Raw genomic sequence first — 42477 nt, forward strand, 5'->3', positions numbered from 1 at the left:
ATTCATCTTTTTATTGTCACAATCAAGTATTGCATATAATTGTATCCTAGTCTTGATAATGATTTAGGATTGCTATACGTGGGTTTTCAACTTGACAAAGGTTATTTTAACGGAAAGAATATCATTAATTATGATCAGGATATTCACGCGGATCTAGCAATACTAATTGTTTGGGGAATTAGATTTTTTTATTAACCGCAGAGGGCGCAGAGAACGCAGAGGAAGAGAGAAGAGGGAAGTTTTTTTAGTTTTAAGTTAAATAGCTCAAACTTTACCCCAGCGCGGTATTACGAGGAACAAAGCAATTTCAAAACTATGCGTCCATTTCCCCTTACCACTTTCCTGACATCGCGCCCTTGAGTCTCAATTCTTCTCGACTTACTAGAGCTTCGTAGTAATCGGGTTTGATTTCGAGGGCGACTCCGTAAGAGCTAATAGCATCTTGAGTTCGCTGCAATTTTTGCAAAACGTCACCCCGCTGCGCCCAAGCTTCCCAGTTGTCTGGCTTGAGTTGAATCACTTGGTCAAAAGCGATGAGTGCTTGGGAATAATTCTGCATTTCCCCTAGGATCAAACCTCGCTGTACCCAGCCTTGATAGTTGTCCGGCCAGACAGTAATTGCTCGATCGTATGATGCTAGAGCTTGTTCGTACTGCTGCAATTTAAACAAAGCGTTGCCGCGTTTCAACCAAGCTTCAAAATTGTCTGGCACGATTTTTAGTACGCGGTTGTAAGCTGCGACGGCTTCTTCGTAACGCTGCAATTTTTCCAGCGCTGCGCCTTGCTGCAACCCTACTTTTGATGTAATTTCTGCTTCTGAAGTCAGAGAGATTACTTTATCAAAACAGGCGATCGCTTCTTCGTATTGCTGTAATTTTTCCAGAGCTTCGCCTCGCAAGTTCCAAGCTTCTAGAAAATTACCTTCAATTTGTAGGGCATTGCTGTAAGCGATAATTGCCTCTTTGTAGCGTTCCAATCCTGCCAGGGCGATGCCTCTACCGAGCCAAGCTTCGGGAAAATTCGGATTAATTTGAACGGCTTGGTCAAAAGCTGCGATCGCCCCTTCAAAATCTCTCGATTCTGACAGTGTTTGACCGCGCCCGATCCATGCTTCGGGATAAAAAGAATTAATTTGAATTGCCCGATCGAAACAAGCAATTGCCGCGTCTGCCCACTGGTGTTTGAGGGCCATTCCTTTATAAAACCAAGCTTCGCAGTCGTTGGGCTGCATTTGCAGTACGCGATCGTATGCTGTCACTGCTTCTGCATATTTGTGCAGTTTTGCGGAAGCAATGCCCCGATTGAACCAAGCCAGACTATTTTGTGGTTGCAGTTGAATGGCGCGATCGTAAGAAGTTACAGCTTCAGCGTAGCGTTCGGCTTTCATCAAAGCCAAACCTCGGTTCAGCCAAGCTTCCCAATTAGTGGGGACGAGTTTCAGCGCGCGCTCGAAAGCGGCCACGGCTTCAGGATAGCGCTCCGCTTGAACCAACACGTTACCTTGCCGGTACCACATGGCGGGCAAATTCGGATGAAGTTGGGTTGCTTTTTTGTAACAGGTTGCGGCTGCATCCCACTGCTGCAATTCCTCTAAAACTCGGCCTCGCTGATACCAAGCTTCGTGCTTTTCTGAATTGATTTGAATTGCGGTGTCGAAAGCCGCGAGCGCTTCTGAGTGATTTTGCAAACTTAACAGCCCTGTGCCGCGCAGCATCCAAGCCCAGTATTCTTCGGGATTAATTGCTGTAGCTCGATCGGCGCAGGCTACGGTTTCTGCGTAGGAGTGCAGTTGCTTGTAAGCTTTGCCCAGATTCAGCCACGCCCGGGCCCAGTCCGGCTTAATTTGAACGGCTTTTCCGTAGCAAAGAACTGCCGCTTCGTACCTTCCTGCGGCGTACAATCTATTGCCCCGATCGTAATCTGGAAATGCTGCAAAAATTCTTAAAATCGGCGGCAGCAGCGCTGGCTGGGGGTTTGAGGAGTTTTCTGTAGCCGAAGTCGAGAGGTCTGGCATACGCCTTTCACATAAAAATTTAGTGGGATAACAAGCTTGCGGTCTTATATATTAACTTATGCTTTTCTTAATATCGCTGCTGTTTTGAAACAAATTTAGCATATCAGGCTTGGTGCGACAAATCATTTTTACTTAATTCAAGTAGGTATAAAATTATGCACCCTTCCCACTTTCGGTACACCGCTGTAAGATACGGTCAGTCGATTTTCGATTTTCGATTGACCGAAAGCATCGAGGAGACAAGCACATATGCCCTAATTCAGGTTTAAAACCAAATTTAAGATGCTAGAGTTGCACACGCTTTTAGATTTCACTGACTGCGATCGGGAGTCGATCGACTCGCGCCCTAATTATTGGTACGAAGGCCGTTGTCCTCAAAGTGGCGAGCTGCTGAGACTGCCGCGTACTCGAATGTCCGAGGAGCTCGCCCGGGGTTTGATGCAGTACCTTGCTGCTGACGATGCCTACGATCGCGAGGGCAAGATGTACGGCGTATTACTGGTGGAGATGCCTTCGGGGGAACAGGGGATACTCAAAGCATTTTCCGGGCTGCTGAACGGTTGCAGCATTGTTGAGGGCTGGGTGCCACCGATTCCGGGACGAGATCGAGTTGCTTTTGAGGAAGCCCGCACGTTAACTCAATTGGAGGCGATGAAACAGGAACTTATTGCACTGAATCAACTCCCGCAGCGACAAGAGTATGAAGCCTTATTTCGGGAGTTTGAAGTGCAATTGCAAGTTTTGAGCGCTCGGCACCGCAATTCCAAGCAGCAGCGAGATGAAAAACGCCAGTTACTGTGTCAAACTCTCGCAGCAGAAACACTAGAAATTGCCCTGGAACAACTGAATCAAGAAAGCCGTTTGGAGAAAATGGAACGCAGGCAATTAAAACGGCAGCGGGATGAAACATTGCAGCCGCTAAAACAATTAATTGAAGCTGCAGATGAGCGGATGCGGGCGCTGAAACAGCGGCGAAAAGAACTTTCCCGCGAACTTCAGACACAAATGCACGCGGCTTACACTCTGGTGAATTTTTTGGGAAAATCGATCTCGCTCTCCTCATTGATGCCAACCAATTCTATTCCCACTGGCACCGGCGACTGTTGCGCGCCAAAATTGCTCCACTACGCGGCAGTACACAATCTGAAACCGCTGGCAATGGCTGAGTTTTGGTGGGGGCCGCCATCGGGGGATAAGATACAGGGAGAATTTTATGGTGCTTGTGGCGATCGGTGCCAGCCCTTGATGGGTTTTTTGCTGTCAGGATTGGCTCAAAATCAGATTGTTTCTAATATAAATGAGGGTTTTACGGGCGGGCTAGAAGCCCACCGCACAAGGAATAATTTTTCTTGTGGAACGGGCATCTTGCCCGTTACGCAAATGCTACCGATTATTTATGAAGACAAATGGTTAATCGCTGTCAATAAACCCTCTGGCTTGCTGTCAGTTCCCGGTCGTTATTTGGAAAATCAAGATAGTGTTTTTAGTCGTTTGCGTAACTTGTTACCGGATAGTTTTAATTTGACAGTTGTGCATCGTTTAGATGGGGAAACATCTGGGATTTTGCTATTGGCGCGGGACAAAGAAACTAGCAGTCAGCTCAGGCAGCAATTTGAAACAAAGCAGGTTCACAAAGTTTATGAAGCGGTGCTTTCGGGTACTGTAAAAATTGATGCGGGGACGATCGATCTCCCTCTTTGGGGCGATCCAGAAAATCGCCCTTACCAGCAAGTCAATTGGGAGTGCGGAAAACCCAGTGTTACTCGCTTTCAGGTAATGGCGAGGGAGGGAAATTGCGATCGCGTCGAGTTTTTGCCGCTGACGGGACGCACGCATCAATTAAGGGTTCATGCAGCGGATGTTCGAGGGTTGGGGATACCTATTTTGGGCGATCGGCTTTACGGATATCGGGCTGCTGCGAAGCGGCTACACCTGCACGCGCGGGAACTTTCTTTTGAGCATCCGCAGTTGGGAGAAAAGTTATACCTACAGGCAGAAACACCATTTTGAGCTAAGGGCCGCAACGAGAGATAGTCTAGCAATAGGAATTACAGGTAGAGGCAGCAAATATTTATTTTTGAGTAATCGGAGTAACCTGAATTATGAGCAAATTTACCGCTTAGCAGCCACATTAAAACAATCAGCATACTTGAGAATTGCGTATTAGATAAAGAAAGAGTTTCGATAAATATATGAAATTTATATAGCACTCCTAAAAAGTTTACGACTCCTGCAAAGATTGCTATACTTCTTACTTAATTTTATATCGCATTACTCGGAAATCTCTGCTTCAAAACAGGCATTACCGGACAAGGTTTTTGCTCTTGCAAATTCTCCGGTTTGTTCCAAGTAAAAGGCCCTTTCTTCTCCGCCGCCATCCACAGCAAGCTTTTTGCTCGCGTCATCGCCACATACAGCAGTCGAAACTCTTCTGCTGTCTTCAAATAACCTGCTTGTTCCCAGGCTTCGCCTAGATTTGGTAAAGGATATTTTTCGTGCAAACTTGCTCTAATTTGTGCTCTCGCTACCTCTGCTAAAGTGAAATCTCCTAAAAATCGGGTTTGTGGCAAAACTCGCAAATTTCCGGGGATGGTTTGTTCGTGCAGAAACGGCAAAAATACGCAATCCCAATCCAATCCTTTAGCTTTGTGCATGGTAATAATTGTTAGTTGACCTTTGCTGGTATAGCGTTCTTCTATTTTGTCGTCTGCATCCACAGGTTCAAATCTTTCGGAACTGACAATTTCGCTTAGTACATCCAAAATATTACGCATTGAATTGTTGCCGGCTGTTTGGATTGCTACTCGTTCTGCTAATTTGTCGGCGGTGGCTAATTCTGTTTGGTCGTATTGCAGCGCTAAGGCTAAGAATGAAATAATTTGGTAGGGTGGCAGTTCTAAGCTAGCTTGCAGCAAACCGCAGCAAAAATAGCGGCATTTGCGAACCGGGTCTGACTGCTGCGGGTCTAGGGGGCCTGGGTAAAGAAATTGCTCGGGGCTAGTCGCAAAAGCATTGTAGTCTTGTTTGGGGATCAGTTGCCGATCGCTCAAAATCTTTAAGGCTGCTTTCAGGTAATCTGGAGAGTGCGGGCGATCGAGGAATTGCAGCAGTGTTAAGATTTCCCAAGGTACTTGAGAATGTCTGTCCCGCTCTCCCACATCCTCAATTTTAATCCCGTATTTCCGCAAATCAAAGCTTAATCCGTGTTTTTGAGGATTTTCCAGCACTTCTTTGATAAACTTACCTTGTTTGTTTTCCCGCACCAAAATAGCCATCGATTTCAGATTTTCTAACGGCAATTTGGCACTATTTTCCCCATCGCTCGCTTCTCCCCCTGAATCGATATCTTTGCCATCCCTGCTAAATTCAAAATCGGTCGGTAAAAATTCCTCTACCAACTCAATTACCCGCTTGCCAATTAACTCAATTGTATGGTAAATATCGCGGGGAGTATGCAATTCTAAGCCGCGACCAATGGGGGCAGGATTTGCATTCTGCTGCGGGTCATGGCTGGGTACTGGCTTAATAGTTTGGTCGCGAAAAGGCTGTTCGGTTCCCGCTAATTTCGAGCTATTTACCCATTGCAACATAAAGTTAGCCGCATCGATAATCACCTGGGTGCTGCGACCTGCGCCGTCCATTGTCGCTAAGTTATTCTCTACTTCGCACCGATCGCAAAATTGGTTAAAATAAATCGGATCGGCGGGAGTGAAAGTAGAATTAATCGCTTGATTTGGGTCGCCAACTCTGATAAAATTGGGAGGTAAAGTAGGATGATCGGGATCGATCGCCAATGTTTCCAAAAGCCGAGTCTGCAAAGGTGTAGAATCCTGCGCTTCGTCCTCGAAAACAGCAAATACTTGCTTTTGCTCGATCGCCCTCGCCCTCGGATTTTCCAACACCCGCAAAGCGGCTAAAATCATCTCGTCGTAATCGATGAATTCCCGACTCCTCAACAAAGCCTGATATTTTTGATATAAACCCCCAGCTACGGCTAAAATCTCATAACCGTCCCCAGTATCAAGAGCGCTCATTTCTAACAACTGTTCGGGAAATAAACCGGAAGATTTCGCCTCGTGAATCACAGTTTTAGCTACCTGCGGCAAAATTTCTGTCCGCAAAACCGATTGTCGCCGCAGCCTCTCCGTTTCCTCTCCGTCGAATTGCTGTCCTTCCAACAAAACTTGATATCGGCGGGGATTTTCGGCAATCCAAAGTTCTACACAGGTGCGAATTAATCGGTGACTTTGAGTGGGAGTAACTAAGGTTGAATTTTCTAAATTTAAACCAGACAAATCGGGATGGCGCATCGCAATATTCAAAGCTAAACCGTGCAAAGTGTGCACCGCAAAACCGCCTTGAGATAAAGACAATTCTGCCAATCTTTCCCGAATTTTAGCTTTAATATTAGCAGCAGCCGATCGCGTAAATGTCACGACAATTAACTGGCGGCGGCTGTGAAGCTGGTTGCGGGCGATCGCAATTGCCGACGCAGCAGCCATTCCCGTAGACTTCCCGGCCCCCGGAACCGCCGAAACAGCAAGGGGGCCGCCTTGCCAATCCGCCATGTCCTGCTGCCCCGCACGCAAGCTTTCGCGAATTTTAAGGCAAGCTTGTTCTCGCAAAACTGCGGCAAACCCTGATTCTGAAAGCGCTGAGGCTACATCCGGGCGATCGATCTGGGTTGTCGATCGCATAAAATCAGTATCAAATTCATCTGTCATTCGATTTTAGATTTTAGATTTTAGATTTTAGATTTTAGATTAGAAAAATATTTGTGGGGTTCAGCCTTTTCAAACGGTATCAGAAACCGAGTTGCTTTAGTTGCGATCGCGTATGGCCAGAACCCAAACCGTCAATCGATTTTAGATCTTAGATTTTAGATTAAAGAATTGAAGAAAGCGACCCCGCTGAGAAATCCGGGCGCTGGCGATCAGGAGCGAGGAGCTTTTTTATCGCTCCACGGATGAATCCGGGGACTTGTGACCCAATTGTTTTCGGTCATCACACCGATATTTATTGGCTTTCATCTGCGTTCATCTGCGTTTATCTGCGGTTAAAAATCCCAAAGTATTCAACCTCTACCGTTTCCATTTCGGTATCGGCTAAACTAACACTATCTATTGAAGCTTAAATTGAAACCAGCATAAAATTCAATACCCAAGCCTTTTTTAGAGGAGTCACCCAAATGAAAACTCACCTCAAAATCAATTCCCCGCCGCCCAAGCCAAACCCAAACCCAGCCAACAAAAGCACAACTCGTTTTGCTGTGGCGATATTCTTAACTTTATCTTCAACAATTGCTTTGCCTAGCTGCGGAGGAGCTCAAACGTCCAGCAGCGCTCCAGGCGGCGCAGGTTCATCCAGCAGCCATGAAAACCAAGTTACGGCATCGGCTCCACAATCGGCACCAGCACCCGAGCCAGCAGCCCAAAGGTCAAAAACTCCTGGTGGATCAAAAAAAGCAGCAGAAACTCCAGCAACCCGTCCCCAACTGATTAAAAAAGCCCAACTCAGTGTAGTTGTCAAATCTATTGACGCCAGCACTAAATCTGTTACTAATATTGTCGAAAAACAGCAAGGCGATATCTTGGGTTTCCAAAATCAAAAGCCACCGGATTCGAGTGTCCGCCAAACGGCGTCTGTGGAGATTCGCGTGCCTCAAGAACGGTTAGAAACTACTTTAGAGGCTTTGGCAAAACTCGGAACTGTAGAGAACCGTGCTCTGACGGCTGAGGATGTTACCGATCAATTAGTTGACAATGAGGCTAGGCTGCGGAACCTCCGCAAATCCGAGGAAATGGTGTTAAAAATTATGGAGCGATCGGGATCTGTCGGCGACGTGCTCAAAGCTGCTCAGGAGTTGAGCAATATTCGGGAGTCGATCGAACGTATTGACGCTCAGTTAAAAAGTTTGCGAAATCAAGTAGCCTATTCGACTATTAGCTTAACTCTAGAAGCCGCAGTATCGGCTCAACAAACTCCCGAACCTTCTCTAGGTTTGCGCGTGCAGGAAACTTGGGGGAAAGCGACTCATTCGGTGGGTGAATTGACGCTCGGTTTGTTTGCTTTGGGTATTTGGCTGTTGGCTTACAGTCCTTATTTTCTGTTAATTGCGGCTGCGGTTTACGGCCTTAATCGATTTAAGAAACAGCATTCTGATCCGACAACTCCAGAACCGAAACCGCCTCAGTAGTCATTAGTCAGTTGACAGTTGACAGTTGACTGTTGGCTGTTGACTGTTGGCTGTTGGCTGATAACAACTAACAACTGATACCTAACAACTGACAACTGACAACAACTAACAACTAACCACTAACAACTGACAACTGACTAATCATCAATTTGCCATCCATCTTTGGTATAGTCTTCATCCACAATCTTTTTGGGACGCATCACCAGAACAACTCGCCCCAAAATAGGAATATCCGGGGATTGTTCAAACCAGTACAATTCTAAATTGCCCCCGTTATCTGCGAGGAAATAACTCTCAGCATCCCACTGTCTTTGAGCTCGATCGGCAATAATCAAAACTTCTTCAACTTTGCCTTGCAGCGGTACCGGCAATCTATCGCTCATTTCCAAAACAGCCACCGGATCTTCAGCGTTCAAAATTACTTGCCATCCGGGAATCGCCACCCAAGCTCCGGCTCCGGAAAATTTTACCATTCGGAACGGCTCGATTTCCTCCGGCAAAGGCACTGCCAGCAAATCTGTCGTAGAAAGCGGCAATTTGCCCACAACCGGGACAATGCGGGGCAATTGTTCCTCGGTATCGAGCCTGTAGACGGGCAGGCGGGGCGCTTCCCGTCTCGGAACTACGGTAAAATCGACGAGCAACTGCTCGATTTGCGCCCTAGCGGTTTGGCTGCTAGCTAATTTTAAACCGCGAGCAATTAAGCGCGATCGCTCTTGCAAATCGCTTTTCTGTCTCGCCAATTGCCAGCATTGGTAAGCCATAGCATCGCCGGGAGTGTCTGTGAACCCTTGGGGGAGACTCCCGAAGTGCGAAAACTCCTTGATGGCTTTAGCAACTTGGCGAGCATCGTCAACATCCAAATTGTGGGTTAGCATCAAAGCAGCCGCCCCGGCCCGCTCTACTTGAGAGAGAATCCGAAACTCGTATAAGATATCGCTACCTTTGCCCAAAAAGTGCGATCGAACTTCCTCGGAAGCCCCAGCATTTACCATGCTGGTGTAAACTTGGGCTGCGACGCTCACTTGATTTTGCTGAATTGGCTCAAAACCTGTTTCTTCAAAAATCCTTTGAGAGTTGTAGCCAGCTTTTAGCAGTGCTGTGCAGGCCTGTCCCCACTCTACCCAAGTGCCTTCTTTTCGGCGGAGCGATCGAATTAACTTTTCGGCATCCACAGCATTTGTGGAGGATGCAGATGCAGGAGAGGATGAATCTTGCGGTCTATCAGTCATAATTGAATCAAAAACTAGCGCTAAGTTATGTGTGATTGGATACCGGCAAGGCTCGTGTCGCGGCAGAGCGATAGATTAATAGTAAGTGAGTTATGAGACTATTGTTACAGAATAGTTGCTCGCCTAAATTTACAAAGGGGAGTTTATCGTATTGTTATGGATAATGCCATTTCAGAGCTAGATCAAATTAAACGCCAGCTCATGACCCTACACAGACCGAAAAAGCCCAAAATGCTGGTAGTAGACGACGAACCAGACAATCTGGATTTACTCTACCGCACTTTCCGACGAGATTTTAACGTGCTCAAAGCTGAGAGCGGAATTCGCGCCTTGGAAGTCCTCGGCATCGAAGGCGAGGTCGCCGTCATCATTTCCGACCAGCGGATGCCCGAAATGAAGGGGACGGAGTTTTTGAGCAAAACCGTGCCGCAGTTTCCGAATACGGTCAGAATTATCTTGACTGGTTTTACGGACATTGAAGACTTGGTGGATGCGATTAACTCAGGACAGGTTTACAAGTATATCACCAAGCCTTGGGACCCGAACGAACTGAAAATGGTGGTGCAAAAGGCGGCCGAGACTTATGAAATTCTCAAGCAGCGGACTGAGGAATTGGATCGCGCCCAAAATCAAATACAACTGTTAGCAACAATCATGCAAACGGCTGTGGATTATCCGAGTTTGGAAGCAAGTTTAGACCCAATTGCTACTGCTATAAGTGATAATTTTTTGGCGGACTATTGCATTTTACAACTGGTGGACGGAAATGTTTTAATGCCACTCCAAGGCTGTCACACCACTGGTTCACCTGTGGAAAATTGGCTGGCAGATGATCCTCTGGTTCGAGAAGCAATTACCTCTCAAACTATTCAGGGTGCTGTGAATATTGGACTCGACACAAACCTAGCGAGTCTGCCTCACTATCAGAAATCCGGCATTCAAGCTCACCTGACCATCCCGGTGATTCACAAAGGTCGATCGATCGCCCTGATTTCCATGCAGTGGAAGCAGCCTTGTTCCCTGCGCCCAGACGAACTCACAACAGTTCACCTCGCCGCTCAAGAAGTTGCTTTGGTATTGACGAGTTTTCAGGGTCATTAGTCATCAGTCATGAGTCATCAGTCATTAGTCCTTAGTCGCCTCTAAGTCTTGAGTTTAAAATGATAGCAAACCAATGAGTTTTGACAAAAGCTCAGCCCTCGCTAACAAATAAAAAAGCATTAATGACTGGCGACAGCATGACATGAATGCACGGATTAATTGTTTTTTCCGGCTGACTAATTACAAATTATCAATCACCAATGACAAATGACCGATGACTAATAACGCCGAACAAATTAAAACTATATTTAATCGAATTGCACCAGTTTACAACCAATTGAACGACTGGTTGAGCTTTGGGCAACACCGGATTTGGAAGCAAATGGCCGTGAAATGGAGCAGTGCGGGTCCCGGAAATACTTGTTTAGATTTGTGCTGCGGTAGCGGGGATCTAGCTTTGTTGCTGGCTAAACAAGCAGGGCCGACCGGTTGCGTATTTGGAGTAGATTTTTCCGCCGAACAATTGGCTGTGGCTGCCAGGCGCGATCGACCTTTTCTCACCCCTGTAAGTCCCATTTCCTGGGTAGAAGCTGACGCCCTAGACTTGCCTTTTGCTGACAATTACTTCGACTGCGCCACAATGGGTTACGGCCTGCGTAACGTGACTGACATCCCCCGCAGTCTTCAGGAATTGCACCGCGTTCTCAAACCCGGTGCCAAAGCAGCTATTCTCGACCTCCACCGCCCCAGCAATTCCCTAATGCGGAGCTTTCAGCAGTTTTATTTAGACAGTCTCGTAGTGCCCATTGCTCAGCAATTTGGCATGACTCAAGAATATGCTTACATTAATCCTAGTTTAGAAAAATTCCCGATCGGCCAGGAGCAAGTCGCGATCGCCAACAAAGCCGGATTTGCTGCCGCCACCCACTACCCCATTGCCGGCGCTATGATGGGAGTATTGGTACTGGCCAAAGCAATTTAAAATTAAAAATGCTTGCAGTCTAGATCGGCTATCTAACTATAGGGTGCACCGATCCCTGTGCACCTTACCCTATTTTTAATCATTTATGAATCCGTCTGAAATTTGGCTGTTGTTGGCCCCACCTGTAGTGGGAGGAATTATTGGCTATTTCACTAACGATATAGCTATCAAAATGCTTTTCCGCCCCTATCGAGCTATTTACATCAAAGGGCGGAAGTTGCCTTTCACTCCAGGCTTGATCCCCCGCAACCAAGAGCGCTTGGCAAAGCGAATTTCCGACACAATTATGGGTTCGCTGCTGACGCCACAGGAGCTGCAAAACTTAGCGCGCCGCCTCCTGCAAACTGAGCGGATGCAGTCGATAATTCTCTGGCTGTTGCAGTTGGCGCTGGATCAGGTAAAAGCTGACGCCGAGCAAAAAACCGCTAAAATTCTCGCAAACATTCTGCGAGATTTGCTGGGGGAATCTATGCCGCGAATTCTCAAAGTTTTGGCGCGCCGGGAAGATTTTTTAGAAGCTCAGCTTAATCAAATTTTCGATCAAGTTTTGCTGGAGATTCAGCTAACGGAAGCTCAGGCGGCTCAGCTTGCTGAGTGGTTGTTGCAGGTAGTAATACCGCCGGAAGTGCTGCGGCAGGCTTTAATTGACTTTTTGACGGATCGCAATATTTCGATCATAGATGAAGGGTTTCGAGAAAAAACCAGCGGCACTTATTGGGTAGTAGCAAATTTGTTTGGTTTGCGGAACACTTTAACTCGGCTGCGGACTTTTTGTCTTGATGACAGAGAAGCGACAAATCAGCGCTTAGCAGAGTTAACTATTTCTTTGGGGATTCGCGGCCGAATTCAGGAATGGCTGCAAAATTTGTCGATGCAAAATTTACCGGTTTCGACTGTGAGACAGTTGCGAAAAACTATGCGCGACAGCGTTCGCAGCTACGTTCAACAGCGCGGTACAGACGTACTTGAGGGGTTGAGCAAATCTATTGATTGGGAAAATATTTCGCGGTTGCTTCTCAATCGATTGCAAACTTCAGCGGTGATGAGCGCTTCCCTCGGGATTGTCAGCCAAGAACTGGCTTTGGTTTTAGAGCGCTATTTAGAGCGGGATTTAGAAAATATTGTAGCTCAGGCTATCCCGATTTTGAATATCGACCAAGTGATTGTCGATCGAGTAAAAGGTACTTCTCCTGAAGAGTTGGAGTTAGCTATTCAGGGAATTGTCCAAAGCGAGTTGCAGGGAATTGTAAATTTAGGAGGGATTTTGGGTGTTTTTGTCGGCTGTTTGCAGACAGTTGTGGTTTGGATTCAGCGGTGATTTATTTCGGCAGTTGTGAGATATTTGTTGTAGTCTAATATTCACTCGAATTACGCCCACAGTACCAAAAACGCGGTTTTTCGGCAGTAGTTGCCACCTCAGCCAGAGGGTTTTTGGTAGAAACCGGGTTTTTGTGGCCCAATCCTAATTTACTTATTTCCTAAATCTATGCCAGCCCCAAATTCGGACGATCGCACAAACATCCCAAAAAACCCGCGCAACCTCAGCCGCCAACAATACGAGCGTTTAACCGCAGAAATGGCCACTCCCTACCGGCCTTTGCGACAGTTTGTTTACGTAGCTTGTGGCGCTTCAGGCTTTATCGGCGGCTTGGTTTTCCTCGCTAAAATTGCCTCGGGCCGGGAAATTGGTTCTGCTTTGCCTAATTTTGCCCTCCAAGTCGGAGTGGTGGCCCTGATGGTGTTCCTGTTTCGCTGGGAGCAGCGCGCCGAGGGCCGATCCCCGAAGTCGAAGTAATAAAAATTTACAAATCGAGACAAAAATCTATCTGATGCAAGGAAAAGTTAGAAATATAAAGAAATTATTATGAAATCCTGGTTTGCCAGCGATCCCTGTAATGATAATGATGTGGCTTCAATTGGGGTCAGCAAATTTAAAGGCCCTAATCATAAACCGCTTGTAATTCGTTCAATTGGGGTCAGCTTTCATAAAGACCCTAAATATATTAAATAAATTTAAGCCCAGCGCCAGCCTTCACTGATAGAATAGCTGGCGTTCGGCATTTTGCTAGGATCAGGAGCTTGGGAGAGAGAATCATATCAATTTCGGTTGCAGCGTCGGTGATTCTTGACTGTTGACTGTTGAGTATTGACGGTTGACTGTTGAATCGTGGTCGCAAAACTGAATGGTTGAGTGTTATCAGTAGGGTGTGTACCGCCTACAGAGAGGCCGGTACAAGTGCTCTGAACCGAGTTTTTTGCCTAGCATCCGATATAGGTAATACCAGTTCCCAAAAATCATCCAACTGTAGACTTGTGATCGAAACCACGATCGTCATCACTCATTCGCAATTCTAAAATCTAAAATCTAAAATGGTATAAGTGCGGGGGCGATCAAATAATTTGGTATTTCCCGAAGACCTTAGCCTGTGCAGTAAGTAATGAAATGTGTCAAAGTCGAAGTAGAAAAAGATGTTGGGAGATTTTACTATGGGTCGATCCTTTTTCAAAGGGCGGTGGACATTTTTTTTGGCAGCAGGCGCGGGAATTGTATTTTACAGCAATGCTGCGGCGGCTGCCGAAAAGGTAGTGCTAAAATACAGTGCGATCCGAATGACTTTACCCGTCAGCGAATTAGAAATTTTTGCCGAAACTGGGAAAATGTCGCCCGGGTTAGAAATGCTGCTGGGAAAAGCAAAAAAAGACCCGGAAGCGGTTCGCAACAGTCTGATGAGACCTGTAAAAGTCAGTCAAAGCTTTTTGGATCGCACGCTTAACAGTAAGGTTGGGGAAATAATTCTCGATGAAGTGGGTCAGGTAATTCGCACTCCTTCTGGGGATGCAAATCGAGAAGCTTTGCGCGAGGCTTTGGTGCTATCGGCCACTAATGATAACGAGATTACACTGCTGGAAGCGATGAAGAATTATCCTACTCCAGAAGTTTACGTTGAGGGCGATCGTTTAGTTGAAGCTTACGGCAAACTTGTAGCTTTGTCAGAACAATTGGGCGGCGTTTCAGAACGGCTGCAAGACATTTTGAACAAGATTCGTCTGCCTAGATTGTAGTAGTGGATTTGGTCAAGGACGGTTGATTGCTTCGAGCGATCGCAGAATATTGCTGAAGCTGCATCAATTACAGGGGAGTTACCTTTTTTTTGTGCAAAATTTGCCTAATTTTGACACGAGTTAAAAACAAAATCTAACTCCAGGCAAGCTTCAAACCAGACGGAAATCTGTCATTCCTAATGCTAAAATCTAAAATCTAAAATTTAAAATCTAAAATTAGATAACTTCGCTGTAAAATCTATATCGGGATAGATGTTCGACAGTTGACAAAAAGTTTATCCAGAAGTAGTCGTGTTTTTTTTGAATAAAGTATTTAAAACACAAAATGCACGCAAGAGCTTGTGTATCGCCCATAAAATGAAATCCGATCGGGTGGACATGGGAGATTATCTATATTAATATAGAGAAACGCTGTCAGAATCAGGCGCTTGCGGAAAAACGGCTGGTCATTAGTAAGCTCGTGCTATAACAAATGCCATTGCGCAAGGCATCCCCAAAACTCTTGACTAAAAAAAGGTGAGAGACTGGATTAATTAACAGCACCTCCAATCCCAATAAAATCTTACTTTTTAGGGGTCTACACTTTCACTCGCTCGGCTCTATTTACTGGGTAACACTAGAAAAATGAACAACAATCCTATTCGTTCAAAAGACCGTTTTTTGGTTTTCGGCGCTCCGGCGATCGAAGATGCTGAAATTCAAGAAGTGGTGTCAACCATGAAAACAGGTTGGTTAGGTACAGGCCCTAAAGTCATGAGTTTTGAAAATGACTTCAAAGCTTACAAGGGTTCCCAGTACGCGATTTCAGTCAATTCCTGTACGGCGGCACTGCACTTGAGCATCCTCGCTGCTTCGTTAGAACCGGGGGATGAAGTCATTACTACTCCGATGACTTTTTGCGCTACAGTTAATGCGATCATCCACGCCGGGGCAACACCGGTACTGGCGGATGTAGATCCGGTGACAATGAATATTGACCCGGCTCAAGTAGAAGCTAAAATAACTCCAAAAACAAAAGCAATTTTGCCGGTTCATTTTGCAGGCCGTCCCTGTGACATGGATGCGCTTTGCGAGATTGCTCGCCGTCACAACTTGAAGTTAATTGAAGACTGCGCTCACGCGATCGAAACAGAGTACAAGGGGCGGAAAGCAGGCACATTTGGCGACTTCGGATGCTTCAGCTTTTATGTTACCAAAAACATTACGACGGGCGAAGGAGGAATGATTCTGGCCGGCCGTCAAGAAGACGCTGACAGGCTCAAAATTTTAGCGCTGCACGGTATGAGCAAAGATGCTTGGAAGCGCTTCGGAGACTCGGGTTACAAGCACTACCAAGTGGTGGAGGTCGGTTTTAAATACAATATGATGGATCTGCAAGCTGCGATCGGCATTCATCAAATGAAACGAGTTGCTCCTTATTGGCAGCGGCGGGAGCAGATTTGGCAGCGCTACAACGAGGCATTTGCGGATCTGCCGATTACTTTGCCCGCCAGCCCCGAACCGGATACAATTCATGCTTATCACCTGTACACCATTCTGGTAGATGAAGCCAAAGCAGGAATCAGCCGCGACGAGTTTCTCAACGCTATAAATGCTGAAAATATCGGTGTCGGCGTACATTACATGAGTATGCCGGAACATCCTATCTATCAACAAATGTTTGGATGGCAGCCGGAAGACTATCCGAATGCTAGCTACATCGGACTGCATACAATTAGCTTGCCGATTTCGGCCAAACTAACAGATGCAGATGTGGAAGATGTAATTGCTGCTGTTAAAAAATGTTTGGCGATCGGCAAAGATCGGACTCAATTAGAATTGACAGCCGGCCAAGCCACCTAGACTATTAGCTAGACAACAATGTGAAACCTCTCCGGCTAGTCACCATCTATTGAAGAACTGCTCACATTCAGTAACCTAAAATTCTACACCCTTGCAATGTAGTGGGGTTGGAGTTTTTTGTCTCTACATCTAGACTTTTGGGTATCCCCAAAACTATATTTGTAGCTATTAAAAATTCTGAGACATGAACTCTCTGGGGTGCCGAATGTGAGTCCAAATCCTGTGAACCTAGATTTTGTAAAGCTAGTTATTGAAATCACCGACTACCTCTCCCCAAAAAATGGCAGGGCGTGGGTTCCGCCAGCTAAAAATCATCTTTGCTCAGGAACAAACAACCGATGGTTTAGCATATTTCAATTTGTCAAGTTGCTAAGGAAAATAATCAATAATGAATAAACAGATTGGCTACTTTATCCCTGAATTTCCCGGACAAACTCATACTTGGATATGGCGAGAATATCAAGCAATGCTCGATCTTGGTATGGAACCTCACATGATATCAACCCGCCGTCCGCCCACTAAAGTTGTACATAGTTGGGCTGAGAAAGCGCAAAGTATGACTGATTATTTGATACCATTTGAGATCAAAGATTTTGTCAAGGTTCCCATAGAGCTCATCAAAGCTGGCCCGATTGCCTGGTGGCGCTGTCTCAGTGTAATTGCTAATACTAAAAATATATCCTTTTCTCAAAGACTTTACTATTTGGTATTGGTTGTTATGGGGGCTAAGCTAGTTTGGCTTGCCCGAACCCAGGGCTGGTCTCACGTCCACGTTCATTCCTGTAGCAATGCTGCTAATATTGCCCTATTTGCCTCCATACTTTCGGACATAACTTATAGTCTGGCTCTTCTCGGTCAGTTAGAAGATTTTGGGCCCAATCAAGAACAAAAATGGAAATATTCTGCTTTTGCTTCTGTAATGTCTGAACAACTCCTCAACTCGGTTAAAAATGACCTGGCAGGCTTCTTGCCAAAGGATGTGAGGGTATCACCAGTCGGTGTAAATCTCGATGAAATTAAGCGTGAAACTCCCTATACTCCTTGGCAGGAAGGCAGTCAATGCCTAATTTACACTTGTGGCCGTCTCAATATAGCCAAAGGACAAAAGTACCTGATTGAGTCAATTAAGTTGCTTCGACAACAAGGGTTTGATGTCCGCTTGCAGATTGCTGGGGAAGATGCAAAATCGGGTAATGGCTACCGTAAAGAACTCGAAAAATTCATTCAAGAGCAATCAATGTCTGATTATGTTGAGCTGCTTGGTTCTGTCTCAGAAGAACGAAATCGCCAAGGTTATCAAGAGGCTGATATTTTTGTTTTACCCAGCTTGAAAGAGGGAATTTCTGTAGCTGTTATGGAAGCAATGGCTATGCAAACTCCTGTAGTAGTGACGCAGGTGGGTGGAATGGCGGAACTGATAGATAACGGTGTTGACGGTATGCTAGTCCCGCCGGAAAATCCCGAAAAAATGGCAGAGGCCATAGCAAAATTGCTAAAGGACAAAGAATTAACATTGAGCCTGATTCAAAAATCACGACAGAAGATTGCTGCTAAATTCCACCATCGGCGTAGTGCTCAGATATTACTTCAATCCTTGGAGGAACTCACTTCACGGGGTGAAAAGCAGGTTGAAAGCATTGCTGCGTCACGGTTTTGAGTAAATGGTCAAGCGAAAATATCTTTGCGGGCATGAGTCAATAAAAGAGAGTGGCGATCGTAGAGAATTAGGTTCAAGCCTATCTCGGACGATCTTATGAGTCAATAAGCCTGTCTAGAATCCGCTATATTTTTTGAGGTTCAGGGGATTCAATGCTTTTACTATCCAGGTAAGATAAACCTTGTCGCCCCCTCAAGGAACTCAGCTCATTTTTTTAAGATTGAACACGGTGATTTTTGTGAGTAGGTATCCATAACGTCCTAGCTCCTGAATAGAAGGAGCTAGGATATCTATGATTCATTCTAAAACGCCCTTTGTTCTGAAAAATCGTGAAATTAACGCCGTGTTTCAAGTTGGTTTTAAACATGGGGCGATGGGAATGTACTATCGGTTACAGCATTTGGCTTGGCTGCTCTCAATAAGCCAAAGTTTCTAAAGTTTCCCGCAGATAGGAACGAACCTGCTGATCGATGGTGGCATTTTGCTGCTGACGATCAAAATTGAGTTCTAGCTGCCAGCGTTGAAATCCTGAACTTGCGCCGATCGCGGATTTGAGACTGCCCCAGATTTCAGAATCTTCGCACAGCTCCATCGCCTCTGCGCCTTGAGGTTCTTCTGCGATCGGTAGATAATTCGCCATATTGTTATACCTCTGTTTTAATCCCCTGTAAGGATTGAAAGCTGACCTTGACACTCTCTATTATAGATTCTTCTCTCCAGATAGCCAATATAAAATATCCACAATCTGCGATTAAAAATTAAATATTAAGACTATTAATAATCTCTATCCGAAGAGGGGCCTGACCTATTTTTTTCACAGCATACATCTGTACAAATTAAAGTAGCTTAAACTACAATGCTCCCCCTCTTAATTTTTTATTTCACTTTTTTTCGATCGACTCTTCGGGTAGAGATGTAACGCCGTGGGTGTCAGCAGGTTGGGGGTTGACAATACTGCCGGCTAACGAATTTCCTATGCCGGATGCTTGCCCAATTGACTCTACGGGTGCAGCCACAGCGGCAGTTGTCTCGGCTGCCAAAGCCGGCAAAAGTCGATCGACTTGCCAAGGCGCGATCGTAAAATCCTGCCGAATTTTTTCTAAAACATGAGGCTTTGTCGCGGCAAATTCTGATTCCGGCGTCAGCAAAACCGCCATGACACTAGCAGACACCTGGAAAAACAAATTGCTAGATAAAAAAGCAGAAGCTGCCAACAACAATCCAGCCCACCGCCAGGAAGGAGGAAAGGGAGCCACCGAAGCCGCCAGGGGGGCCCATCGGTAAAGCTGCCACAAAATTACTGCCAGCAAAACAGCGACAAAAAGAGCGAGTCCTTTATTTAACTTAGTTTTAAACCGAGTCAGAATCCGCTGCTGCACAGAAGTTAAATTCTGCGGTTTTACCGCCACCACTAAAATACTAAAAATGTAAAAAGGGCGGAACCACTGCATCCACAGCACAGGAACAATACCTGCTACAGCCACTAAAAATATTTCTAACCAGACAGGGAGCAGGGGAGAACCCACTGCGAGTCCCAGCAAGCACAGTCCCAGGAAAATCGGCAGTGTAGCTGCCCCAGAAAGGTGAATCCACAAAAAAGGATCTGACCAAAAAGAACGCACTTTCAATAATTATGAGTTATGAGTTTTTAATTTTGAGTTTTGATAGTGTAGGACGCACTCTTAACCAATAAACCCGGTGCGAAGACTACATATCTAGCGCTAACACCAAGCATTTTGGGAGGAAACTCGATTGCTGTGCGTAAGTTTTATTGGAGTTTTAAATTTTGAATTTTTATCAACAGCCAAGACGATGAGGACGTTGTTAATTGCGGACATCTTTGCTTTTATTACTTCTTCCTTCTCTCCTCGATAACTAAAACCTTCTTCCTTCTGCTATAAGTTAAAAACAAAAGTTGCGAGTGATGAGTTTGGGAGTATTGAGTGAAGAGAAGAGTTGCGAGCGATCGGCAATTTGGTTGCGATCGCTCAATAATTCTCTTCCCCCTCAACACTCATAACTCAAAACTATTGAGAGAGAGTCCGGCGTTTAGTAACCATCCGGTAGGCTTCAATAATATCGCCATCCGCCCAGTCGCTAAACCCGCTCAAAGAAATGCCGCATTCAAAGCCAGCATTGACTTCCTTGGCATCTTCCTTCATCCGTTTTAGGGAGTCGAGGACACCTTCGTAAACGACATTGTTACCCCGGCGCACCCGCACCTTACAGTTACGGATGACTTTGCCAGAGAGTACCATACATCCAGCCACAGCCCCGCGACCGATCGCGAAGACAGCGCGCACTTCGACTTGACCCAAAGGTTCTTCCACCAATTCGGGTTCCAGCAGGCCTTCCATGGCCCCTTGAATGTCATCCAAGAGGTTGTAGATGATGCTGTATTCCCGCACGTCTACCCCCGCTTGGTCAGCCGCGAGGCGAGCATCGGTGGCGAGAGTAGTATTGAACCCGATAATTACAGCATTACTGGCTGCAGCGAGGTCAATATCCGTTTCTGTAATTTCCCCAGGAGCAGATAGCAGCAGTCGGAGTTGAACTTCTTTTTGAGGAAGTTGAGTCAGAGCGCCGACAATTGCTTCGAGGGAGCCTTGGACATCTGCCTTCAAGATCAAGTTGAGTTCCTTGAGAACGCCTTCCTTAGCTTGTTGAGAGAAGCCGCTGAGGCTGATCCGGCCGCCTTGCAGCAGGCGTGAATCTCGTCGGGAGGTAGCTCTTCCAGAGGCGATCGCCGCAGCTTCTTTTTCGTTGGCGAAGACATCAAACTCGTCTCCGGCGCGAGGAACTTCCCGCAGCCCCAGCACTTCCACCGCGAAGGATGGAGTTGCTTGCTCTACGCGTTCGCCCCGGTCATCGATCATTGCGCGCACCTTGCCCAAAGCCGAGCCTGCGACCACAATATCGCCCACTCGCAGAGTGCCGTTCTGCACCAGCAGAGTTGCCACAGGCCCCCTTGCCTTGTCGAGGTGAGCTTCAATCACAGTACCCTTAGCTGGTCGGTGCGGGTTGGCGTTGAGGTCTTCCATTTCCGCCACTGTCAGAATCATTTCCAACAGCGTATCCAGGTTTTCTCCTCGGATCGCGCTAACTGGAACCATCGTGATATCGCCGCCCCAGTCATCTGCCACCAAGCCGTACTCAGTAAGCTCTTGCTTCACCCGTTCCGGCTGAGCACCCTCCTTGTCAACTTTATTGATAGCCACGACAATTGGCACTTTCGCCGCTTTCGCGTGGCTGATCGCTTCAATTGTCTGGGGTCGCACGCCGTCGTCAGCCGCCACCACCAAGATGGCGATGTCCGTAACCCGTGTTCCCCGAGCCCGCATCGCTGTAAAGGCTTCGTGACCGGGCGTATCCAAAAATACCACCTGCTGGCTCTTGCCTTCGTGTACCACATCCACGTGGTAAGCACCGATGTGCTGGGTAATGCCCCCAGCTTCTCCCTGAGCCACCTTGGTTTTGCGGATCGAGTCGAGCAAGGTAGTTTTGCCGTGATCCACGTGTCCCATAATCGTTACCACTGGGGGACGGCGTTCGAGGTATTCCAAATCCGCTGCGTCCAGCATCTCGATCACTTTGATAGCTGGGGCTACTTTTTCTGGGGTTTCCACCTCTACGCCCATTTCTTCGGCTACCATTCTCACCGCTGAAATGTCCAAGGTTTCGGTAATGTTGACCGCAATACCTTTAGAGAACAGCCGCTTAATAATTTCGGTTTCCGGAACTGCCAAAGTAATTGCTAGTTCCTGAACGGTCATCGGCCTGCTCAGCAGCAGCTTTTCTGGACGTTCTACCTTAGCTTCGGCTGTTTTGCCCCGGTTGCCGCGTCCCCCACTAGAACCAGAAGAAGAACTTTTATCGTGAGAAGGGCCCGGTCTTTTATTTTTTCCACTGCTTCCGGGTGCGCCCGGAGTTGGTGTTGACTTTGGTGCTGCTTGTGACTTCGCTTTAGCTGGGCGGGCTAGGGACAGGCTGACCGTGACTGGTGCTGGCATATCCAAGCCGTTTTCTAAGTCATCGTCATCCTCGTCTATGGGTTTGAGGCGAGAACGTTTTGCCTTAACAGCCTTAGCAGCTTTTGCAGCATCTGAGTTTTCGTCATCATCTTCTTCCCAAATGACCGATGTCTTTTTGGCAGGACGAGGGAGGGAGGGCCTTTCGAGGAGAGTAATCCCCAGCAACGGCGTATTATCTTCTTCATTATCGTCAGTGTCATCCCCTGCGGCTCCCGTGTCACCGCCCCGGCTACGCAGCCCGGTAGCTGACGTTGCGGGGGCAAGGCTCCGGCGCGGGCCACCGGGCTGGGGTCGATCTGCCAGTGGAGTTTTTACTGGGCCACCAGCGCCTTCCCGGCGCGGTCTTTGCGCGTCGCGGGATTCGGTACCTCCGGGTGTAGGTCTGCTGGGGCGGCTCGGTTTAGCCGGCGCTTCCAGAGTTTCTGACTGTTCTGATTGCTCTTGCTCGGTTTTTGCAAGTTTGAGTACCGGCTTGTTCCCCAGATTTTGTGGGGTACGGCTAGCGGACTCGGACGCCCCTCTCACTGGCGGCGACGTGAGTTTTGCCGACGGCGCAGGGGGGGCGATCGGCGGTTGCTTGGTGCGTTCGGGAGCCTTTTCCGACGGCGGTTGAGGTGCCGCAGGTGCCTGAGCCTGGGCGGTTGTTTCCGGGGCGATCGCACCTACATTTTCCGAGACTGTTTCCGAGACTGTTTCCGACACTATTTCTGACGGAGCCGCCGAGACAGCGACATTTGGCTTCGACAGTACAGGTCGATTGATATTCGGTTTAGCTGGAGGCTGGAGTTGTTGAGCAGCAGGCGACTTGGGAGGAGTTGCCACGGTTGCCGCAGGCGGGTTTTTGTTCTCCTCGTTGCCTGCAGGCTGGGAGTTTGCACCAGCCGGGCGTACTTTTGGACTGCGTATTTCTAAAATTTGCTGCTTTTTTTGTTGGTCGTTAGGGTGAGGGCCAGATTCTCTAGATGGCGCTGCTGCTCTTTCGGGTGGAGCTGGCTTGCCGGGGGAAGAGTGGCTACTGGCTACGTATTTTTCCGCCGTTTTGCGAATGCGCTCTGCTTCGGATTCTGTAATTGTGCTGCTGTGGCTCTTGACTGAAATATTGAGCCGCTCGCATACTGCCAAGATGTCTTTATTATCCAAATTTAGTTCCCGTGATAATTCGTAAATTCTTACTTTGCCGTTGTTCATCCACTCTGCCCTCTTTTGTGCCAACCAGTTTTTACATTGTGATTTTTTGTTCTAATGACGACATCATTCGCTGTGATTGATTCAGTGTCAGGAATCGGGGTTTTGGTACTCGCTCAGCAATTTTATCTAAAAGATGCAACTCGCTGAAGTCTGCGGTTGAAGAATTCTCAAGTCTGTTTGGGAACTTGGAACTCCGAAGTCTGAGTTTTGGCAAAACCCACTCTCTCAAGCTTCAAAGTTTGCCTTTCCACCTTGAGGATACCTCTGCTAGTACCCTACCCTTATCTAATCTGACACAAATCTTTCCAGACTGGTGGGCAGATCGGATTGGGGTTTTATAGCTGGCGCTACCGGTAATTACTGGTAGGGCTGCCAAGAGGGTTTATACAGTCGATGCCGAACTATTGTCGGTTTTTCGTCCGGGTGAGCCAGAGTAAGATGTACAGTCAGATGTGGCTAAACGCTGCCAAAGTGTTTGGTAGAGTTCGTCAGACACAGGCGCTTTGAGAGATCGCCCAAGTCGATTTTTTTTCTGAGCTGCTTTGAGGCATTCTGCTTCCCGACAAAGGTAAGCAGAACGGCCCATGCCACGATCTAATTGTACCTGATGAGAAGGATAGAGCCTGACTACTCGCCAAAAAGCTTCCTTAGGAGCTATTTTTCGACAACTTGCACAGCACCGGTAGTTCGGTTTCATTTCTTGTGAGAGGGGGAGAGGGGGGAGTAGGGGACAAGTCCTCCTTGTCTCCCGAAGACAGAAAATCTTATGACAAGGAGTCAGAAGACAGAATTCAGAATTCAAAATACGCCATGCCCCAAGTCAGGGGTAACGGTAACGGAAAAAAATTTTTCGGCTCCACAATTTTAATCGGGGGCTTTCAACCTCGATTCTCCATCCTGTCACACAGAACCCATTCTGGATTCTGGCTCCTGAATTCTGAATTCTTCTTCGGTAAATGTCACAGTTTTTAGACTGCGGCTTCGGTTTCCTCCGTGGCGGCTGCCTCCTCTTCCTCAAATTCTGCGGTTTCCTCGTCGCTGTCGTAGTCGCCCGCTTCGTCTGCGTCGTAGTCGCCTGCTAGTTCTTCGAGCCTAGTTGCTTCTGCTGCCAATTTGCTGTCTTCGGCGGCGCGATCGTACTTAGCAATATCTTTGATATCGATTTTCCAACCTGTCAGGCGGGCTGCAAGGCGGACGTTCTGACCTTCTTTGCCAATGGCAAGACTGAGTTGGTCTTCAGCGACCAAAATGTGAGCTCTCCTGCCTTCTGGAGCAACTAAACGCACTTCATCTACTCTAGCGGGACTTAGAGCGTTAGCAATATAAGTTGCTGGGTCTGGAGACCAGCGGATCACGTCTATTTTTTCGCCGCGCAATTCGTTGACTACTACCTGAATCCGCGATCCCCGCGCTCCGATGCAGGCTCCTACAGGGTCTACGTCGCGATCGAGAGTATCCACTGCTATTTTAGTCCGGGGGCCGACGTGCCGGGAGGGCGGATTTGCCTCCCTGGCTACGGCGACAATCCTCACCACCCCGTCTTCTATTTCTGGTACTTCGTTAGCAAACAGGTAAACCACCAAACCTGCGTCGGCTCTAGAAACAAGTAACTGCGGCCCTCTAGTTGAGCCTTCGCCTACTTTTTTGAGATAAACCTTGAATGTAGCGTTGGCCCGATAATTGTCGTTGGGCAACTGTTCGCGCTTAGGGAGTTCGGCATCTACTTCTGGCTGACCGAAGCTGCTGGTAACTGCTAAAATTACCGACTGCCTCTCAAACCTGAGAACTCTTGCTTGAAGAACTGTTTCTTCTAAATCTTTAAACTCTTCTTGAATCATTTTGCGCTGTTGGTCGCGCAGTTTTTGAGCGAGAACTTGTTTGGTCTGGATGGCGGCCATGCGACCAAATTCTTTTTGATTTGGTGTTACGTCTACGAGTACGATGCTCCCAGGCTGAGCTTCCGTGGCTACTTCTTGCACTTCCGTAAGTGAGATTTCGTGATCGGGATTGATGACTTCTTCGACAATAGTTTTGTTGGCTAAAACGCGGAAACCTTCTTGTTCTGCGTCGAGTTCTACATCAAAGTTGTCGAAGTATTCTTCGCTGAAGTGGTCGAGTTTTTGGGTACGGCGGTAGCGTTCGTATCCTTTGAGCAGGGCTTCTCGCAAGGCTGCTTGGACGGCGTGTTTTGGTAAATTGCGTTCTTTGCTAATACCTTCGACCATTTCTTTTAGTCCGGGCAGGGGAACCATTGACATATAAAACTCTCCTTTTTTGCTGTGGTAATAAGTAACTGGTAATCGGTAATTGGTACTTGGAAATTTTCAAGAAAAAGTGATGACATAGGAGTGATGAGTTACTGGATAGGATTAGGGAAGCTAGGTGCTGTAACAATTTATTTGTTGTTCCTCTTCAACCCGCTGCTACAGATGTGATTGTTAAAAATTAACTCGCAGCCAAGCGTTTTCAGCTTGCTGCGAGGCAATCGCAAAACTCAAAACTCAAAACTCAAAACTCAAAATTTCCCTTTACATCTCCTTTCCTTCGTCTAGTTCAACTTTGACAATCTGAGGGCGGGGAATTTTAACCTGTCGCCCTTTTTGATTGAGATAAACCGCTGTTTCATCCCGGCCCAGGAGTAGTCCTTTCCACTCTTTGATTCGCGAGTCGGGTTCGGTGGTTTTGGCTGTCACGGGGAAACCTTTAAAGGTAATAAATTCTCGATCGCTGCTGAGCAATCGGGATATTCCGGGACTGGAAATCTCTAGCACGTAGGCATCGGGTATGATGTCGGCTGCCTCTAACTCAGCATCGAGGGCTGTGCTCATGCGCTCGCAGTCGGCTAAACCCGTGTCTTGTTGGAGGTTGCGGATGTCTACCCGCAAGACGGGAGGATTTTGGTTGGTGTGAAACACGGCTCCCACTACTTCCAATCCCAGTGTTTCCGCAACGGGGGTAGCTAAGTCAATGATTTGTGGGATTAGGGGATGAGTCATATCGAATACTTAAGTTAAAACTCCTAAACTCGAACACGGGCAAGGAAAAATTTGGTGTTGAGATTGCTTGGCTTTGAGGTGGTTTGATTAGGTGGCTGCGACTTTCGTCTTCAACTTTGGGACTTACCCAACATCCCAGCAGGGGATCTCAAGCGGAGGGGTACCCCTACTAAATCAGTCCTCAACTTGCAAGTCAGACGCCCTGAGCTCTTTTCCTGCGACTAATGCAACAAAAAAAGTGGGCTTGACCCACTCCTAGGTAAAACAATTTCTTCCAAGAAGTTTGAGGACTTCTTCTGATCGAAGGGAGGCCTCAGTTCTCAGTTTAGCTCGATCGCCCGTCCGGTGACAAACCGAATCGGCATCGGCGGACTGTCCGAGGGCAGAAGAGGAGAGCTGACAGGGGAAATAAGGACGACTCGATCACCGTTTTGGAGTGGGGTGGGGCGAGGGCAAATTCCTGGTTGATACCGAAGTCGGTGCGATCGCTCCTAGAACTGTTGGCGATGGTCACTCAGGCGTTCTATGACTTGCGATACGGGACTTTCTTGGGGAAATTCTCATTTTAGTTCGGACAAGCCCTCTGCTTCTTGAGAGGTGGCGAAGAGTTTGACAGTGAGGGTGATGGGTAGATTCGACATGGGCGATCCCCTGATTAACGGTATATTGACATAACAGCAAAACTAAGATTTACCCTAAAAAAGTCCCTTTACTAATGCTGGATTGGAAGCTCAATTACAAACTCTACCCCCCATTGGGGCGAGGAAATGCAAGTCAGCTTACCACCATGTTTTCGTTCTACGATCTCACGGCTAATAGACAAACCTAAACCTGTCCCTTTACCTACAGATTTAGTAGTAAACATCGGCGTGAATAAATGCTGCATTACTTCCTGAGTTATGCCAACCCCATTATCAGCAATCCGAATCACCACTCTGTCATCCTGAAGCATTTCAGTGCAGATCCGAAGCTGTGGAGTCTCATTGCTCTGTTTGTTTTCCCCGCACAGCGGACAACTAATCGTAGACTCTTCTAAAGCATCAATTCCATTCGCCAATATATTCATAAACACCTGATTGAGTTGCCCCGGATAACACTCTACTAGCGGCAATTCCCCATACTCTTTAATCACTGCAATTCCTGGGAAACTTCCTTTAGGTTTCAGTCGATGCCCTAAAATTAATAAGGTACTATCTAGCCCATCGTGAATATTCACTGGCGTTAGTGCCGATGTATCCAAGCGAGAAAAATTACGCAGTGACATAGAAAGATTGTAAAGTCGCTCTGTTCCGACCGCCATTGAATCAAGAATTTTTGGCAAATCTTCAACAATAAAATCTAACTCACTCTCCTGGGACTTATCCTCAAATCCTGATGTCGAAGTAACATTGTGCTGGCACAGCCGAGTCATGCCGATCAAATCGGCAATATATTCCTTGGCAATAGGGATATTATTGGAGATAAAACTAACTGGATTGTTAATTTCATGAGCTACCCCAGCTACAAGTTGACCAAGGCAAGCCATCTTTTCACTTTGAACGATTTGCACTTGAGCTTTTTTAAGATTATCCAAAGCTTGAGAAAGTTCAGCGGTTCGTTCTTCCACCCGTTTTTCTAACTCCTGCGCGAGCTGATGCAACGCTGCTTCTGCTGCGAGCCTGTCTTCAATTTCCCGTTTGAGAAGCAGATTTTGGGCGGCGAGAGCTTTAGTCAAAGAACGCAGTGTTAAATGGAGATTGACGCGAGCTAAAACCTCCTTTTGTTCAAAGGGCTTAGTAATGTAATCTACAGCCCCTAGATTAAAGCCTTTGACCTTATCTCCTATGTCAGACAGAGCCGTCATAAAAATTACCGAAATTTCGTTCGTCAACGGACTTGCCTTCAGGCGATGGCAGGTTTCAAACCCGTCAATTCCTGGCATCATCACATCTAAAAGAATCAAATCAGGCTGAGTATATTCAGCCTGTTCGATGGCACTTTCACCATCAGTTGCTACCAATATCTCCCATCCTGAACCCGCTAAAGCTTCAGAAAGCACGTCCAGATTGCTAGGATTATCATCGACGATTAAGATGCTACTTGTTTCCATATTTGCTGCCTTCATTCTTTTTCTATTCTGTGGGATGTAATAAACTCTTTTATTTTTTTGACTTGATAGCCTTGGGCTAAATGGCGCAGCTCAACAGCAAAGGACACAAATTTCTGATCCAATTTCTCTAGGTGTTCACTGCGCTTGACAATTCCTTTCACGTTGCCTCTCATCGCCAGTTCAAGTAGGAGGTCAATTTCTCCGGGCGGGGGTGCTACTACAGAGGTCGATTCAGAAAGTGATTGAGTATCTGATGAAAAAGGAATAGTGCTGATTTTTTCATTGTTTCGTTCCTCATATATCCATTCAAGTTTTAAATACTTTTGCAACATCTCAAATAGCTCTTCTGCCTGCACAGGCTTACCAAGAAAATCGTTGGCTCCCCCCTCCAAGCTTTTATGTTGGTCGGTAGCAAATACACTGGCAGATGAAGCAAGGATTGCCACGTCTTTATAGTGTGACAAATTTCGGATACGGCGCATCATCTCAAAGCCATCTAAGACTGGCATCACTAAGTCAGTGATAATCAAATCGAACTTAAACTCTTCTACTTTTTCTAAACCTTCTTGACCGTTTTTAGCTTCGGTTACTTCAAAGCCGAGGGGTTCCAGGAGATTGACAATGACTGAGAGATTTTCCCATTTGTCATCCACAACCAAAACTTTTTGCTTTCTACCTTGGTAGCCAACCAGCTTTCTTTGCTTGGCAATCGTCGCTGTATTTGCCCAGTCTGCCGCTTCCGGTAAATTCAAATCTACCCAAAAAACACTGCCGACTCCTGACTGACTTTTTACTTGAATGGTACTACCCATCATTTCGACAATTTTCTGGCTAATTGTTAAACCGAGTCCGGTTCCTTCGGCCTGACGCTTGCTGTCTCCTACTTGTTCAAAAGGCAAAAATATTTTTTTTAATTGTTCTGGTGTCATACCAACGCCAGTATCTTCAATTTGAAACCGAATTTTGTGAATTGGTGAGGTTGGCTTTTGCTCATAGCTTTGTACCTTTTCACCTGTGTCCTTTTCCAGATGTTCTATCTTAAAAGTCACTCGTCCCGAGTCGGTAAACTTAATTGCATTGCTCAGTAAGTTAATTAGTACCTGTCGCAAGCGTTTCTCGTCAGCGTAGATGCCAGCAGGAATTTCCGAACTGGGTTGATAAACAAAAGCAATTCCTTTTTGTTCGGCTCGGATGCGGCAGATTTCCGCGACTCCCTGCAAAAAGGAAGGAAAATGGAAATCTTTCGCGTACAGTTCCAATTTCTGAGCTTCAATTTTAGCGAGGTCTAAGATGTCATTGATCAGGGTTAACAGGTGGGAACCACACTGGTGAATAATACTGATGCCTTGGATATCTTTCGGAGCCATCGTTGTTGAGCGTTCTAGGATTTGAGCGTATCCTAAAATTCCATTTAGTGGCGTTCTCAATTCGTGACTCATATTCGCTAAAAATTCACTTTTAGCTTGGTTGGCAGTATCAGCGATTTGTTTGGCTTCCGTGAGTTCGGCGGTGCGTTCTTCTACTCGGATTTCTAGCTCGGAATTGGTCTTGGCTAGCGCCTCAAAGGATTCGCGTAACTGTTGTGCCATAAGGTTGAAAGACTGACCCAGAACTTCTAGTTCTTCTACGCCTTTTACCTGCACATTTTTCTCTAAGTCGCCACTGGCGATTGCTCTAGAAGCTGCGCTCAAACGGAGAATCGGGCTGGTAATCCAGCGTGCGGTTAAGATTCCCAAAACGGTAGCTAGCGCCAAGGCTCCGAAACACAACAAAATGGTAGTCTGGGTATTGGCGTTAATTTGATCCATAAAATCGCTTTCAGGAACTACGACGACGATCAGCCAGTCCAATCCTCGGCTATCCTGAAAGGGCATAACTTGGAGGAATTGTCGCTGCCCGGCGATCGTAAAATCCAATTGCTGAGAGCTATTAATTTTAGTGAGGTCGCCAAAGCGTTCTTTTAAATGCGCTGTTGTCAGCCGAATTAAATCATCTGTGCTATCTAAAGCATTCAGGCGATCTAGTTTGCCATTGTTGATGATAAATGCTTCTTTGAGAGTGGAACTCCCTACTAGGAGTCCAGAACGTTCCATAATGAATGTCTGTCCAGATCGACCGATTTTTATGCTTTGCAGAAAGTCGCTGAGGAAAGAGATCAAAAAATTAGCAACGAATACTCCGCGCAGTTCGCCACTTTCGTCATAAACTGGATGTCCGGCAGGGAGGGAGAGCGTTTTCTGACCTGTAAGCGGAAAAATTTCGCTCCATGTGGGCTGGCCTAAGCGTACACTGTCTTTATACCATGAACGGCGGAGTATATTGTAGTTGCGGGAGACTTGTAAGAGCTTTCTTTGATTGTTTTTGCTATCAGATTCATAAATATGAAGTTCATTCCGATGCTCTTTGTCTGCTATTTTAAAAAATATTTTGCCATTCTCTTGGCGTTCAATGGCAATGAACTCTCCCGTTTTAGTAGCAAAACCCATCTGGGGCAGAGAAGGAAAAGCTTGAAGTTGCTCCCACAAATAGCGCTCCATACTCTCCAATTTGTCTGAATTTAAGTATCCTAGGCGAAGGGCATTGGCATTCAATTGATTGACGCGAGGGGCTGTATCTAGGTATGTGTTGAGCTGCTGCTGGATGCGGGCGGTAATTTCACTCCGCAACTGGCTAGCAACTTCGTTGACTGCTTTTTGCCCGTTGCGTAAGGATAGCCAGCCTGTCAGCCCGACGGCGGCAAATATTTGTAGAACGAATGGGAATACTAAAATTAGGCGCAGGGACACCTTTTTTTTAGAACGGTTTGATAGGAAAGTGGTTGCAGAGGTCTGTGACATTGATTGGTGTTACTTCTGGGGTAACGAATTGGCGGAAAAATCTCAGTGAGTGGAGTGAAATGAGGCTGAGGAAATATATTGAAAAGCAATCTATAATAGTTAGTGAAAAGTTTGAAACAGTAACTTGCTTAAACAAGCATGGCTACTTACGTGTTTTCTCTGAGAGAGGTATAAAAAGAGCTGACTAAATATACTGACGCGCCTTATTTTTTCATAGCATTTGTCAAATTTTTTAGCTTTTAGGAAATTAGTTAGCAATCATATCTAATAGATTACTTGGTTTAGAGCTATTTGTAGTGGTTTTTAACTTTACTTTACAGATTGACTCTAAAAAGTAGAAGCTCCTCAAACTTACATATAAAGTGATATAATCTACGTCTAAAAAAATTGACTTTTCTCGCTAAAAACATGACACGCCAGACCGCGGAGAAACCTAACGGCGGTCTAACTCACTACCGCGCTGAAGATGTGATGCACAACCCAGCAGATGACTCTCGTAGAGAATGTCGCTCGCAAATGAAACTTTACAATTCCAGCAAGTTTCATTTGCAGGAGTTACAGCAGGGTAATTGCTAATTGCTGATTGGGGAAGAAAAAAATAACTAGAGCGCGGGAGCAGAGGGGATTATGACACAGAAGAGGGTTAGAGCTATTCTTTTAATTCTGGGAAACAATCTAAGCTTAATAGTGAATTTGGTATTAGAGGTTAACACATGGCTGGCAAGGATTTTAAGGTTCTTCAAATCCAAGAGGCTAGGGTTGGTCATCAGTTGATGTAAAGGAAGGTAAAGGAGACATACACCCGACTAGAAGAATTCTATGGGCAGGACAAGTCGCCGTTATGCCCTACGGGATTAACAGTGGGAAAGGATCAAAGATTTGTTGCCCAGACGTGAAGGTGATGTGGGTGGGACAGTCTGCTTACAATGGGTTGTTCGTGGAAGCGGTGTTGTACCGCTACCCGGGCATCCAGTGGGGAGACTTGCCTGAACGGTTTGGGGACTTCCGAGTGATGACACGCCCTAACGCGGGGCTATCCGTTGCAGTTCTTTGGCTTGTTCTAAAATTTTCTCGAAGTCTTCTTCGCTCAACCGCTGAATGTAGTTGATTTTGAACTCTTCTAGGAAGTCGCACAGCAGCAGTTGTATTTCTTGCCAGGTTTGCTGCTGTTGCAGTTCGGTTCCTAAAGCTTGCCCGAAATGTTGGACTAGCTGGCTTGAGAGTTTAATGCTTATGGGGTCTTCGCTGGCGATTTTGAAGGCTTCGTAGGCATCTTGGGGGCCGAGGGTGACTAATTTGGAGAGTTCTGCAACTAATTGCTGTGCTAGCTGTTCGGGCAGATTTCCCAGGCCGGGTACTTGCTTCCATCCTTGATAGACGGGGGATTGTTTGAGCAAGCTTTCAATATTGTACCGGAGGAGAGCTTCTAGGTCTGGCTGGAGTTGGGGGAGGACTTTGTAGACGGTTATTTGTACGAGATGGGTGGCGATCGCTTCTATTTCATTGATATTGTTGATGTCTAGATAGCGCTGTTTTTGAGATTGAAATAGTTGACGAGCGAGTTCGCCTGTGGTGATTGATTGTTGCATCTGGTTGATGAGTTGAATTACTACTACTTCGGTCAATTCTTGAGCGAAGTTGGCGACGAAACCTCGGCTGATTTGGGTGCGTATCGGTTGGAGATCTGGCATTTTGGCTTGGTGGATGCGAATTGTGACGGGTAATACTCGCAACAGGCGCCAGAATGGGAGGAACAGAAAGATGTCGTACCATCGCCAAAGCATAGCTGATCGCCAAGTGACGCTGCGGTGGCGGCGGCTGATCAAGTAGGTACGGGCTAGAAATTCGATCGCGAATATGGCAATAAATGGCAGGTCGATTAGCCAGAAATTATCGGTGAATTCGCCGTTTTCTCCAATCTCGCGGAAATAGTTGGTGGCGATTAATGGCTTGATTTTCGAGTCAAACCACTTGATTTCTTTTTGCCAGCCTTGTTTGTTTAAATAGTCTTGGCTCCAGAATCTTTGGAATGATTGTTTAGCGGAGTCTTGCGGATTCGGGACGCGATCGCGCATCCGGTCTTTTATTTTTTCTAAAGTGCCACTTTTTGATGCTACTCGAAAGGGATCTTCCTCGATCATTTTCGCGCTCAGATTGTTTATTTCCTGCAATTTGGCTGCTACTTGGGGAGAAGGCAAACCTGTTTGCACTACTTGAATTTTTAATTCTTCTAAGGTTTCCAGATATTGCTGGGTGTCTCGGTGGGGTTTAATACCTTTAAATGGGTCGTATACTTGAGTGAGAACTGGCAGTTGCCGGAAGTAGAAATCTCGTCCGGGCACGTAAGTTATGTCAAATATTACTAGGCTTAAATTTCCTAGGGCGACCAGTGCCATGAACCGCTCGAACCATGGTACTTTTGGTAATTTTTTGCGGGAGTTGGGAGTTTGAGAGGGCTGTAGTTTTAGTGTCACTGACGGTTCCTAATTAAGTAGACCGATCGAAATAGATGTAACTGGTAATAGCTGAAAAAAAGAAACAGGAAAAACTGGCTAATTGTCTGGTCGCGCTCGGATTGCGATCGCGGAAGCTAGTCTTTATTTTAACGTGCGGTTGTTGGGGAGTTTTGGATTGTTGATTCCGCCTGGTTAGGTAATAAATTATGCTGCTAAAATATTAAAGCCGATCGAACTTGACGGAAGCTGTGGCTCCCGTTAGTGTGCTTCTCTCTGGCAATAAAATTATATCTCAGGCGGAATCCTCAGTTTTTTTGGCGTTGCAGATCTCACGCGGCTGGTAATAAATTACTATTTCTGTTTGATCTACGGGCTATTTGACCGCTAAATCAAATGTATTGCACGGATCGGAGTCTAAGGTTAGATATGGACTTCGAGTTTGAGGTCAAACCCTCAAGAGAGTTATACTTGCTCAGGGGCAGTCTGGTGAGAGCGCCCCCTCTGATGGCGAGGGTGGCTGCCGCCTCCGTAAGGTTCGAGGTCTCGCCTCTACAAAAACCAGCTCGCGATCGGACTCTTGAATAATATAAAACCCTGAGTATAATTTTGTTCGCATTTTTTTAATATATGACATACTGCCTTAATCTCGATTGCCCAAGAGACAAGCGTCAGAACCCACCAGGCACAAAGTATTGTCTTAATTGTGGTTCAAAGCTGCTGCTAAAAGACCTTTATGCAGCAACTGAACCGCTGCGCGATGGGGGATTTGGCAGGACTTTCCGAGCTGTTAATCATGGAAAGTTTGAGGAATTGTGCGTGATTAAACAGTTGTCACCCCCTCAAGAGTTTCAGCGGAAGCCCGGTCATTTTAAAAAATATGTTCGACTGTTTGAACAAGAGGCAAGGCGGTTATACGAACTGAAGCACCCGCAAATTCCTCAGTTAATTTCTTATTTTGAGGAAGATGGGCGATTGTATTTAGTCCAAGAGTTTATTGATGGCAATAATTTAAAGGATGAGTTAGATAAGTACGGTGCTTATAGCGAAATTAAAACTTGCGAACTGCTGTTAGATTTGCTGCCTTTATTGAAGTTTGTTCACGACCGAAATGTAATTCACCGCGATATTAAGCCTGAGAATGTGATCCGCCGATCTCGCGATCGTAAGTTAGTGCTAATAGATTTTGGGGTTTCTAAACAGGTAGTAGCTGCTGCTCCTACCAAAACAGGAACTAAGTTGGGAACTCCCGGCTACGCGGCTCTAGAACAGCGTCACGGTAGGGCTGTTCCTGCTAGCGACCTTTATAGTTTGGGGGTGACTTGCATTCGCTTGCTGACTTCTGTTATGCCTTACCTGGATATCTACGGGGATATTCACGATGACCTTTACGATCCGCTTGAAGGCCGGTGGCTTTGGAGGGAGGCTTTGCCAAAAGGAACACAAATTAGCGATGATTTAGGTCAGGTTTTGGATAAGTTGATTCAGGAATATGTTAAAGATCGCTACAAATCGGCTGTGGAAGTTTTGGATGCTTTAAAACCTCCTGTTGTTGTTGTCTCCGTGCTGGAAAAGTCGCAGCAGGCAACTGTTGTTAGTCCTTCAGTTCCGACTCAACCTGTGACTGATCCTCCGCTAATTTCTGTGAATTTAGATTCGGAAAAAGGTATTGATTATTCTCACTTGGCAAGGCTGCTGGCTGCTAAAAATTGGCGGGGTGCTGATGAGGAAACTTCTGCGAAAATGCTGGAGGTGATGCAGCAAAATTCACGGGGTTATTTGAGCGAGGAAGATATTAGGAAGTTTCCAGCTAAGGATTTGCAGACTATCGATCAACTTTGGGTGCGGCATAGTCACCGCAGATTTGGTTTTTCTGTGCAAAAGGGTTTGTGGCTCAAGTTGGGGGGAAAGCCTGGTGTTTATGATGCTACAGTTTGGGAGAAGTTTGGCGATCGAGTGGGCTGGCGGGTTAACAGCCAGTGGGTATACTATTCGGAGCTGAATTTTAGTTCTAAAGCAAAGCCTGGACATTTGCCGGGGGGGACTGTTTTTGGGTGGGAAGGCGGGGTTTTGTGCGGTGTTTTGGGTTTGGGTGGGATCTGGTTTCTGCTGTCGCGGCGGGATTTGTAGAAGGAAGGTAGAAGGTAGAAGGCAAAATTTATTAGTCAGGCTGCACCCCAAGCGAAGTCGAAGTGTTAGTCATGAAATAGTTTTGAGTGGCGAATTAAAGAGTTAACAAGTTTTGAGTTTAATCATTTTTCCTGTAGGAATTAGGTAGAAAAAAACGAAGAATAAGATATAATCACAAACTATTTTTTTGTGCTATGTTCTTAGAGAAGGGCAAGTTTACAAATTTAAAAGCCAGTTCTGGGCCCGGGCAAAGCATGGGGACTGGCTTTGGCTCCAATTTACCAAGGAAATATATCTATTATGTTGCAAGAAAAACGTCTCAAGCCGTGGACTATAGTTCGCTCGCTTCCAAATGTGGAAAAGGTGGTTGTGGGTGAGTTTCGCAGTTGGTCTGATGCAGACGGTCACTTGAAAATTCTCAAACGGATGGTTCCGACGGATCGATTGACTGTTGTGTTCGATCCGGTCGTTCAATCGTAATGTCGCTGCTAAATTGATCGGCGTGCGATCGCTCTTTGAGCTAAGCGATCGCCTCTTTTTGTAGATACTGTTTTTTTACATAAAAAATGCGACCGCTAAAAAGGATCTCGCAACTTGAATCATTGTCCTTAACTGCGGCGAATTTCAGTAATTTGGTCGGCAACATCCAAAATTCTTTGCGGCATGGATGGCCCGGTAAAAATCATATCCAAATGATGCGGCTTGTTGTCAATCAATGCCACCACTTCGGCTTCGGGAATCAAGCCCAAATTAACCGCTAAACTCAATTCATCGAGAATAACTAAGGAATAACGACCTTCGCGCACCGCATTTTGAACATACTGCCACAATTGTTCGATCGATCGCGTCTCCAGCTCATCTAAATCAGCATTCTCAATGCAGCGTGACAAATCGCAGCGCACCCAATCTAAATTTTGCCCCAGCCGCACCGGCTGCTGATGCCCTTGATTAATTCCCCCTTTGAGGAACTGCACAGCTAGCACGGGAGCTCCATGTCCTGCAATTCTGAGGGCTTGAGCCATGACACTGGTAAAAAAGCAGCGGTGCGGGCCTGTAAAGACTTGCACCAGCCCTTGAACTGTGTAGGGCAAGCTGTGGTTTAAATTTAGTTTAGGGGTTTGTAACTGAGCAACCATAGGGCAATATTTAATCAGCAACTAAGTCTTGAGTGCAGCTCCGACCTTGGCGCGGCTGAAGCCTGCTTGACAATATATAGTGTACGAGGCCGAGTGCACATCGGATCGAACACTAGATATATAAGTTGTCAAAAGCTAGCTGCAGTGGCATTCGCAGTCGTTTGTGCGATTTTTGAACTCAATTAGCACTTACACAGAAACGGGGTTTTTTAGGAAAATACGGCGTGGAGCTTGACATTTATACAGTTATAGGGTGAAAAACCAAGGTGATGAAAGTCTCGCTGCGTCCAGGGCTTTTCAGAAAAGGTACACACATCGCGTAAAATTTTGAATGTCGCGGCACTAGGAGCAGGGACTGTGAAAGTGGTGATTCTGGGAGGGCCAGGAGCGGGAAAGGGAACTCAGGCTGAACTACTGTGCAGCAATTTGAGCCTTCCTTTGCTTGCTGTGGGGGACATTCTACGGGAGGCGATCGCAGAAGACACAGATTTAGGCAAGCTGGCGGCGTCTTATGTCGAAAGAGGGGAATTAGTTCCCGACGCAACTATGATTGAATTCTTTCGCCGCCGACTGCTGCTGTGGGATGTCTTTAATGGCTGGGTGTTGGAGGGCTATCCGCGAACGGCTTTTCAAGCTGAGGAGTTGGATTTTTTGCTGGACGATTTGGCTCAGCAGCTAGATTGGGCGATTTTGTTGAAAGTGCCGATCGAGGTTTTGCTGAGCAGGTCGATCGAGCGCGATCGATCGGATGACCACCCTGAAATTTTACAGCGTCGCCTCGATTTGTTCCACGAAGGCACTATTCCTCTTTTAGAGTATTACGAATACCGCAACAAACTGTTAACTGTGGATGGCGATCGCTCCCCACAACAAGTCCAGCAGGATATTCTCAAATTAATCGAGGCTAAGGGGAAATAGTCATACCATTTTATATTTTATATTGAATGACTGTATATTTAACGAATCAAAAAAAGCCGATAATTCCTGATAAATTCCAATTTTTAAATCCCAATAACCATTACCAATCACCTAAATATTATGTCTTTCCAACGTCCCGATGGCAGACAACCAAATCAAATTCGTCCGATTAGTTTCGATCGACAGTTTACCAAATTTGCTAGCGGTTCCGTGCTAGCAAAAAGTGGCGATACTCAGGTACTTTGCAGCGTTACAATCAAGCCGGGAGTGCCGAGATTTCTGGAGAATACCGGACAAGGTTGGCTAACAGCGGAATACCGAATGTTGCCTGGTTCTACGCCGCAGCGACAAGAGCGGGAATTTATGAAATTATCGGGACGGACTCAAGAGATTCAGCGGTTGATTGGGCGCAGTTTGCGATCGTGCTTGGATATGCAACTATTGGGGGAACGCACGATACTTGTGGATGCGGATGTTTTGCAAGCGGATGCGGGGACTCGCACAACTTCAATTACTGGCGGGTTTGTGGCTGTGGCTGATGCTTTAAACAAGTTGGTGCAAAAAGGTGATTTGGTGCGATCGCCCATGATTCGCCAAGTAGCGGCTGTGTCTGTGGGACTTTTGGAAGGAGAGCCGTTTTTAGATTTGAATTATCTGGAAGATGTGGCGGCTGAAATTGATTGTAATGTGGTAATGAATGGAGATTTAAACATCATCGAAGTTCAGGGAACTGCGGAAGAGGGAAGTTTTAGTCGCAGTCAGTTAAATCAAATTTTGGATGTGGCAGAAATCGGGATTCAGGAATTGTTGGAGGCTCAGCGGCAAGCTTTGGTTGATTAGGTAAATCTGGCGTTGCTTACTCAGGGTATTAAAAAAATTACTTTAAAATCAAAAAGCTTTGTGGATACTGGTTTATATGAGGGTCATATTTAGCTTTTGATACCGTAAATCAGCAACTCCAAATTTTCTACATTTAATTCTTCGGTTACTGTTTCTACAAAGCGTCCTAAGATTTTTTGGTTCCCCTCATGGGGTGCTCATGGAGTCATAATTTCTAATGTTGCGCGATCGTAAGTCAAACGAATTCCCCGTTGTTGGGCTAACTCGTTTACCAGAGATTCGTAAGTCTGTCAACTAATATTTTTCAGCACAACTCTCGGTTGTGGGGTTTTGAATCAGGGTGGCTGTCATGGCTACCTGCTTGCTTTTTAGCTTATTTATTAAATCTTAGCAAAACTCAGCTTTACGAAACGCACTGAGGGGGTGAGAACACCTCTGAAATTTTGATTCTAAGAGCATTGAGGCTGCTGAACAACGAAAAAGATAACGGATTATTGACAAGTTTATTGACTCGTAGGATCGGCAGCGATCGCCCCACCCCAATAGTCCTGAACCCACATTGAGGCTAGAAAGCGGGTTTCTTCGTATCTCTCTAGCTGAGAATCTGCGATTTTTCATAGAAACCCGGTTTCTTCGCGTCACTCCTACCAAATCAAAATCTGGCAATACGCTAAATATAATTAAAATTTGTTAAGATTAACTCGACCTCAGCGCCGGCATCCCATCCGCCGCTAAACCTGCCCTTCCCCAGTCCCCACAACAATGCTGCGACTCGAACACATCAGTAAAATTTACCCCACAGGCGTCGTACTCAAAGATGTCACCTGGGAAGTCAAACCGGGCGATCGCATCGGCTTAGTCGGCGTTAACGGTGCCGGTAAATCCACGCAACTCAAAATCATCGCCGGCGAAATCGAACCCACCGCCGGCGAAGTTATTCGCCCCGCCAGCTTGCACATCGCCTACCTCTCTCAAGAATTTGAAGTAGATCCGACTCGCACCGTCAAAGAAGAATTTTGGCGTGCCTTCAGCGAAGCCAACGAAGTCCATGAATCCCTAATGCAAGTCCATCGAGACTTGGAAAACTCCTCCCCAGAAAATCTCGACGAACTGATCCACAAAATGGATCGGCTGCAACGGCAATTTGAAGGCTTAAACGGCTACGGTTTAGAAGCCCAAATCGAGAAAATTCTGCCCGAAATCGGATTTGAACCCGAAGATGGCGATCGATTAGTCAGCGCCTTCAGCGGTGGCTGGCAAATGCGGATGAGTTTGGGCAAAATTCTCCTCCAAAAACCCGACATCCTGCTGCTAGACGAACCTACCAACCACCTCGACTTAGAAACGATCGAATGGCTGGAAGTCTACCTCAAAGGGCTGACAACCCCAATGGTAATCGTATCCCATGACCGAGAATTTCTCGATCGGCTCTGCACTCAAATCGTCGAAACCGAACGCGGTGTTTCCAGCACCTACCTTGGCAACTACTCATCCTACCTGCTGCAAAAAGCAGAAGCCAGGGAAGCCCAACTCAGCGCTTACGAAAGTCAGCAAAAAGAACTCGAAAAACAGCAAGCATTCGTAGAAAAATTCCGCGCCAGCGCCACTCGCAGCACCCAAGCCAAAAGCCGCGAGAAACAGTTAGACAAAATCGAACGCATCGAAGCGCCCACCGGCGGATTAAAAACTTTGCATTTTCGCTTTCCTCCCGCACCCCGCAGCGGTCGCGAAGTAGCAATAATTCAAGATTTGGTGCACACCTACGGCGAAAAAATCCTATTCTTGGGAGCCGACTTATTAATTGAAAGGGGTGATCGTATAGCCTTTCTCGGCCCCAACGGCGCGGGCAAATCAACCCTGCTGCGCCTGATCATGGGTTTAGAAAAGCCGACCGAAGGTACGGTCAAATTGGGAGGCCACAACGTCATCCCCGGTTACTTTGAACAGAATCAGGCAGAAGCCTTAGATTTGAATAAAAGCGTGATGGAAACCATTCACGACGAAGTACCGGACTGGAAAAATGAAGAAGTTCGGACTTTATTGGGGCGGTTCTTGTTTACCGGTGAAACAGTATTCAAACAGGTTGGCGCTTTAAGCGGCGGCGAAAAAGCCCGCCTCGCTTTGGCAAAAATGCTGTTGACTCCCGTGAATTTGCTAATTTTGGACGAACCGACAAATCACCTCGACATTCCGGCGAAAGAGATGATGGAAGAAGCGATTCAGAATTATGACGGTACGGTAATTATCGTTTCACACGATCGCTATTTCATCTCCCAAGTTGCTAACAAAATAGTCGAGATTCGGGACGGAGAGTTTCGCCCTTATTTGGGAGATTACCACTACTATCTGGATAAAATTGCTGAGGAAAAAGAGCTAGCTAAGTTAGCCAAACTTGAAGCAGAAAAAGCAGCTAAAAAAGCAGAAAAAGAGGCCAAGAAAAAAGCTGCTGCTAAGCAAAAATAAACTTGTAACCCTCGCAGATAAACCTTAAATCCGCGTTTATCTGCGTGCATCTGCGGTTAAAAAAGAATCTGATTCTTAACTAACCCAAAATTCGATTAATCATTTGATTCGCCTGGGACTCGTAACTCCCACCAAACAAATTAAAATGATTTAAAATGTGATACAGATTATAAAGAGTTTTGCGTTCTTCATACCCTGAATCCAAAGGCCAAACCTGATTATATCCCCGGTAAAACTGCCCCGGAAATCCACCAAATAGCTCAGTCATCGCAATATCAACTTCTCTATCTCCAAAATATGCCGCTGGGTCAAAAATCACCGGTTCCCCCGCAGATGTCACCCCCGCATTTCCCCCCCACAAATCCCCGTGAACTAGCGAGGGTTGAGGTTCATAACCAGCTAACAATTCAGGAATCATCTCTAATAAACGTTCCCCTTGTGGAAAATGACCGCCCCGACGCCTAGCCAGTTTTAACTGATAACCAATCCGATGTTCTGCCCAAAATTCGGCCCAATTTGCCGTCCAATTATTAATTTGTATAGTTGAGCCGATCGTATTATTAATATCCCACCCAAAAACTCCCCTCCACAAGCCCGAATTAAGCTCTTTTCTCCCCCTTAGCAAGGGGGGGTTGCGGGGGGTGTATTTGTGCATTTCGGCGAGTTCTCGCCCCATTTCTTCCCAAGCTCGATCGCCACCGCGACTTCCCAAATCCAGCCATTCCAGCACAATATAAGCTGAGTTCCCCTCAGTTCCCCAGCAAATCGGCTCAGGTACTCGAATAGTCTGGGTTTCCCCCATTTGCTGCAAACCCCGCGCTTCAGCTTCAAACATCGCGACTTGGGAAGCTTGATTGATTTTCGCGAAGTAAGCGCTGCAACTGCTGCTGATATAATAGCCTTGATTTATGCAGCCCCCGCTGACAGAACGCCGATGGTCGAGAGAAAATGTTTCTCCGGTTGTTTCACAGATATGCGCGGCAATTTTGTCCCACATAGCATCAAATCGTTTTGAGGGCGATCGAAATTAGTTTAACAGGTATGGCAACTTAATCAGCAAAAACAACAAAGCCCCTATCTGAAGATCAGAAAGAGGCTTTGTAATGTCAAATATAATCCCAGGCATTGAGCTATTTTGGATCTGCAGTGAAGGACAAAATATCTTCGCCACCGCAGCGTTTAACAAGCGAGCTGAGGATAGTATCGCAGTGGTGTCACTGCGTCTGGGGACACTAGCGAAAAGTTATCAGGGAGAAAAACCCTGAAGACTGCATAGAGTTAAGTCATCAATCACCATGTAGAAAAAGAGGTCAAGCCCTCGGTCTATTAGTACGCCTCAGCTTCATCCCTCTCAGGACTTCCACTTAAC

General features: G+C 46.4%; 29 protein-coding genes and 1 pseudogene. 16 read left to right on the forward strand and 14 right to left on the reverse strand.

From position 1 onward, the window contains the following. Positions 1–331 precede the first annotated feature (331 nt). The gene (locus QUA42_RS22480) at positions 332–2014 is read right to left on the reverse strand and encodes a tetratricopeptide repeat protein (RefSeq protein WP_333140210.1); all 1683 of its coding nucleotides are present in this window, start codon (positions 2012–2014) and stop codon (positions 332–334) included. Positions 2015–2296: 282 nt separating this feature from the next. Between QUA42_RS22480 and QUA42_RS22485 the strand changes: the two genes are divergently transcribed. Further along, positions 2297–4024, forward strand: a complete 1728-nt coding sequence (locus tag QUA42_RS22485; RefSeq protein ID WP_333140212.1) for a pseudouridine synthase — start codon at positions 2297–2299, stop codon at positions 4022–4024. A 251-nt stretch (positions 4025–4275) separates the two neighbouring features. Here QUA42_RS22485 and QUA42_RS22490 read toward each other — a convergent pair whose 3' ends face one another. Further along, positions 4276–6738 (reverse strand): ATP-dependent helicase, encoded by a 2463-nt coding sequence (locus QUA42_RS22490; RefSeq protein ID WP_333140214.1) that lies wholly within the window; start codon positions 6736–6738, stop codon positions 4276–4278. A 464-nt stretch (positions 6739–7202) separates the two neighbouring features. On the opposite strand from QUA42_RS22490, the gene QUA42_RS22495 reads away from it, so the two are divergent. Next, positions 7203–8210 (forward strand): DUF4349 domain-containing protein, encoded by a 1008-nt coding sequence (locus QUA42_RS22495; protein WP_333140216.1) that lies wholly within the window; start codon positions 7203–7205, stop codon positions 8208–8210. Positions 8211–8347: 137 nt separating this feature from the next. On the opposite strand, the gene QUA42_RS22500 is transcribed toward QUA42_RS22495, so the two are convergent. Further along, positions 8348–9442: a RuBisCO accumulation factor 1 gene (locus QUA42_RS22500; protein ID WP_333140218.1), complete on the reverse strand. Its 1095-nt coding sequence runs from the start codon at positions 9440–9442 to the stop codon at positions 8348–8350. Between the two features lie 156 nt (positions 9443–9598). Between QUA42_RS22500 and QUA42_RS22505 the strand changes: the two genes are divergently transcribed. The 7 genes from QUA42_RS22505 (at position 9599) to epsE (ending at position 18027) form a co-directional block, all read left to right on the forward strand. Further along, positions 9599–10543, forward strand: a complete 945-nt coding sequence (locus QUA42_RS22505) for a response regulator (RefSeq protein ID WP_333040938.1) — start codon at positions 9599–9601, stop codon at positions 10541–10543. A 214-nt stretch (positions 10544–10757) separates the two neighbouring features. Beyond that, on the forward strand, positions 10758–11465 hold the full coding sequence (ubiE, locus tag QUA42_RS22510) for a bifunctional demethylmenaquinone methyltransferase/2-methoxy-6-polyprenyl-1,4-benzoquinol methylase UbiE (protein ID WP_333140220.1): 708 nt from the start codon (positions 10758–10760) through the stop codon (positions 11463–11465). A gap of 85 nt (positions 11466–11550) precedes the next feature. Continuing rightward, entirely contained in the window at positions 11551–12783 is a 1233-nt protein-coding gene (locus tag QUA42_RS22515; protein ID WP_333140222.1) for a DUF445 family protein, read from the forward strand. A 168-nt stretch (positions 12784–12951) separates the two neighbouring features. Beyond that, complete coding sequence (locus QUA42_RS22520; RefSeq protein ID WP_333057719.1) at positions 12952–13260, forward strand: DUF3493 domain-containing protein; 309 nt, start codon at positions 12952–12954, stop codon at positions 13258–13260. Positions 13261–13952: 692 nt separating this feature from the next. Further along, positions 13953–14528, forward strand: a complete 576-nt coding sequence (locus QUA42_RS22525) for an alpha/beta hydrolase (protein ID WP_333140224.1) — start codon at positions 13953–13955, stop codon at positions 14526–14528. A 624-nt stretch (positions 14529–15152) separates the two neighbouring features. Beyond that, entirely contained in the window at positions 15153–16370 is a 1218-nt protein-coding gene (locus QUA42_RS22530) for a DegT/DnrJ/EryC1/StrS family aminotransferase (RefSeq protein WP_333040944.1), read from the forward strand. 388 nt (positions 16371–16758) lie between these two features. Further along, a complete protein-coding gene (gene epsE, locus QUA42_RS22535; protein WP_333140226.1) occupies positions 16759–18027 on the forward strand; it encodes an exopolysaccharide biosynthesis GT4 family glycosyltransferase EpsE in 1269 nt (422 codons plus the stop codon). A gap of 415 nt (positions 18028–18442) precedes the next feature. On the opposite strand, the gene QUA42_RS22540 is transcribed toward epsE, so the two are convergent. The 8 genes from QUA42_RS22540 to QUA42_RS22575 form a co-directional block, all read right to left on the reverse strand. Beyond that, positions 18443–18667 carry a hypothetical protein gene (locus QUA42_RS22540; RefSeq protein ID WP_333140228.1) on the reverse strand — a complete coding sequence of 75 codons (225 nt, stop codon included), beginning with the start codon at positions 18665–18667 and terminating at the stop codon, positions 18443–18445. A 241-nt stretch (positions 18668–18908) separates the two neighbouring features. Further along, positions 18909–19649: a low-complexity tail membrane protein gene (locus QUA42_RS22545; protein WP_333140231.1), complete on the reverse strand. Its 741-nt coding sequence runs from the start codon at positions 19647–19649 to the stop codon at positions 18909–18911. Between the two features lie 405 nt (positions 19650–20054). Next, positions 20055–23246, reverse strand: coding sequence for a translation initiation factor IF-2 (infB, locus tag QUA42_RS22550; protein ID WP_333140232.1), 3192 nt, complete (start codon positions 23244–23246; stop codon positions 20055–20057). Positions 23247–23628: 382 nt separating this feature from the next. Then, positions 23629–23943 carry a YlxR family protein gene (locus QUA42_RS22555; RefSeq protein WP_333040950.1) on the reverse strand — a complete coding sequence of 105 codons (315 nt, stop codon included), beginning with the start codon at positions 23941–23943 and terminating at the stop codon, positions 23629–23631. A gap of 271 nt (positions 23944–24214) precedes the next feature. Continuing rightward, entirely contained in the window at positions 24215–25504 is a 1290-nt protein-coding gene (gene nusA / locus QUA42_RS22560; RefSeq protein WP_333140234.1) for a transcription termination factor NusA, read from the reverse strand. 270 nt (positions 25505–25774) lie between these two features. Next, the gene (rimP, locus tag QUA42_RS22565; RefSeq protein ID WP_333040953.1) at positions 25775–26242 is read right to left on the reverse strand and encodes a ribosome maturation factor RimP; all 468 of its coding nucleotides are present in this window, start codon (positions 26240–26242) and stop codon (positions 25775–25777) included. A gap of 712 nt (positions 26243–26954) precedes the next feature. Continuing rightward, positions 26955–28346, reverse strand: coding sequence for a response regulator (locus tag QUA42_RS22570; RefSeq protein ID WP_333140237.1), 1392 nt, complete (start codon positions 28344–28346; stop codon positions 26955–26957). After that, positions 28343–31168, reverse strand: a complete 2826-nt coding sequence (locus tag QUA42_RS22575; RefSeq protein WP_333140239.1) for an ATP-binding protein — start codon at positions 31166–31168, stop codon at positions 28343–28345. Before QUA42_RS22575 ends, QUA42_RS22570 begins: the two co-directional genes overlap by 4 nt. Before the next feature lie 408 nt (positions 31169–31576). Here QUA42_RS22575 and QUA42_RS22580 point away from each other — a divergent pair, with 408 nt between their 5' ends. Next, positions 31577–31744 carry a hypothetical protein gene (locus QUA42_RS22580; protein ID WP_333140241.1) on the forward strand — a complete coding sequence of 56 codons (168 nt, stop codon included), beginning with the start codon at positions 31577–31579 and terminating at the stop codon, positions 31742–31744. A gap of 294 nt (positions 31745–32038) precedes the next feature. After that, positions 32039–32177 (forward strand): annotated as a pseudogene (locus tag QUA42_RS22585) (IS5/IS1182 family transposase); the annotation flags it as partial. Positions 32178–32190: 13 nt separating this feature from the next. Here QUA42_RS22585 and QUA42_RS22590 read toward each other — a convergent pair. Beyond that, complete coding sequence (locus QUA42_RS22590; RefSeq protein ID WP_333140243.1) at positions 32191–33642, reverse strand: hypothetical protein; 1452 nt, start codon at positions 33640–33642, stop codon at positions 32191–32193. A gap of 609 nt (positions 33643–34251) precedes the next feature. Between QUA42_RS22590 and QUA42_RS22595 the strand changes: the two genes are divergently transcribed. After that, the gene (locus QUA42_RS22595; protein WP_333140245.1) at positions 34252–35751 is read left to right on the forward strand and encodes a GUN4 domain-containing protein; all 1500 of its coding nucleotides are present in this window, start codon (positions 34252–34254) and stop codon (positions 35749–35751) included. A 300-nt stretch (positions 35752–36051) separates the two neighbouring features. Next, positions 36052–36231, forward strand: coding sequence for a hypothetical protein (locus tag QUA42_RS22600; protein WP_333140246.1), 180 nt, complete (start codon positions 36052–36054; stop codon positions 36229–36231). Between the two features lie 128 nt (positions 36232–36359). On the opposite strand, the gene QUA42_RS22605 is transcribed toward QUA42_RS22600, so the two are convergent. Further along, on the reverse strand, positions 36360–36887 hold the full coding sequence (locus tag QUA42_RS22605) for a P-loop NTPase family protein (protein ID WP_333140248.1): 528 nt from the start codon (positions 36885–36887) through the stop codon (positions 36360–36362). Between the two features lie 357 nt (positions 36888–37244). Here QUA42_RS22605 and QUA42_RS22610 point away from each other — a divergent pair, with 357 nt between their 5' ends. The 3 genes from QUA42_RS22610 to QUA42_RS22620 all read left to right on the forward strand — a co-directional run bounded on the left by QUA42_RS22610 (position 37245) and on the right by QUA42_RS22620 (position 41108). Then, on the forward strand, positions 37245–37805 hold the full coding sequence (locus tag QUA42_RS22610; protein ID WP_333140250.1) for a nucleoside monophosphate kinase: 561 nt from the start codon (positions 37245–37247) through the stop codon (positions 37803–37805). 120 nt (positions 37806–37925) lie between these two features. Beyond that, positions 37926–38645, forward strand: coding sequence for a ribonuclease PH (gene rph / locus QUA42_RS22615; protein WP_333140252.1), 720 nt, complete (start codon positions 37926–37928; stop codon positions 38643–38645). A 762-nt stretch (positions 38646–39407) separates the two neighbouring features. After that, positions 39408–41108, forward strand: coding sequence for an ABC-F family ATP-binding cassette domain-containing protein (locus tag QUA42_RS22620; RefSeq protein ID WP_333140254.1), 1701 nt, complete (start codon positions 39408–39410; stop codon positions 41106–41108). A 79-nt stretch (positions 41109–41187) separates the two neighbouring features. On the opposite strand, the gene QUA42_RS22625 is transcribed toward QUA42_RS22620, so the two are convergent. Then, on the reverse strand, positions 41188–42105 hold the full coding sequence (locus QUA42_RS22625) for a fructosamine kinase family protein (RefSeq protein WP_333140256.1): 918 nt from the start codon (positions 42103–42105) through the stop codon (positions 41188–41190). Positions 42106–42477: the final 372 nt, after the last annotated feature.

The sequence above is a fragment of the Microcoleus sp. Pol11C2 genome (assembly GCF_036701505.1).
In the GTDB taxonomy this organism is placed as follows: domain Bacteria; phylum Cyanobacteriota; class Cyanobacteriia; order Cyanobacteriales; family Microcoleaceae; genus Microcoleus.

Bases quoted from the DNA above. Each gene is read 5' to 3' on its own strand.
- QUA42_RS22530 (WP_333040944.1), top strand. From the start codon at position 15,153: ATGAACAACAATCCTATTCGTTCAAAAGACCGTTTTTTGGTTTTCGGC.
- QUA42_RS22570 (WP_333140237.1), bottom strand. From the start codon at position 28,346: ATGAAGGCAGCAAATATGGAAACAAGTAGCATCTTAATCGTCGATGAT.
- QUA42_RS22505 (WP_333040938.1), top strand. From the start codon at position 9,599: ATGGATAATGCCATTTCAGAGCTAGATCAAATTAAACGCCAGCTCATG.
- epsE (WP_333140226.1), top strand. From the start codon at position 16,759: ATGAATAAACAGATTGGCTACTTTATCCCTGAATTTCCCGGACAAACT.
- rph (WP_333140252.1), top strand. From the start codon at position 37,926: ATGTCTTTCCAACGTCCCGATGGCAGACAACCAAATCAAATTCGTCCG.
- QUA42_RS22555 (WP_333040950.1), bottom strand. From the start codon at position 23,943: ATGAAACCGAACTACCGGTGCTGTGCAAGTTGTCGAAAAATAGCTCCT.
- QUA42_RS22580 (WP_333140241.1), top strand. From the start codon at position 31,577: ATGACACGCCAGACCGCGGAGAAACCTAACGGCGGTCTAACTCACTAC.
- QUA42_RS22575 (WP_333140239.1), bottom strand. From the start codon at position 31,168: ATGTCACAGACCTCTGCAACCACTTTCCTATCAAACCGTTCTAAAAAA.
- QUA42_RS22485 (WP_333140212.1), top strand. From the start codon at position 2,297: ATGCTAGAGTTGCACACGCTTTTAGATTTCACTGACTGCGATCGGGAG.
- QUA42_RS22625 (WP_333140256.1), bottom strand. From the start codon at position 42,105: ATGTGGGACAAAATTGCCGCGCATATCTGTGAAACAACCGGAGAAACA.
- QUA42_RS22515 (WP_333140222.1), top strand. From the start codon at position 11,551: ATGAATCCGTCTGAAATTTGGCTGTTGTTGGCCCCACCTGTAGTGGGA.
- QUA42_RS22520 (WP_333057719.1), top strand. From the start codon at position 12,952: ATGCCAGCCCCAAATTCGGACGATCGCACAAACATCCCAAAAAACCCG.
- ubiE (WP_333140220.1), top strand. From the start codon at position 10,758: ATGACTAATAACGCCGAACAAATTAAAACTATATTTAATCGAATTGCA.
- nusA (WP_333140234.1), bottom strand. From the start codon at position 25,504: ATGTCAATGGTTCCCCTGCCCGGACTAAAAGAAATGGTCGAAGGTATT.
- QUA42_RS22525 (WP_333140224.1), top strand. From the start codon at position 13,953: ATGGGTCGATCCTTTTTCAAAGGGCGGTGGACATTTTTTTTGGCAGCA.
- QUA42_RS22600 (WP_333140246.1), top strand. From the start codon at position 36,052: ATGTTGCAAGAAAAACGTCTCAAGCCGTGGACTATAGTTCGCTCGCTT.
- QUA42_RS22495 (WP_333140216.1), top strand. From the start codon at position 7,203: ATGAAAACTCACCTCAAAATCAATTCCCCGCCGCCCAAGCCAAACCCA.
- QUA42_RS22490 (WP_333140214.1), bottom strand. From the start codon at position 6,738: ATGACAGATGAATTTGATACTGATTTTATGCGATCGACAACCCAGATC.
- QUA42_RS22620 (WP_333140254.1), top strand. From the start codon at position 39,408: ATGCTGCGACTCGAACACATCAGTAAAATTTACCCCACAGGCGTCGTA.
- QUA42_RS22540 (WP_333140228.1), bottom strand. From the start codon at position 18,667: ATGGCGAATTATCTACCGATCGCAGAAGAACCTCAAGGCGCAGAGGCG.
- rimP (WP_333040953.1), bottom strand. From the start codon at position 26,242: ATGACTCATCCCCTAATCCCACAAATCATTGACTTAGCTACCCCCGTT.
- QUA42_RS22605 (WP_333140248.1), bottom strand. From the start codon at position 36,887: ATGGTTGCTCAGTTACAAACCCCTAAACTAAATTTAAACCACAGCTTG.
- QUA42_RS22500 (WP_333140218.1), bottom strand. From the start codon at position 9,442: ATGACTGATAGACCGCAAGATTCATCCTCTCCTGCATCTGCATCCTCC.
- infB (WP_333140232.1), bottom strand. From the start codon at position 23,246: ATGAACAACGGCAAAGTAAGAATTTACGAATTATCACGGGAACTAAAT.
- QUA42_RS22480 (WP_333140210.1), bottom strand. From the start codon at position 2,014: ATGCCAGACCTCTCGACTTCGGCTACAGAAAACTCCTCAAACCCCCAG.
- QUA42_RS22595 (WP_333140245.1), top strand. From the start codon at position 34,252: ATGACATACTGCCTTAATCTCGATTGCCCAAGAGACAAGCGTCAGAAC.